This is a genomic window from Parajatrophihabitans canadensis (assembly GCF_053764775.1).
The window spans coordinates 3200387-3257178 of record NZ_CM132445.1 but is presented as its reverse complement, the minus strand read 5'-3'; the positions used below and the strand labels follow the sequence as shown (position 1 = coordinate 3257178).

The window sequence follows — 56792 nt, the reverse complement described above, 5'->3', positions numbered from 1 at the left end:
GCGCCCGCATGACCGAATTTATGAACTACCTGATCCTCGGGCTGACTCGAGGCTCAATGTATGCCCTGATCGCGCTTGGTTACACCCTTGTTTACGGCGTTCTGCAATTGATCAACTTCGCACACAGCGAGGTGTTCATGTCCGGCGCGTTCGGTAGCTATATCGTTATTCACTCAGTGGTCGGAGACGGCAAGTCTCTACCGTGGTATGCCGCTACGCTCGTCTTCATCCTTGGCTTGGGCTCGGGTGCGCTCACCGGCGCCGTCATAGCTTGGAGTATAGAGCGCGTCGCTTATAGGCCGCTGAGACGCCGAGGTGCGCCCAAGCTTGCCTTTCTCATCAGCGCGATCGGGATGTCGTTCTTCCTCTCGCAGCTGGCTGGCAAGCTCTTCAACCGATTCACCAACAACCAGTTCCCCCCATACTTTCAACAGAATCGGACCGTGTTCACGATCTTCGGTGCGCGGGTGACCGTTATTCAAACGGCGATCATCGTGAGCGCGCTGATCATGATGGTGTTTCTGGATCGGCTGGTGTCAGGGACGAAGCTTGGCCGCAGCATCCGCGGCGTGGCTGAAGATGCGCCCACCGCGGCACTCATGGGTATCAATATCGACAAGACGATTTCGCGGACGTTCATCATTGGTGGCGCGCTGGGCGGCGCCGCCGGATTCCTCTTCGGCACGGCTTTCACCTTCTCCAACACGATGGGGTTCATACCTGGTGTCAAGGCGTTCGCCGCAGCGGTGCTCGGTGGCATCGGCAACATCCGCGGCGCCATGCTCGGTGGATTGTTGCTCGGCGTCGTGGAGAACTTGGTTCCGACTGCCCCCTGGACGGGTTCACCTTGGATAGGCACGGCCTGGACGGACGTGGTGGCCTTCGTGGTTCTGGTGCTTATCTTGGTGGTTCGACCTAGCGGCATCCTCGGCGAGCGATTGGGGCGGGCAGCATGAAACCCAGTTTCCTCACATCGCCGTTGTTCAAGCGGTTCATGGGTTGTATGGCTCTCGCGTTCGTGCTGGCCTTGATGATCGGGCCCCAGGAGGGTTCGCAAGACGATTACGGCTTGGCCTTCCGTGAGGCGATCTATTCGCCCCGCATCTTCATCTTCATCCTCATCGGGGTCGCCGTATTCCTGCTCATGACGTTCGGTCCCTACCTGAGGCCGTACTTGCTACGACCGGGCGTGCGACCGCTAGCGATCGGAATACTGACTGTCGGCGTCTCGCTGACTCTTCTGAAATGGTCTGATGACCCCCGCACCGGCGATGGCAAGTTCACGTCGGTTGCGAGCAAGGCCGCTGACACCAGTGGTCTGGCCCCCGCGGCGCGATTGTTCTTCGCAGGTTACTTCGGCTGGATCCTGCTCGTGCTGACGCTAGCGCTAGGCACTGCCGCAATCGTGCTTGCGCTGAGAGCATTGGCATGGGTGACAGCGGTTCTCGCCGTGGTGGCGGGTATTTGGGCATACACCTCTCATTCAGCGGTGCGTAGCTATCTGCTTGACCACGGTGGGCCGCCGGATCATTCGCTCGGTGCCGGCGTTGCACTCATCGGCTATCTCACGGTCGCTTCCGCCGCGATCGCAACCGCCCTCTCCAAGACGGACACTGCAGACACTCGTGCGTTCATCAATCGGGTGTTCGCCTGGCGGCCGGCTATGCCGCTGGTCGTACTCGGTCTCATCATCGGTCTGCTTGCCTTCACCAAGGCAACTTGGTTCTCGCCACAGGCGAGCAATGCAACGCTGTCCGATACGAAGGACATCTTCGAAGGGACTGGTCTGGCAAATCTCGCCTACCAATACCTAGCGTGGCTCGGCTACGTGCTGTTCGTGGTCAGCGTGCTCGTCGCGGGCGCCGCTAGCTATTGGCGCCGTAAGATCCTCGGCTGGGCAGCGGTCCTGATCGGTGCGATCGCTCTCATCTTGACTTTGATCGCAATGTACGACTTGACAGATCTCGCTGCGTCCGCCGGACGCGATGGCGCAACCGGCCCATGGCAAAACCTCGGTTCCGGTGCCTGGATGGCCTGTACGGCGTTCTTCTTGCTCGCAGGGGCAGGGGCTGTGGTGGCTACGTTGGGTGCGCCCGGCGAACAGTTGGAACTGAGCACGACGTCGGCGGCGTCAGCAACAGCAACGGGTGCCGTTCGGGAGCCTGCGAATAGGCCGGCCGCTAGGTCGTCGGACACAGTGGGTGGTGGATGGACCGCGCCTGGTACGACGAAGATGTTTCTCTTCGTCGTGATCGCCGCGGCGTTGTTCTACCCGCCGACCGCGACCGGCTTCTGGCAGAAGGTTCTCGTTTCCGAGATCGGCATCTATGTACTGCTCGCGATCGGGTTGAACGTTGTCGTCGGTTGGGCCGGTCTTCTGGACCTCGGCTTCATCGCCTTCTACGCGATCGGCTCCTACACGACGGCATACCTGACGGGTGCGCTGCCGCATCAGCCGCCTTCGTGGCTGCATCTCAGTCCGTTGCTTGCGATTCCGATCGCGATCCTGGTGTGTCTCTTAGCAGGCGTTGCCTTAGGCGCGCCAACGCTGCGATTACGCGGGGACTATCTGGCCATCGTCACGCTTGGCTTCGGTGAAATCATCCGGATCATCGCCAACAACAACCCGGGCAATATCACGAATGGACCAAAGGGTGCCTTTGGCATTCCGCATCCCGTCATCCATTTGGGACCACTGAAAGTCATCTGGGGTCAGAACAACTTGCAGTACTGGTACTTGCTGCTCGTCCTGATCGTCATCGTGGTGCTGTTGTTCCGCCGGCTGGAAGCTTCACGGCTCGGACGTGCCTGGGCGGCAATCCGCGAGGACGAGATCGCCGCGCAGGCCACCGGCATCAACACAACTCGAGTGAAACTGCTGGCGTTTGCCATCGGCGCTTCGACCTCGGGTGTTGCGGGCGTGTTCTTTGCATCGCAGATCGGCTACATCAACCCGGAAAACTTCATCCTCAACAACTCGATTCTCGTTGTTGCGTACGTGGTCTTCGGTGGTATGGGCTCGCTGCCCGGCGCGATGGCCGGTGCCGCGGTGCTGACCTGGCTACCTGAGTTCTTGAAGGACCAGGTCCCAGCCGAGGACCGTCAAATGTGGATCGGCGCAATCGTCCTGCTGATGATGATCTTCCGTCCGCAGGGTCTTATTCCGGCCAAGCGGCGTGCGGCAGAATTGAAGGGGTTGAGCACGGCGCCTGCGTCAGAAGTCAGAGCCGTCGCCGACAGCGAAGGAATGGACGGGGTACGAGCATGACCGCAGTGAACGAAGCAACCCTCGTCTCTGGTGCAGATCAGCGTGACGTCGTATACGACGTGGACTCGGTGACGCTGCGATTCGGAGGTGTGACAAGCCTCAACAATGTGAGCCTGAAGATGTATCGCGGCGAGATTCTCGCGGTCATCGGCCCGAACGGGGCGGGCAAGACATCGCTGTTCAACTCGCTCACCGGTGTTTACACACCGCAAGAAGGCAGTATCAATCTTGCTGCGCGCGTTGGAGAAACTCCGGTAAGCGTCCTCGGGGCCAAGACCCACATCGTCAACCGACTGGGGGTTGCGCGGACGTTTCAGAACATCCGTTTGTTCCCGGCTCTGACTGCCCTGGAGAACGTGAAGGTCGGAGTCGAGACCCGGCAGAAGGCAGGGCCGATCGCTGCGATGCTGGGAATGCCCTGGCAGCGTAGAGAGGAACGCGAAAGTACCAAGCGGGCGTATGAGTTGCTTTCTTTCGTCGGCCTGACCGAACGCGCCAACGAACTTGCCGGCTCATTGGCCTACGGCGAGCAACGGCGACTCGAGATAGCACGTGCGCTCGGCACAAACCCAGGTGTGATTCTGCTGGACGAGCCGGCCGCGGGGACCAACCCCGCCGAGAAGCGCGATCTGGCCGCTCTGATAACTCGGATCAATCGCGAGGACGGAGTATCAGTGCTGCTGATCGAACACGACATGAAACTCGTTATGTCGATTGCAGATCGGTTGGTCGTGCTGAACTTCGGCGAGAAGATCGCTGAAGGTACTCCGGAGCAGATTCAACGGAATCCAGATGTGATTGCTGCCTATCTCGGCACCACCGACGAGGACGAGCCGGCGAAAACCGCAAAGCTCGATGCTCCGGCATCGCAAGAACAGCGTCCGACAGAGCCGCCTTCATCGGGTGCGCATCGGAGCGCAAACGAAGAGGAAGGTAGTTCATGAGCGAGCATCGCAGTGACCCCATGAGCGAGCATCGCAGCGAGGTACGAACGAGGAGCGGAGCGAATGTCAGCGATGAGCGCTCGCGCGAAGAGCAGGTGACCTCATGAGCGAGCATCGCATTGAGGTACGAACGAGGAGCGGAGCGAATGTCAGCGATGAGCGCTCGCGCGAAGAGCAGGTGACTTCATGAGCATGCTCGAGGTCGACGACATCGAGGTACGGTACGGGGCGATCAAGGCACTCAAGGGCGTCTCCTTCACGGTTGACGAGGGCGAGATCGTCGCGTTGCTCGGTGCGAACGGTGCCGGCAAAACGACCACTCAACGGACTGTGTCGGGCATGCTGCGCCCCGCTCTGGGCGAGATCCGGTACGAGGGCAAGCGGATCGACGGCATACCCGCGCACGAGCTGATCAACCTCGGGATCTGTCACGTCCCTGAGGGTCGCCACGTCTTTCCACGGATGACAGTGGCCGAAAACCTCGACATGGGCGCTTTCAGATTCAAGAAGGCCGATGAGAAGGTGCTGGCGCATGTCCTTGAGCTTTTCCCTCGGCTTCAGGAACGCATCAAGCAGCAGGCCGGGACTCTGTCCGGCGGTGAACAGCAGATGCTGGCCATCGGCCGGGCGCTGATGGGTAAGCCGCGGCTCTTGCTGCTTGACGAGCCCTCGATGGGGCTTGCGCCATTGATCGTCAAGCAGATCTTCGACATCGTCCGCGAGATCAACGATGACGGCGTGACGGTGCTCCTCGTCGAGCAGAACGCGTCGCAGGCTCTCGCGCTGGCCAACCGCGGCTATGTGCTCGAAACGGGTGAGATCGTTCTGACCGGCACGGGTCCGGAGCTCCTCGCCGACGATCGGGTCAGGGCTGCGTACTTGGGAGAGGAGATCGCGTCGTAGAGTTGGTGGCTGTTGGCTAGCGCCTGATCCTCACGCTATGTGTCGATCATGTGACGTACGGTTTCAGGCACATGATCACTTCGTGACACCCCTTTTGGGGGAGCGCTTCTCACGCTAGGGTGCGTTCTGGGATTTGGTTGCATAGCCAACAATATTTTCGACCAGCTCTACTTCATGTTCGCCTTGGAGGGAATCGTGTCGCGTGGCAACGTGCGGGTACGCCCGGCAGAGCCTTCCGATATCTCAGAGCTGATCAAGCTGGCAGAGGACAATGGCCTCGCCGACCACGTCTCCGCGCGTGGTCGGCGAGCGCGTAACGGCGATAGAACCACCGTGGCGGAGCGTCTTTCTCAGCTCCTTTCTGATCCAGATCGGCTCGTTCTGGTCGCCGTCGAGGAGGAGCACGACAAGGTTGTCGGCCTCACGGTCCTGCTCGAAGAACAAGTCGGCGTGCTCACGCCGACAGCGACCCTGCACATTTCGCACCTGTTGGTTGCACCGACATACCGACGCCGTGGCACCGGCCGTGCGCTGCTCACGGGCGCGGTTCGGCATGCGGAGGATCGCGAGATCGACCATGTCGTCGTCGGCGTTCAGGCGGCGGCTCGCGACGCCAACCGTTATCTGGCTCGTCTGGGCTTCGCGCCGCTGGTGGTGCGCCGCATCGCCTCGGTACAGGTGCTTCGGCGCAGTCTGGGCATCGTCGACTCGGTAGACCGGGTCGCGTTGCGTCGGCGCCGGAGCGTTCGCGGCGTGCTACCCAGTCGGGCGGTTGGCCGCGGCGCATGATGTGCGCCTCACAGCGATCGCTTGGGTACCACTTCTGAACGTCCCATGTGGTAGTTAATTGGGATGATTACAGCGGCGCAGCAGGCAATCCTCGATGGCTATGCCAAGCGGTGGGACGGCACCCACGAACTGCTGGTCGAGCGGATGGGCATCGAGGTTCTCGATTCTGACCCGAACAATCTTGTCGCGACGATGCCCGTGACCGGCAATCGGCAGCCGTACGGCTTGTTGCATGGCGGCGCGTCGGCAGTGCTGGCCGAGACTGCTGGTTCGCTGGCGGCCGCGTTGCATGCGGGCCCGGACAATATCGCGGTCGGAATCGAGTTGAACTGCACCCACCACCGCTCGGCGACTCAGGGGCTCGTTACGGCCGTTTGTAAGCCACTGCACGTGGGACGGACGATCTCGACGTTCGAGATCGTCATTTCCGACGTGGACGGTCGCCGCACCTGCACGTCGCGGCTGACGTGCGCGGTTCGGCCGGCGCATCAAGCCGGCCTCACCTCGCCGGCTTGATCGAGCCGGCGGACTGAACCTGCTAGATCCGTCCAGCTGAGCCCACGCGCTTGATTTATGCCGCCTGATCCTGCGGTTGTGCCCCGCTCGGCTCAGCCGAGTATCGCCGAGCGTCAGAGGGGCCGCCTAGACTCGGGCACCGTGACCCGAGTAACCGAAACTTCCGACGTTGCGTCCACCGACGAGCCAGTCGAGGTCGTCGCCCTGACCGAAATTGACGTCGATTCGCCCCGGCCGCGACTCTTGCTGTTGGACGGTCACTCACTCGCCTACCGTGCCTTCTTCGCGTTACCGGTGGAGAACTTCTCGACCAGCACGGGTCAGCCCACGAACGCGGTATTCGGCTTCACCTCGATGCTCATCAACCTGTTGCGAGACGAGGATCCGAGCCACCTCGCGGTTGCGTTCGACGTGAGTCGTAAGACGTTCCGCAGCGAGCAGTATGTCGAGTACAAGGCCAACCGCTCTTCCACGCCCGAGCCGTTCAAGGGCCAGGTGTCGCTCATACAAGAAGTGCTCACGGCACTTCGGATCCCGATGTTGTCGGTCGACAACTACGAGGCCGACGACGTGATCGCAACGCTGACGACAGAGGCCTGCGGCGCCGGCTTCGATGTCCTGATCTGCACCGGCGACCGCGACGCTTTGCAGTTGGTCAACGATCAGGTCACGGTGTTGTACCCGCGAAAGGGTGTCTCCGAGCTCACCCGTTTCACGCCTGAGGAGGTTCAAGCCAAATACGACCTGAGCCCGGCTCAGTATCCGGATTTTGCCGCACTTCGAGGCGACCCGAGCGACAACCTGCCCGGCATTCCAGGTGTCGGCGAAAAGACAGCGGCAAAGTGGATCCGGGAATACGGCAGCCTGTCAGGTTTAGTCGAGCACGTCGACCAGGTCAAAGGCAAAGTCGGCGACGCGCTGCGCGAAAACCTGGCATCAGTACTGCGCAACGCCAGCCTGACCAAACTGGTGCGTACCGTGCCGCTCGACCTGGGCGTGAGCGAACTTGGCCGGCTGCAGTGGGATCGCGACGAGGTCCACCAGCTGTTCGACAACCTTCAGTTCCGTGTCCTACGTGAGCGGCTCTTTGCAACTTTGACCACGGCAGAGCCTGAGGCTTCGGAGGGGTTCGAAGTCGAGGTGACCCGCCTCGAACCTGGGCAGGTTGAAGCCTGGCTCGCCCAACACGCACGCGACGGTCGCCGGGTGGGCCTGTCGTTTGCAGGCACTTGGGGTCGAGGTGCGGGCACGCTCAACTCGGTCACGATCGCCGCCGCCGACGGTTCTGCAGCCTGGGTCGAGCCGACGCTATTGACCGCAGACGACGACCGCGTGCTCACCGACTGGCTGGCCGACGAAGATGTTCCGAAGGCGACGCATGACATCAAAGGGCCACTGCTTGCACTCGCCCAGACCGGGTGGGTGTTGCGCGGCGTCACCTCGGACACCCAGCTTGCGGCCTATCTCGTGCAACCAGGCCAGCGCGCGTTCGACCTGGCCGACCTGGCATTGCGCTACCTCAAGCGCGAGCTTCGAGAGGAGACCAGCGACTCGTCCGGTCAGCTGACGCTTGACGGTGGGCTCGACGCAGCGGATGACGCTCGAGCTGAGGTTGAGGCTGTCCGGGCCTCGGCGATACGAGATCTTGCGGATGCGCTCGACGAAGAACTGACGAGTCGGGGCGGAGCAAAGCTACTCACGGACCTGGAACTACCGCTGACATTCGTACTGGCTGATATCGAAGGCACCGGTATCGCCGCCGATGAAACCCACCTGAGCGAACTCCAGTCCGAACTCGCGGCCGCAGTCAAGGATGCGGAGTCCGACGCACATGCGGTCGTTGGGCGATCATTCAACCTCGGCTCGCCAAAGCAGCTGCAACAAATCCTGTTCGACGAGATGGGACTGCCCAAGACCAAGCGGACCAAGACCGGGTACACGACTGACGCCGATGCGCTCGCCTGGCTGGCTGAGGCCAGCGAAAGCCCCCTCATCGAGCACCTCCTCCGACACCGCGAGGTCTCCCGCCTCAAGTCCGTGGTCGATTCGCTGCTGCCGATGATCGATGACAGCGGCCGGGTACACACGACCTTCAATCAGACGATCGCGGCGACGGGTCGACTCTCGAGCGTCGATCCAAACCTGCAGAACATCCCGGTCAGAACTGAGGAAGGCCGACGGATTCGGAAGGCGTTCATCGTCGGCAGCCACGATGGCAGGGCTTACGAGACTCTGATGACTGCCGACTACAGCCAGATCGAGATGCGCATCATGGCGCATCTGTCAGAGGACGCAGGCCTGATCGAAGCGTTCAGCTCCGGCGAGGACTTGCACACCTTCGTTGCCGCCCGCGCGTTCGACATCGCACCCGGTGATGTCGATGTGAATCTGAGACGACGAGTCAAGGCGATGAGTTACGGCCTGGCCTACGGCCTCTCCGCCTATGGCCTAGCCCAGCAACTCAAGATCACACCGGACGAGGCGAAAGGTCAGATGGAGGCGTACTTCGCCCGCTTCGGCGGCGTACGCGATTACCTGTACTCGGTGGTCGATGATGCCCGGCAGACGGGTTACACCGAGACGATCATGGGACGCCGCCGCTACCTGCCGGACCTCAACTCCGACAATCGACAACGCCGTGAGATGGCTGAGCGGATGGCTCTCAACGCACCGATCCAGGGCAGCGCCGCAGACATTATCAAGGTCGCGATGCTGAACGTGCAGAAATCGCTCAGCGAAGCCAAGCTGGCTTCGAAGCTGCTGCTGCAGGTACACGACGAGCTCGTGCTCGAAATCGCGCCGGGCGAGCGTGAGCAGGTCGAGGCACTCGTCCATCGCGATATGGCTGCGGCCACCAACCTCACCGTGCCGATGGAGGTCAGCGTGGGATTTGGTCCAAATTGGGATGCTGCGGCGCACTAGCCGATATGTGCTTGGGCAGGCTACCCAGCAGAATCGCGATGGCCGCCGCCACGAGATTGATGACGAATACCGTGCCGATGATGCCGTTGACGGTCCTCGGTGCGAACCCCAGTACGGCGATCGCCTCGCAAGCGATGGCGACCCAGATGACGATCGCGACGAGCCGCCGCTCGACCGCTAAACCGGCGACGAGAGCGAACTGAATCAATGCGAGGCAGCTGCCGAGTCCGGCGAACAGCCAGGTCGAGTCTCGCAGCGCGGGGTACTTGTCGCCGTTGACGATGATGGTCACGAGACCTTGCAGTAGCCACGATCCGACCACGACCACGACGCCAACGATGGCGATCCCAGCCGCGGCCCGCAGGAACAGTCGTCGATGCCGCGACCCGTCCGTCAGTGAGGCGAACAGCACGTTGGCCACCGACTGCGGTAGCCACAATGTGCCACGGGTGATGACCGAACCTGCGGCGTAGGTGGCGGCGGCCTCCGTCGGCAGAACATGCCTGGCAAGAAAGACATCCGTCACGCACAGAAGCAGAAAGACTCCGTAGGCGTGCGACGCGTGCGCACATTCGGTCATCAGCGGCGCCAGCTTGTGCAGGCTCGCCTTCGTGTCACCCGCGATTTGGTCCGTCAGATCGGCGCGTAGGGCAGGTGCGCTCAACAGACAAGCCACGGCCGCAACCGTGGTGCCAACCGCGATTGCGCCAACGATCCCGGTCGTCGAACCGCCCAGTGCCAGCACGAACAGGCCTGAACCCGATCGGAGCGCGATACCGATGAACGTCGTATTCGCCAGCGCCCTGAACCGCTGCGAACCCTGCCAGAATCCCTGGCACACGCCTTGGACTGCAAGTCCGGGCAAGGTCGCGCACACCAGCAGTATTCCGCCGACGCCCGGCAGGTGCAGGAACGAGGCGAGCAGCGGGGACAACGCGGCGCCGACAATCGCCAAACCGCTACTGAGGAGAAGCGCGAAGACAACAGTGCCATCGGGACCGCCGGCTGCGACTCGTCGCGCGGTGACCGCTTGCAGCGCGAGCGTTGGAATCGAGCCGACCAGCAGCAGGTTCGTCAGCGTGATGAGTTCGCTATAGCCAGCCGCATCCAGAGATCGTGCACCGAGAAGCAAGAGGCCATAGCTGAAGACGTTCCCGAGAATGTTCGCCAGCGTGATGCCTAGCAGGCCACCGGTGATCGATGCGCCCTTCAAGGGTGTGCTTCTGACGGGCACGGCACCGATGGGTGCCGCCTTGCCCAATGGCCCGTCAGACTCTGGCACCCGTTCAGTTTGCCGGAAGCTCGCAAACATAGATCGCAGTTCCGGGCAGTATCTTGCCGCGCAGCGGAGACCAGCCACCCCACTCCGACGTCACGTCCTCCGGCCATTCCGGCTCGACGACATCGACCAAGCGGAAGCCGGCGGAGACTATCTCCCGAACCCGGTCGCCGAAGGTTCGATGGTGCTCAACGTAGGTCGGGCGGTCATCGCCATCGAATTCGACATACGGAGCGCGGTCAAAATACGACATCGATGCAGTGAGCCCGTCGGGGCCGGGGGAGTCGGGAAACGCCCAGCGAATCGGATGTGTCGTAGAAAAGACCCACCGGCTTCCAGGGCGCAGTACTCGGGCCACTTCTGACATCACCGCGGCCGAATCGGCGACGAAGGGCACGGCACCGTAAGCGGTGAAGGCGAGGTCGAAGCTGTTGTCGAGAAATGGGATGTGCTGGGCGTCCGCTTGTACAAGCGGGACTGAGGAGCGCGCTGCCGACTCGGCTGGCGACGCCTTATACCGAAGCATCTCTGCGGAGATATCGAACGCGACCGGTTGCACGCCGCGCGCAGCCAGCCAACGCGAGCACATCGCAGACCCTGCGCCGACCTCGAGTACCGACTTGCCGACCAGGTCATCGATCGGTCCGAGCAGACCCGCTTCCTCCTCGCGCAGACCTTCAGGGCACCAAACGAAGTCGTCAGTGCCGAGGAAATTGCCGTGCTCGGCGTGGTAGCTGGCGGCGTCCGCGTCCCACCACAGCCGGTTGGCGCGCGCCGAGTCCGCTGCATCGACGGGTCGTCGCCCAACTCCGACCGTGCCGAGGTCTCGTTCTGTTCCCACCGGCTGAATCTAGCGTCATCACCGGTCGGGATCGCTTCGACGGCACTGGGTGTGAACGCCGGTTGGCCGGTTGGCGGCCAACCGGAACAGAGCGGATGTACCTTGCGTGGCGATGCTGATTCTGTGCTGCCCGGATTTCCTAGAGTAGACGGCTCTGGAGTAGGCTAAAGCCTGCGGAACAGGTCTGTGGCCTCGACAGGGAGTAGGCCGCTCGTCTTTCTAGCTCAGCGGTGAGCATCACAGAGGTCTCAGTAGATCTCTGTGACCGGCCAGGTGGGCAAAGAGGGTCGGTCCGACGTGTCCGCGCCGCTCTACCAATTGTCAGGATCTATCTACTCAATGACGTCCACCGTTACCCAACCCGCGCCGACATCGGCAGCACCACAGGTCGCAGTCAACGACATCGGCTCAGCCGAGGACTTTCTCGCGGCGATCGACAAGACCATCAAGTACTTCAACGACGGCGATATCGTCGAAGGCACCATCGTCAAGGTTGATCGCGACGAGGTTCTACTCGACATCGGTTACAAGACCGAAGGCGTCATCCCGTCCCGCGAACTCTCCATCAAGCACGATGTCGACCCGTCCGAGGTCGTTTCCGTGGGCGATGAGATCGAGGCTCTCGTTCTCCAGAAGGAGGACAAAGAAGGCCGACTGATCCTGTCGAAGAAGCGTGCGCAGTACGAGCGGGCCTGGGGCACGATCGAGGAGAAGAAGGACCGCGACGAGGTTGTCGAGGGAACGGTCATCGAGGTCGTCAAGGGCGGCCTGATCATCGACATCGGCCTGCGGGGCTTCTTGCCGGCATCGCTGGTAGAGATGCGTCGCGTGCGCGACCTGCAGCCATACGTCGGCAAGGTCCTCGAGGCCAAGATCATCGAGCTCGACAAGAACCGCAACAACGTTGTCCTCTCGCGCCGTGCGTGGCTCGAGCAGACCCAGTCCGAGGTCCGCAGCGATTTCCTGAACAAGCTCGCCAAGGGCCAGGTCCGTTCCGGTGTCGTTTCATCGATCGTCAACTTCGGTGCTTTCGTCGACCTCGGTGGCGTCGACGGACTGGTTCACGTCTCTGAGCTCTCGTGGAAGCACATCGACCACCCGAGCGAGGTTGTCGAGGTCGGTCAGGAAGTTACCGTCGAGGTTCTCGACATTGACCTTGACCGCGAGCGGGTGTCGCTCTCACTCAAGGCCACCCAAGAAGACCCGTGGCGCCAGTTCGCTCGTACCCACGCAATCGGCCAGGTCGTGCCCGGCAAGGTCACCAAGCTCGTACCGTTCGGTGCCTTCGTCCGCGTTCAAGACGGCATCGAAGGTCTGGTCCACATCTCGGAGCTGGCCGAGCGCCACGTCGAGATCCCGGAGCAGGTCGTCCAGGTCGGCGACGAACTGCTGGTCAAGGTCATCGACATCGACTTGGAGCGTCGCCGCATCTCGCTGTCGCTGAAGCAGGCCAACGAGGGTGCGCTCGTCGATGAGAACTTCGACCCGTCGCAGTACGGCATGGAAGCGCAGTACGACGACAAGGGTGAGTACATCTACCCCGAGGGCTTTGACCCGGAGACCCAGGAGTGGCTCGAAGGCTTCGATGAGCAGCGCGAGGCATGGGAGAAGCGTTACGCCGCGGCGCGCGAGCGTTTCGAGGCTCACAAGAAGCAGCTCGAGGACGCGCAGAAGGCCGATGCCGAAGCCGCGACCGAGTCGGGGGATGCCTCCTCGTACTCGTCGGAGGCTCCGGAAGACACCGGCGGCACGCTGGCCTCTGATGAGGCACTTGCCGCGTTGCGCGAGAAGCTCGCTGGACGCTAACGATCCAGTTAGCCGCTAACTGCACGAAATGAAGCCCGGGAGGTCCGCCTCCCGGGCTTCATCCATGTGTACCGCAGGTGCTTTCATCGGACACGCGAATGCTCCGGCCGCTCAGGCAGTCCAACCGTTACCGTAAGCGAGTGCCAGCCACTCATGACAGTGACAGTCATCTTCAACGCCGGTGGTCGCCTAGATCGCGGCGCTCTCGCGTCCTTCTCGTCTGTGCCGGGTTGACCGTCGCGGTTGGCGCTGCAGGTTGCTCGAAGGCCGAGCCGAAAGCATCGTCTGTCAGCTCGGATACCCGGGCCAGCACCTCGAGTGCGTCCACGACCGCGGCATCTTCCTCGACTTCTGCGAAGGCGTCACCGTCGAAAACCTCGACCGCACCGGCCTCGTTCAACGGAACCTGCGCTGATCTGTTGCCGGTGACCTCCTTGGAACAAGCGAGCGGCAGGCCGTTCGTAGGTCAAACCGCGTTCATCGTTGGTGTTGCGGAGCCCAACATTGGCCGAGTTGCTTATCTGAACTGCAAATATGGCATTACGACTGCCGTGGTGAACAAAAAGAAGGTCAGTACGGCCAAGCTCGAGATCGGGATCAGCCTTTACAAGACAGCCGATCAGGCAAGCCGTCGCGTACAGGGCACGATCGATGACTATCGATCTCACGGCGCTGCGTCTACAACGACCGCCGTCGGCCAATACTCTGGGACTGTCCTCGTCGGTTATGGCGATCCGACGATTGTCGTCGGCGCCGGCCCCCGTACCGTGGCCGTGTCGGTGAACGCGAAGATCGTGCCTGCGGCCCAGCAAACAAAGGTCCTCGCGGCATTGGCTGACGCTGCATTGGACGCGACCGAGAAGTTCAGTCAGGGCGGTCCGGTGACATCATCAGCCAGCGCAACGCCGGGAAGTACGCCGTCGAGTACATCTAGCTGAACGGGGCGCGGTTTATGGGAATCATTGGCTTGACCGGTGGGATTGGCAGTGGGAAGAGCACGGTCTCCGGGCGACTAGCCGAGCTCGGTGCGACCATCATCGATGCTGATCAACTCGCGCGTGATGTGGTTGAGGTTGGCACGCCCGGGTTGGCGAAGGTCGTGGAGCGATTCGGTCCCGACATCCTCACCGCAGACGGTTCGCTCAATCGACCAAAGCTCGGAAAGCTAGTTTTCGGTGACGAAAAGGCACTGGCGGATTTGAACGCGATCGTTCATCCGCTGGTCAAGATACGCATGGACGAGAAGATAGCCGCTGTGCCTCCTGGGAATCAGATCGTGTACGACGTTGCACTGATGGCCGAGAACAATATGTGGGGCGACTACGAGGCGGTCATCGTCGTGGAGACGCCGTTGGAGTTGCGGCTGGATCGGCTGGTAGAGCGCGGCCTGAGTCGCGAGGATGCTATGAGCCGGATCGCCAATCAGGCCACCGACGACGAGCGCCGCGCGCTCGCCACTGTGGTGGTTGACAACAGTGGCTCGTTGGCCCAACTCAGGGACAACGTGGACAAGGCATGGGCTGAGTTGCTCGCCTCGCTGGCTGCGTCCCGCAGCGAATCCGCCTGACCCGGTTTGGCTTGGGCAGAGCCCATCGGATAGAGTTTCCGCTCGGTGCCGTTGTAGGCAGCCAGAGGGTAACCGAAGGCAAAAACAGCGGGTAACACCATGCGGACGTAGCGCAGCTGGTAGCGCACAACCTTGCCAAGGTTGGGGTCGCGGGTTCGAATCCCGTCGTCCGCTCGGTGGACGCTAATGGCGTTCCTCAGGACCTTACGGTCCCTGGTGGAGTGGCCGAGAGGCGAGGCAACGGCCTGCAAAGCCGTCTACACGGGTTCAAATCCCGTCTCCACCTCGTAGCCAGTGCACGTCGTCCGCCGACAGGCGGCCTGCGGCGCTGAGTACGGGCGATTAGCTCAGTGGGAGAGCACTACCTTGACACGGTAGGGGTCACTGGTTCAATCCCAGTATCGCCCACATAGAAGTCAACGATACGGGCGCCGCAGCGATGCGCGGCCCGTACTCGTGCCTCACGTGAACGGACGCTCTACTCGTGCTTCGGCGCAGGTACGCGGTCGTCGCGCTGTCTCCTCGCGGCCGTTCCGGCGTTGCACGGGGGTTGCACCGATGGTCCGCAGCGACTGCCCGGGGATCGATTTGGGCGCAGATGCCGGGGGAGCAGCGTCTAAACGACTCGGTGACCACTACCGGGGCGCGGTAGTGGCCACACGATGCGCAAGTAGCTGGCCGAACGCCGTGGGCGCTCCCTCCGGCGCTCCTTTTTGACCTTCGTTGACCACACGACGTGTCAGGTGGGTCATGCAGCGACCACCGAGTCGCGTTGTCCGGACAAGCACTGAGAAGCGCTCGCCCGGTGACATCCTGAACCGCCGCCGGGCAAGTCTGGCACGGCCCGCGAAGGCTCCCAGACGTTTCACGCTCAGGTAGCCGGGACAGAGGACGATGCGACGCTTGGTTGACTATCGTTCGCTGTCGAGCTTCGGCATCGGGGCCGCGGGGTACCGAGCTCCCAGAGCCGCGTCGCGGGGGATGGCCTGCCCGATCGACACAAGCATCTCCGGGCTGAGGTCTGCGGCAATCGCCCGCAGTGCTTCTTCGAGCCGCGCGCGATTCTTGATGCCGACTACGGGGACGATGTCGTGACCTTGCGCCGCGACCCACGCGATGGCGAGTTGTCCAACACTCAGGTCGGCGGCGTGGGCGATCGGTTCGAGTCCTGCCACGAGGTCGCGGTTGTGTTCAAAGTTCCCTCCCCCGAAGCGGGGGTACACCGAGCGGGAATCGCCCGGCCCGAACGAGGCGGTGCCGCCACCGATGAGCCCGCGGGACAGGACGCCGTAGGCGGTCACGCCGATACCAAGCTCCCGGCAGGTCGGCAGGATTTCGTCCTCGATCCCGCGGGTGAGCAACGAGTACTCGAATTGCAGGTCCGCGATCGGGTGGACCGCTGCGGCCCGACGGATGGTGTCGCTGCCGACCTCGGACAGACCGATGTGGCGTACGTATCCCTTCTGGACCAAGTCAGCGATCGCGCCGATGGTGTCCTCAATGGGAACGTTCGGGTCGAGCCGAGCCGGGCGATAGACATCGACATGGTCAACCCCGAGCCGGACGAGGGTGTAGGACAGGTAGTTGCCGACTGCCTCTGGACGCCCGTCCAAGCGGCCCATGCCCCCACCCGGCGAGAGCATCGCCCCGAACTTCACGCTGAGCGTGACGTCGTCGCGGCTCAGGTCGCGCAGCGCTCGTCCGACCAGCAGCTCGTTGTGCCCTGCACCGTAGAAGTCACCGGTGTCCACCAGCGCCACCCCGGCCCGGACCGCGGCGCGGATCGTCGCGACGCTCTCGTCCTCGTCGGCGGGACCGTAGGCCCCGGACATGCCCATGCAGCCCAAGCCCAGCGCGCCCACCGTGGGGCCAGATGTGCCTAGTTGCCGTGTGCTCAGGTGTGGTGTCGTCATGCGCTAAGCATGCGCGTCAACGGCATGCCCCCAGAGGCCCATTACCGTGAGACCGGTGATCCCTGGCTAGCCCGATGTGATTGAGGCATCCTGGGGTGACGGATCGAGTAGCCCCTCGCGGGCGTGCCGCGCCGCCGACGCGAGCGGCTGACCCCGGCCGCCATCGGCCTGTCCCCGGGTATCCGCCGCCGGACACCTGGCCTACGGCGGGACGAAGTGGCAGGTCTCGCCGCGATCTCGACTGACTGCTGCACGCGGGTGGAGCAGCAACGCGGGCCGCATCCCTCGGCCGAGGTGCTGGTCTCGCTGGCCCGGGCGCTGGGCTTGACCGACGACGAGCGTGACCGCCTGTCCCATCTGGCCGGCGCGGCGCCCCCGTCCCCGCGAGCCGCGAGCGATCACCGGAGTGCTGGGCTGCTGCATCTGCCGCGTGAGCTCCGGACCGGAGAATCCGCGGATGGGATCTCCGGTGTCGGCGGACACGGCCGGCCGCGCTTGCTCCGACAATGACGTGGAAGGACATTAGATCTCCGTAGCTTTAGGAGCTGGGGAGGCCCGCCGATAGGGGAGCCCTCCGCCGCCACTTCTCGGAGCGCTCGTGGCGGGCGGCTAGCTCGTTCGCCCGCTCGAACGCTGAATGAATCCAAGCTTCTGCGTTCCGCACGGGTTGGTCAGGACGCCGTGTAGGCATGTTCGGCTTCGGCGCGTTGGGTGTGACAATTGACCCTCTCGGGCCTTGGTCCGGCAACATCTCCGAGATCGTTCGCATCTGCATAGTGCGCTCCAGCACTTCTATTGTCAACGGCATGCCGCTGAGCCTGTTATGTCCGGCACACGGGCCAATCCCCACACCCAGAATGGTGGCTCCCCGACAGCCGATACTGAGGAGTGCCGAAGGGATGCTGTAAGCGAGAAGATGGGCCGTGGCCCCAACGAGACCCTTCTCTCTGGGGAGGACAGTGCGGCCATATATCGTTGCCAACTCGGATGGGAAGTCCTTCACGCCTGCAGCAAAGTTTGGCCGACCGGGCCCGCCATGTTACCGACGCGTGACGTTCGGCCGGACGATGATGAGGACGGGCCCAGTTCCGTTCGCTGGTTCGGAGACTGCGTCAGGCAGATGCGTTTGATCGGTGCGCGGCCGAGTACTTTGGCGCCGTTGCTGTTCCTACGAGCCGATGGTCTTCCTGGCGACCGACTTTCCTGCGGTCCTTCCCGGTGGAACAGGCACGCCCTCGTTTAGCGAAGGGTCAGACGTGCTTACGACGATCTGCGTGAGCAGTTTAATCAGCGTCCGCAGGTCCCTCGCCGTAAGGATGTCAGCGAAATATTCGCGCGCCACGGCAGCAAATACGGCGGCGTTGCGTTCGTAGATCACTTGCCCGCGGGTGGTCAGAACGGCGTACACCAGCCGGCGATCGTGCTCCGACAACTCGCGGACCAGCAAGCCGCCGGCCACGAGTCGGTCGACGAGCTGAGTCACTCCGCTCTTGCTAAGCATCATCTGGTCAGCGATGTCGACCATCCTGAGCCGCCCGCCGCCGACGCGCCCAATGCTCGACAGCACATCGGCCTCGGCAGTCGAGAGACCCGTCGCATCCCGCACGCGATCCTCGAACGTCAGCCGCAAGGCACGGTGGGCCTCGAGCAGCGTCGTGAGCGCATGCTCGGCGATAACGGAGTCTTCGCTGCTGCTAGTTGGTGCATGCGGCATCGTCGGAGCCTAACAGGGAGACCATTGACAATGAACAGTGCAGGCGCGCACTATTCAGCAGCGAAGGACAGCGACGCAATACTTGGAGTCTGTCGAGGACCACTACTCCCATCACGCCGATGCGAGCGCCGGAAAATCGGATTCGTTCTGCGTGGACAGCGCGACGAAGCCGAGGCCCTCGGCAGAAGGGGCCACGCCGGAGAGGATTCACTGAGTGGAGGTTCTCAAGCCGGCTCGCACTGGTCAATGCCGCGTCTGCGCGACAGCAACACCGCACGCCAGGACCCGGATATTCCAGGAGAGCGTCGCTGCCGCGGCCAATGAGACCCTCGACCCTGGGATGGACGCTCAGGTGAGGGCGAACGTCCACGCATTGCCGTCACCAAATGCTGGGGTTCAAGGGCCAGTAAGCCACGCGCCTCGCCGAATGCGTATCGGCCAAAGCCGTGAGGGTCAGTCTGAATGCACCGATTGGCTGCCCGGAAGGCCTAGCCACCTAGGGGCTAGTCCGTCGATAAGTTTTGAGCAGGAGTGCAAAGCATGAAGATCGGAGTCATGGTGCCTTACTTGGTGGCGACCACCCGCGATCCAGCTCTGGCGTGGATTGCCGGAGTCGATGACGGGCCGTTTGACAGCATCTCGGTCGGCGACAGGGTGACCTTCCATAACATGGACCAGATCGTGATGCTCGCCGCGGCGGCCGCACTGACAACACGCGTGCGGCTGTACACGCACATCGTGGTGGCTCCCATGCACCCACCGGCATTGCTGGCGAAAAGACTTGCGTCCATCGATGTCATCTCGGGCGGCCGCCTCACCGTGTCGGTCGGCACCGGCGGGCGGGAGGACGACTACCGCGCGGCGAATGTTGCGATGACGCGCGTTTTCCAATCGCAGGACGCGTGCGTCCTTGAGATGAAGCGGCTGTGGTCTGGTCAGCCTCCGTTCCCGGGGGCCGATCCCGTTGGCCCTACACCGGCGCAGCTGGGCGGCCCGCCCATCTACACGAGTGCGCGCGGCCCAAAGTCGGTCGCCCGTGCGGTGAAGTGGGCCGACGGCTTCACGGGCGCCGCTCTCAGCGGCCTGCCGGCCGACATGGCAGCCGAGGCCGAGGGTTTTCTGAAGCTATGGGAGGCTGCTGGCGGGGACCGCAAGCCGCATATGGGGACGAGCATGTTCTTCGCGCTCGGTGACGACGCGGTCGGCCGCATGCGGTCTGTCACGCAAAGATATTTCACCGTCGGCGACAACGCCCCGCCGCCGGGCTTTGTCGACTCGATGCTCAGCCAGGTCACGGACGCCGACGCCGTCCGGCGCGCTCTCGACGGCGCTGCCCTCGCCGGCTACGACGAGCTGACCTTCATCGCGACGACCGATGACATAGCCGACCTGGACCGCCTGGCAGACATAGCTTCCGCATGGTCGTAGCTGCCTGTCGTGCACCCCGCCCTCGCGGCCGGGGCGGCCTCCAGGGCCTATGCACTGCGAGTAGGGCGGCCTTGGCACCTGACCGACAAGACCCGCAGCCGCTCGACCCAAGCGACGCCGTCGCGGTCGCGGTAAGGCGGCAGTCAGTTGGGCCTTGCGGCAGGCGGCCACATCTTTGGTTTAGCAGGATCTCGTGCGCGTCAACCGACGCCTGATGCAGGAAGGCCAGTCAGATGGATACCACACAATCCCCGGCGGTAGCCCCGATCCCGGCTCATGTGCCGCCGGAGCTCGTCTACCACTTCGACCAGGTCTATGCCGACAACTTCGACTCCGACCCATTCGGCACCTACGAGCGAGTGCGGGCCGAGGCGCCGCCGATCTTCTTCAGCCCGGTGTCCTTCAACAGCCCCACCGGGGTCTGGTACGTGACCAAGCCCGACGACATCAGGCGCACGCTGCAGGACAGCGAGTACTTCACGACCACGATGGGCTACGGCGGCGCGACCGGCGCGATGCCCCGGCGGATGATCCCGTTGGAGCTCGACCCGCCGGACAACCGCAAGTACCGGGTGCTGTTGACCCCGCTGTTCTCGCCCGCGTCGATGCGTCGGCTGGAGAGCGGCATCCGCGAGACGGCCAATGAGCTGATCGACGGGTTCATCGCCCGCGGGTCCTGCGACTTCGCGCGGGAGTTCGCGGCGATCCTGCCGGCGACGGTGTTCATGGCCCTGATGGGTTATCCGCTCTCGCGCAAGACGGAGTTCCTGGGCTGGGAGGACACGTTCTTCCACAACATGGACTTCGAGGCGCGGATCGCGGCGGGCAAGCGGATCGAGGCGATGAACTTCGAGATGATCGCCGAGAAGCGGGCCCACCCCGACGACGGCCTGATCTCGCGGCTGGCCTCCCTCAGCTTCGACGACGGCACCCCGGTGCCCGACGACGACATCCAGGACATGGCGTGGCTGTTGTTCATCGCCGGCCTGGACACGGTCAGCTCAGGGCTGTCGCACTCGTTCCGCTACCTGGCCGAGCACCCCGACAAGAAGCAGGAGCTGATCGAGGACCGCTCGCTGATCCCGCAGGCCGTCGAGGAGCTGCTGCGCATCAACGCCTGGGTGAACCCGCCGCGGACCGTCCGGCAGGACACCGTGCTTGGCGGCGTCCAGCTCAAGCGCGGCGACGAGATCATGCAGCTGCACACGTTGGCCAACCGCGACGAGGAGCTGTTCCCGCACCCGCTCGAGGTCGACTTCCACCGCGAGACCAACCCGCACACCGCCTTCGGAGGCGGGCTGCACCGCTGCGTCGGGTCGCACCTAGCGCGCCAAGAGCTGCAGATCGCGATCAACGTCTGGCTGGACCGCGCGCCCGACTTCGCGCTCCCGGCGGCGGAGCGCGACGGCCTGCGCTACAACACGATGGGCATGTTCTCCCTGCACCACCTGCCCTTGAAGTGGACTCCGCCGAGCGGCTGACCAGAACCGATGCCGCGGAGCGTTGAGTAAGCGCGCCGTGGTAGCCGGCGCGATCTGGCGCAGCTGTAGGCACCCTTGTCAAAGGAAGATTAGGAGCGATGCATGACCGCCAAGGTCGAGGATTGGGACGCCGCAGGGCTGCAGTACGAGGTCGAGGACGGCGTTGCCTGGCTGCGCCTGAACCGCCAGAAGAAGCGCAACGCGATGGACCACTACCCGGCGGGAAACGGCCCGAACGGGATGGGCCTGCGCGACGCGTTGCTGGAGGCGATCCACGAGGTCAGCGAGGACCTGGCGGTCAAGGTCGCGGTGATCACCGGCAACGGGACGGCCTTCTCCTCCGGCGCGGACATCACCCAGCCGGGCGGCCCGATCGAGATTCCGCCGGAGCGGCGGCGTAACGCTCCGCACATCGCGCGCGATGACGGCATCCTGTACGGCTGGGCCCGACTGATGGAGGCGATCTGGCGCAGCGAGACCCCGTTCATCGCCGCGGTCAACGGCGTCGCTGCCGGCGGCGGCTGCCAGCTCGCCCTGGCCTGCGACCTGACCATCGCCGCCGAGGAAGCCAGCTTCTGGGAGATCTTCGTCCGCCGCGGCCTGCCGCTCGAGGGCGGCGGCGCGTGGATCCTGCCTCGCCTGGTGGGCATGGCTCGGGCTAAGCAGATCGCGTTGTTCGGCGACCCGCTGCCAGCGACGACCGCGGCCGAGTGGGGCTTGATCAACCTCTGCGTCCCCGCGGCCGAGCTGCTCGACACCGCGAAGGCCTGGGCGGTCAAGTTGGCCACGCTGGACGCGCCGGCGGGTGGCCCGAAGATGGGCGAGGGCGGGGCCGACCTCAGCCACCGCGTCGGCCACATCAAGAGCCAGCTCAACATGTCGATGGAGTCGACGATGTACCAGACCTTCCGCGAGGAGGCCACCCTGCTCGCCCTCGGAGACGGGCCGCCGCCGCACTGACGCCTTCCACGAGCTGGCGCAGCCAATTGCCGCAATCGAAGTACCCAGACGATTCACCCGACGTGATTGGAATGGCATTGTTCAAGACCTCCTTCACCGAGTTGTTCGGCATCGAGCACCCGATCGTCTGCGGCGGCATGACCGGCATCGGCACCGCCGAGCTGATCGCGCCGATCGCCGAGGCCGGCGCGCTCGCCTTCCTGACCGCGCTCACCCAGCCGACACCCGAGGCGCTGGCCAAGGAGATCAAGCGCTGCCAGGACATGACCGACAAGCCATTCGGGGTCAACCTGACGATCCTGCCGACGGTGCAGCCGGTGCCGTACGACGAGTACCGCGACGCAATCATCGAAGGCGGCATCAAGATCGTCGAGACCGCGGGCTCCAACCCCGCCCCTCACCTGCCGTCCTTCAAAGCGGCCGAGGTCAAGGTCATCCACAAGGCGGTGGCCGTGCGCCACGCGCTGAAGGCGCAGTCGCTGGGGGTCGACGCCATCAGCATCGACGGCTTCGAGTGCGCTGGCCACCCGGGCCCCGACGACGTGCCCGGCCTCGTGCTGATCCCGGCCGCGGCCCGCGCCCTCGACATCCCCATCGTCGCCAGCGGCGGCTTCGCCGACGGCAAGGGCCTCGTCGCCGCGCTCGCCCTCGGCGCGTCCGCCATCAACATGGGCACCCGCTTCGTCGCCACCCAGGAGGCGCCGGTGCACCCCAACGTGAAGGCGCAGATCGTGGCCAACACCGAGCGTGACACCCAGATCGTGTTCCGCAAGTTCAACAACGCCGCCCGCGTCGCCCGCAACGCCGTCTCCGCGGAGATCGTGGAGATCGAGGCGCGCGAGGGCAGCACGTTCGCCGATATCGCCCACTTGGCGTCCGGCGCCCGAGGCCGCGAGCAGGTGCTGGCCAACGGTGACATGGACGGCGGGATGTGGTGGGCCGGCCAAGCCCAAGGCCTGATCCACGACATCCCCACGTGCGCGGAGCTGGTGGCCAACATCATGGCCGAGGCCCGCGCGCTCGTCGGTGTGACGCTGCCCGCAATGCTCGCTAACTAACGCCAGCCAACGCTCGATACTTCGACCGACGCAGAGGGAGCAGAAATGATCCGCGAGGAACTGGAGGCCGTCATCTGCGCGAAGGACGGGAACAAGCCTCTTCTTCGTGCTTGATGACGCCACCGTGGGACGGATGCCATCAGTCACCGACCGGTATTTCACGGTCGGCGACCAACTGCCGGGTTTCGTCGATGCCATGCTCAGCGAGGTGACCAACGCCGACGCGGTCTGACGCGCGCCCGATGGGGCTGTTGCCGCCGGTTACGACGAGCTCACCATCATCGCCACCACCGACGACATCGCTGATCTCGACCGCTTGGCCGACGTCGTCTCGGACTAACTAAGGCTTACGGTTCTGCCCGTGGTGGTGGCGGCGGTCCCGCGAAGCGCACGAGTTCGCTGTCCTCGCTGCATTGGAAGCGGTAGGTCGCCTCCGATGGGATCATGACCCCGCCGCCGGGTCCCAGGTCGGCGACGAGCCTGGATTTCTCCGCGTAGAACCGCACCGCGCCCGACAGCACCATCCAGATCGAGTCGCCGGGGTGGGAGTGCAACCCGTTCTCGCCGCCGCCGGCGCGGTAGCGAACTCGGTACAGCCCCATCTCGGGAGTCCTGGCTAACGCCTCCGCCCTCTTGGACTCGGGGGCGAAGCGGCCGGTGAACACTTGGAAGCCCGAGTCGGTCGTCACGGTGCCGCCCAGGGGGAGATCCCATGCGAGCCGGTCAGGGATGTGCCCGTAGTGCTTCTCCGCGTCGTCCTGCTGGATGTCGCTGGCTGTGGTGTCAGTCATCGCGGTGGTCCTTCCTCATTAGCTGCAGGCCTTGCTGCGGTACGCCACGATGTTGAGCGGCGCCTCACATCGCCCAGGATGTGGTTCAGGATGCCTTCATCAAGTGCCATCGTCACTGGGATCGGGTCGCGCATGCTGGCCCCCTGACCTGTACGTCAGACGGATCCTGACGCATGAGTTTCTGTCCTGATAGCGTTTGTGGTCTGTTCGCAGTCTCAGTGCCGGGGTGGTGTCGAGGTCGACCTGGTCGAGCGCGTTGACCTCGCATCGGGTGTCGCCAAACGCGAGGAACTTTGGCGGCGGCTTGCGAGCCTGCCGCGACAGCACCCGTGCGGTCCTCCTGCTTGTTCTTATGAGGATCTGAACGATCGCGAGATAACGAACATTCGGCTGCAGCACCGGAACGGTCCGCGGATACGTCTCGCAGACGATCAGGTTGCTCGATACCGAACGTCTCGTTGAAAGTCGTCTTCAATATGAAGAGCTCGGCCCGCTCGGCTAGATTTGCCGGCCTCAAACCTGTGCGCCCGTCTCATCGGCGAGTGGGAGACCAGCGACGAAAGGCGCGGCTTCGATGAACCGACCAGCAAAGCGCAACGGGTCAGAGGAGGAAAGAATATGTCTGACTGCCTTGCCTGCCAATTCGGGTGGCACCGCGACGGCCGGGTCAAAGCCAAGACGAACCGCGTGATCCTCGAGCCGCTCCGTCCGGGCCAATCCGGGGGTGAGCGTGAAGGCGACAACATTGTCTTTAGCAAACTCGTTTGCGAGCAGGGTAGTCATCGCATAGATAGCCAGTTTCGTTGTCGGATAAGCGGCGCCAAGCGTTGCATCACCGACACTCGCGGAAGTATCGATCCCCTCCGGTACGTCTCGGAGAGAGCCGAGGTTGATCACAAACCCCTCCCTGCGGTCGCGCATGCCCGGAACGAACGCGTGCATCAGGTCATACATAGCAAAGACGTTGAGCTCGAATTGGCGGCGCCAAGCGGCGGGATCGGTCTTCGTGAAATCATGGAAGACTCGGTCACCCGTGTCAGCGGCGTTGTTGACCAGGATGTCAACCTCGCCAACCTGAGCGCGCACTGTGGATATCAGGTCGCTGAGCGAAGCTGGGTCGACTAGATCTGCCGCTATCGCCATAGCACGATGTCCGGACTGGGTAATGGCGCTGACTGTCTCGTTGATCGATCCCCCGAGCTCACTGGTCTCAGGACCTTCCGAGCGAGCAGTGACGATGACGGTCGCCCCCATGTCAGCGAGCTCTAGTGCGAGCACCTTCCCTACACCGCGGGCCGCACCGGTCACTAGCGCGACTCTTCCCGTAAGCGGCTCGCTCATTGGTTCTCCATGCCTTTAGCCCTTTTGGGGCGACGGATAGCGAAGCCCCTCGACTGCCTCAGGGCAAGGCGGAAGGTAGATTGTTCGCTCCTGCATAGTGCAGCATCGCACTGTTACTGTCAACGGCGCCGCTGATATGGTCCGGCCGTGATAACTCCGTCTTGTCGTGGCGGCGATGAGCTCGACCTCGCCGAGCAGACGCTCTCGGCGCTGCTCAGGGCCCATCTAGCGGTGCGGCTTGCCTTCGAGGATCGTGTCCGGACCGCAACTGGCCTCTCGACGGCCGAAGCCGACGTCCTAGCCAGCATCGGTCGGACCAGCGATGGTCGACTCAGAATGGTCGACATCGCGGAGCAGATGATGCTTAGTAAGAGCGGGGTTACCCAGCTCGTCGACCGGCTCACGACGAGCGGTCTGCTCGTGCGAGAGTTGTCGGACCTTGACCGCCGTTTGGTGTACGCCGTGATCACGCCACGCGGACGGGAACTCTGCCTGCGCAACAGCGAAATCTGCGCTGTCATTGCTCACGAGTATTTCGCCGGCGCCCTTTCACCAAAAGACATGCGAATGCTCATCAGAATGTTGAGTCAGATCCTCGCGCGTAAATGAGAGGGCCGATTTGCTGTCCCTGGTCCCCTCCACTACGGCGTCCATGTCGCGCTGGGTACTCCGCATTCTGCGCTCCGCAAGGCCCAGAGCAGGCAAGGAACGGCAATCGCCGTGCCTTCCGGTCCCAGAATTGCCACTGGTTGAGGGGCGGATCGCTAGCCATGGTCTTCGTCCCATAACGCGGAACGCGGACGTTCGATCACTGAAGAGAATGTCTCATTGCATGATCGGGCCCGTAGGGTGGGGATTGGCCTTTCCGCTACGGGATGTCGCACAGCGTTCAGGTCGGCCACCGCGCCCGAGCGGAGCCCGCCGAGCCAAATGAGTGAGTCGCGATTCCCGTCTAGGATATGGGGGTGAGCGGACTCAAGGACGGCTCGAGCGAGCGTGTGGTCTGGATGAGCGGCTTTCCTTGGCGCGAAGACCTGCTACGACCCGAGCTTGTGACGACGGCGCTGGCCTTGGGTTACCGAAATCTAGCTCCGAGTCTCTCGATGTTGCCGCAGGAAACGGCAGCGCTGACCCAGTTGCGGAGGCGTGCCGACGAGGCGGGGATTCGCATCGCGGTTTTGGATGGCGTCGCGTCGTGGCTGCCGCTGAGCGGAACTCGATATAGCTCGGCCGTCAGCTTCGAGCGAGTCGCTGACGTCGCCGCCGCATTTGGCGCGCACGCCGTCAGCTTGCTGCCGGTGCGGGTTGATCTCTCAACTGCCCAGCTGATCGATTGTTTCGGTCGAGCGTGCGATGTGCTGTCGGGCTCTGGAACTGTCGCTCAGATAGAGTTCTCGCCTCTCGGCGGTATTCCCGACCTTGCGACGGCTTGGCAAATTCTTCAGGCTGCAGATCGCCCGAATGGCGGCCTGGTATTGGACACTTGGCATTTCTTTCGCGGTGATCCCGACCTAACCCTGTTGAGCACCATTCCGGGGCAGCGAATCACCTCGGTTCAGATCTCAGACGCGGCCGCGCAGCCGAATACCTCGCTCTGGCAGGACACGCTCCACCATAGGATGCTGCCGGGGGTCGGAGATATACCGCTGCAGGCCATCATCGAAGTCCTCCGCCGCACCAACGGACTGAATTGGGTTGGTCCGGAAGTGCTTTCAGAATCACTTGATTCACTACCGGAGGATGAGCGGATACGGATCACCGTCGAAGCCGTCGAGCGGATTCTCTAGAACTCGGGTGGAAGGTTGTGATGCGTGCTGTTTGCGACCTTGGCGAGGTCGCCTGACACTTGCGGAAGATTGTGTAGATCCCCGTTTACTGCGCTTGTTTCCAGCCCGTAACTTTTCGTCCCGGCCCTCGGGCCTGGAACTTCGGCCAAGTGAGGTTGGATACTTGTGGCATGCGGACACTCCTGAACGTCATCTGGCTGGTGCTGTGCGGCTTCTGGATGGCGCTGGGCTACATCGTCGCAGGCATCATCGCGTGCCTGCTCATCATCACGATCCCGTTCGGTATCGCGTCGTTCCGCATCGCCGGTTACGCGCTGTGGCCGTTCGGCAGGACCGCGATTCGCCGTCAGAACGCGGGCGTGATGTCGGCTATCGGCAACGTGATTTGGTTTATCGTGGCTGGTATTTGGCTCGCGATCGGCCACGTCGCGACGGGAATCCTGCTGTGCTTGACCATCATCGGCATCCCGCTAGGCATCGCGAGTTTCAAAATGGTCCCCATCTCGCTGCTTCCCCTCGGTCGCATGATCGCGCCAGTCGACTTGCCACAACGGACGCCGCCAGCGACCACATAGCTGGCTCGCTACGTGGGGAGTTGACCGCGGCACCGGCGGCGCAGCTGCCGCGCGAAGGTCGGTCCGGTTTCTGGACCGGTGCGCGAGGGTCAGGCGAGTTTCTGTAGCCCGGCGCCGGTGAGCAGGTGCGAGGGAGCGACAGTGTCGGTATCGGCTCGTATCAGGTCGAGCAACGCTTGGCCGGCAACCTCTGGCGTGAGTGGCTCGCCCATCTGCGCGAGGTACTCCTCCTCCGATTGGTTGTTACGGGCCGCATAGGCCTGGACCGCTGGCCGCCCGAGGTCGGTCAGCGGCGTGATCCGCGGCAGTATCGCGGTGAAGGTGAGGCCGAGCCCGGCGCGGTCGGCCTCGTCCTGGGCGTAGCCGGTGATGAGGCGCTGGGTGGCTTTGGCGCCGGCGTAGCCGCCGCTGAGCGGTGAGCCGGAGACCGCGGCGCCGCTGCTGATCACGATCACCCGGCTGCCGGGTCGCAGCGGTGTGAGCAGGGCCTCGCGCAGCCAGTGGAACGCGATCTTGACGTCGGTGTGCCAGTTGAGGGAGAACGTCTCCCACGTCTGCTGCTGCAGCGGGCGCATCAGCGGGCTGGCGCCGGCGACCAGGATGAGCGTCGTCGGCTCGTGCCAGTCGAGGAGCCTGCCCGCCAACGTCGGGTCGGTCGCGTCGGCGACCTCGGTACGGATGTTCGCACTGGTCGTGGCCAGTTCGACCAGTGCCGGGCCGGACCGGGCGACCGCCACCACTGGGCTGCCGGCGTCGGCGAACGCGCGGGCGATGCCGCGGCCCAAACCTCGGCTGGCCCCGACAATCATCGTGGTGCCGCCCGGGAGGTCACTCATTGGGTTGCCCCCCCGCCGGCGGCGGCGCGGGCCCGTGTGGCCGGCTCGGCCCGCCCGGTATTCGATTCGGGCTTGCCCTGGCCACGCTCGGCGAGCATGCGCAGGCTGTCGCCGACGAAGAAGTTCCACGCGTTGGAGCACACGTCGTAGCACTCCTGCCCGGCCGTTAGCCCGTGCTGGGTCAAGGTGACCTTCGTACCGTCGTGGGTTGGCTGGAGTTCGAAGACGATCCGGTCGCCCACCCATTCGCTCTGATCGGTGGTGAAGCCGAACTCGTTGTCCACGACCACCCACTCGAGGCGCTGGTTCGGGGTGACGTCGGTGATCCGAATGCGGGTGCGGTGGAGACCTTCCACTTCGAAGCCGAACTCGTCGCCGACTCGTGCGGTGGGGCCGTCTATTGTGCTGTTCCACCAACCGCGGGTGTCCAGGATCGCGGCGAACGCCTCGGCCGGTGAACCGTCGATGGTGGTGCTGGTGCTGAAGTCGGTCATGATTCGAACTCTCTGGTGATGTGTATGCGGATGCAGGTGAAAGTGCTGTTGGCGTGCGTATCAGATTGGCTCCTCCCTCGGCCGGGAGATTCTTTCCCCGCGGGCTGGGGGAGAACCGCATCCGGGTTTGGCTATGACCTGACGGGCGTTGGTTGTACGAAGGCCGCCATCTGGCCTTCGAGCGCCTTGGACGCGCTGGTGCGCCAGCCCTCAGCTAGGGACTGCGACAGCGGATCGGGGAAGATCTCCTGCTCGCCCTTCGCCAATCCGTCGAAGATGGCTCGGGCAACCGACTCCGCAGAGGCCTTCGGGATGTCGATCCTCGGGCCCATGTCGGTGTCGACCGGTCCGGGCAGGACCGCGTGCACGGTGACACCCTGTGCGGCCAGCAACATGCGCAACGATTGGGTGAGGGAGAACGCGGCTGCCTTGGACATCGAGTAGCCCGGGTCGAGGGGCATCGCAGCCAAGGACGCCAGCGACACCACGTTGACGATGGCTCCCCGGGACTCAATCAACAACGGACGGAAGGCTTGGGTGACGTCGTAGGGGCCGAACAGGTTGACGGCCAGGTGCTGTTCGAGCGCATCACGGTCGCTGATGTCGGCGTAGAGGCCGAGGCCAGCGTTGTTGATCAGGATGTCGAGGCACTCGATGCTCTCGACGGCGGCCGAGATCTGCGCGGCGTTGGTGACGTCCAAGATGATGGGTGTGACCCGTCCGTCCGGGTGGGTCACCACGGGCTGCCGGGTCCCGGCGTACACCCGCTTGGCGCCTCGGCTCAAGGCTTCCTGGACGAGCGCCTGGCCGATACCACGGTTCGCTCCGGTGATCAGAACTGTCTTTTTTTTCGGAGGTCATGCTGTCCTCCTGATAGGTACGGACCGTCCGCGGATTGCGGAAGCCCGGTGTCGATTGCCGTTGCTCGGGCAATCGCGGTTGAGAACTCGGGGTTGGTCCCGAGCGCGGGGTCGAGACGGGGGCGTCGCCAACGCGATGCCAGTGGTGGATCGGCCACCGAGGAGGGAATCGGCGGCTCGTCATGCGGCAGTCCTGCCAGCGGCGGCCAGGCTGTCGGTGTCGAGGTTGGGTGGGGGCAGTTCGGGTTCGCGGTGTCCGCGGGCCGGGAGTGCGGCGGCGGCAAGGATGCCGACCACGGAGAAGGCGGCACCGAGCCACACGGCGGTCTTGAAGTGCTCGATGAAGGTGCTCGGTGAGGTGTAGACGCCGGAGTGGGCGAAGACGCTGGCCAGGATGGCGACGCCGAACACGCCGCCGATCTCGCGGAGCGCGCTGTTCGTGCCGGACGCGATCCCCATCTCCGCGGGCGGGACGGAGCCGACGACGGCGTTGGCCACGGTCGGGAAGCACAGTGAGATGCCGACACCGGCGACGCCGAGCGCGAGCGCCAATGGCGTGTAGTTCATGCCGGGTGTGGCTATGGCGGCGATCCAGCCCAGCCCGGCCGCTTGCAGCGCTAGCCCGGTGAGCAGGAGCGGCCGGTTGCCGATGCGGTCGGCCAGTGCACCGGCGATCGGGGCGACCAGCATCGGCGCGCCGGTCCAGGGCAGGGTCCGCAGGCCGGCTTGGAGTGGGGAGTAGCCGAGCGCTGTCTGCAGGAACTGCATCATCAGGAACAGAACGCCGAACAGCGAGGCGTACATAAAGAAGCTGACCCCGTTGGCGGCGTTGAACGCTCGCGAGCGGAACAGTTGCGGCGAGAGCATCGGGGCGGGGGTACGCCGTTCCCACTGGAGGAACGCCGTGACCAGCAGGGCGCCCAGGCCGAGGGCGGTGATGGTCTCGGTGCTGTCCCAGCCGATGCTGCTGGCGCGGATCAGGCCCCAGGTGAGGCCGAAGAATCCGGCGCCGGCCAGCAGCAATCCGACGATGTCGAGTTTGGACCGCGGGCCGTGGCTTTCGGTGAGGTGAGCGATGGAGAGCGGGATCAGTGCGAGGCCGATCGGGACGTTGAGCCAGAAGATCCAATGCCAGCTGACACCGCCGACGATGGCACCGCCGACGACCGGTCCCAGCGCGACCGCGAGGCCGGTGATGCCGCCCCACAGTCCGATCGCGGCGCCTCGTTTCGCGGCCGGGAACGCCTCGCTGATCAGGGTCAGCGTCATCGGCGTCACGATGGCCGCCGCGAGTCCCTGCACGCCGCGGGCGGCGATGAGCGCGCCGACGCTCGGGGCCACCGCGGCCGCGGCTGAGGCGAGGGTGAACCCGAGCAGCCCGATCCAGTACATCCGTTTGCGCCCGTAGCGATCACCCAGCGCGGCGCCGGTCAGCAGGGCGACCGCGAACGCCAGGTTGTAGGCGTTCACAGTCCATTCCAGATCGCTGAGACTGGCGTGCAGGCTCTGCCGCAGCGCGGGCAGCGAGCTGGCGACGACCAGCGTGTCCAGCGCGGTCATGAACACCCCGAGGGACGCCAGGACCAGCGTCCATGTGGTGTTCGGCGACGTGGCGGACACGGGGGCCGCAACGCCCGTCACGGCCGGGGTTCGTGAGATCGACATCGGTTCCTTCTCCGCTCAATGCTTGGTTCTGCCTGCTTGTGACGCGTTCGGAAGTACAGACACGGCGTGTCCTCGAAACTGGTCCCTGCGGATGCGACCAGTTCTGACCCCCGCCGGTGTCAGTACCCATGTCAGAGCGGCAAGAGAAGATGGGAACGGAGGTGCCTCATGTCGGCAGAACTGCTCCAGCAGGCGCGAGCCGGCGACCGGGATGCGTTCAGCGCGCTCGTCGAGCCGCACCGCGGCGAGTTGCAGGTGCACTGCTACCGGATGCTCGGCTCACTGCAAGACGCCGAGGACGCGCTGCAGGAGACGCTGCTCGCAGCCTGGCTCGGCCTGGAAGGGTTCGAGGGCCGCTCGTCCGTGCGCACGTGGCTATATCGCATCGCCACCAACCGCTGCCTCAACCAGCTGCGCTCCTCCGGACGCCGGCCGGTGACCGCGGCGCCGCTGCCCGTACCCGCGCCGGAGCCGACCCGCCTGGGTGAGGTGCTGTGGCTACAGCCCTATCCCGACGTGCTGCTGGAAGGCTTGTCCGATCAGGCACCGGGGCCCGAGGCCCGCTACGAGTCGCGCGAGGCTATCTCGCTCGCGTTCATCACCGCCGTCCAGCTGCTGCCGCCCAACCAGCGCGCCGCGCTGCTGCTGCGCGACGTGCTCGGCTACCGCGCCAGCGAGGCCGCCGAGCTGCTGGGACTCACCGAGGACGCGGTCACCAACGCGCTCAAACGCGCCCGAGCGACGATGGACGCCGCCCGCTCGGCCGATCCGCCGCCGCCCGCACCGGGTTCAGCCGAGGAGCGGGCGCTGCTTGAGCGGTTCGTCGCGGCCTTCACCGAGCATGACATCGACGCGCTTGTGGCGTTGATGACCGACGACGCGTGGGTGAGGATGCCGCCGCTGCCGTTCGAGTACCGCGGCACTGAAGCAGTGCGTCGCTTCTTCACCGCGGTCTACGCCCACTGGAGCGAGAGCGACCGGCTAGTGCCCGTCCGCGCCAACGGTCAACCTGCCTGGGGCGCCTACGCCCGCAACCCGACGACCGGAATCCTGCACATCACCGGCGTCTACGTGATCGCACTCGGCGGCGACCGGATCTGCGACCTCACCCGCTTCGAGACCACGCTCGCGCCCTACTTCGGCCTACCCCGGACATGGGACTAGCCGGCTCGCGTCGGCAACGCACGCCTCTGTTGCCTAGCCCACTGACGTCCCGACAGACGTGGAGTTGGGTTTCTGCCCGCCCGTCGCGCACTGGCGTTACTTGACGAATCGTGGGATGAAGTCGAAGGAGGTCTGCGCGACTTCCTCCCAGCCGTCGTCGATTGTGAGTGAGTGACCCCGGCTACCTGATCCTCATCGAGATCGGGAAACGGATCTTCTACCGCGCCGATGCCCGACCATCGCATAGTGAGCAATTCCATCAATTCATTACTTGATGTAGTTATCAAGTAGCTGGGACAATGATGATGTGCCGTTCACTCCGGGTAGGCCGATCGCTGAGGCGAAAGCGGATTTGTTTAAAGCTATGGGGCATCCGGCACGAGTACGCGTTCTCGAGGTGCTCGCCGCGCGGGAATGCACGATTGGCGAGTTGGCCACCGAGACAGGATTAGAACTGTCGCACCTGTCTCAGCAGGTCGGCGTCCTGCGGCGGGCGGGGCTGGTCGACAGCCGTCGGGTCAAGAACTCAGTGATCTGCTCGTTGCGTGATCGCCGAACGGCTCGGTTGCTGGCCGTGGCGCGCCAGCTGCTCTCGGACAACCTGCGGGGCGATCAGCGGATGCTCGACGCGCTCGAGAACGACGAGGACGCCATCGTCCCGGCGCGTCATGCAATCGCTCCCACGCGATCAAAGGCCGCACGGACCGTGGTATCGAGTCGGCAGTCGAGATGACGTCGATCAGCGGGTGGGTACGCCCGCTTCGGACCGACAGGAGTCCCCGCCGAGGCGGATCGCTGCTGGCTCGCGTGGTCGCGTTCCTGCCGCGCCGATCAGACTATGCGGGTCTTGGTCGCTCGTGGCCGCGAGACCTGATGGCCGGGGTGACTGTCGGCGTGGTGGCCCTCCCGTTGGCGCTCGCATTCGGGGTCGCCTCGGGCGTGGGTGCTGGTCCGGGCCTGGTGACTGCGGTGATCGCCGGGACAGTTGCCGCCGTATTCGGTGGATCGAACGTGCAGGTGTCGGGTCCGACCGGGGCGATGACGGTCGTGTTGGTGCCTCTGGTCGCGCGCGATGGCGCCCAGGTCGTGTTCCCGCTCGCGGTGCTGGCCGGAATCGTGATCATGCTCGCAGCCCTGTTGCGGCTGGGTCGGTTACTGGCGTACGTACCGTGGCCGCTGATCGAAGGGTTCACGGTGGGCATCGCCATCGTCATCGCGGCCCAAGAGATTCCCAGTGCCTTGGGTGTAACGAAGCCGGTCGGCTCGAATGCGGCCGTAGCGGCGGCCGTCGCTCTCGGTCGTTTCGTGCAAGATCCGCACTGGACGGTTCTGACCGTCCTGGCGATCACAGTGGTCATGACCGCAGCGCTGCCGAGGTTGCATCGTGCCCTACCCGCGAGTCTGATCACCATCGTGGCCATCACCGCGGTAGTCCAGCTCGCCGATCTTCGGCTGGCCCGGATCGGATCGTTGCCCCACGGGTTTCCCGTTCCGGCGCTCCCCGGATTCGGTCAGGCCGGCAGCCTGATTGGTCCGGCGTTGGTGGTGGCTTTCCTGGGTGCGTTGGAGAGCCTGCTCTCGGCCCGGGTCGCCGATGGCATGAGCGACGCTCCTCGGCACAACCCGGATCGAGAGCTGTTCGGTCAAGGGCTGGCCAACATCGCGTGCGGCATCGGCGGCGGGATGCCCGCCACTGGTGCGATCGCTCGCACGGCCGTGAATGCCCGAGCCGGCGCGCGAACACGCGTGGCGGCCTTGACTCACGCCGCGGTGTTGGCCGCGATCATGTACGCCGCGTCGCGGCTGGTCGCCCGAGTGCCCCTCGTGGTGCTCGCCGGCGTGCTGCTGGTGACCGCGTACCGGATGATTGAGCGGCACAACGTCCGTTCGGTGCTGCGGTCTACCCCCGGCGATGCGCTGGTATTCGTCGTCACGGCGGTCGCGACCGTCGCTCTTGATTTGGTCGAGGCGGTCGGCCTCGGCCTCGGCCTCGCGGTGGTGTTGGCGCTCGTACGCCTGTCCTCATCCGCTCGCGCGGTCGCTGAACCCATGAGCGCACACCAACCCGAACTCGACGACGAGGAGGAACATCAGCTCCTGGCTGATCATGTGCTGGTCTACCGGCTGGACGGACCGTTGTACTTCGCCGTCGTTAACCGGTTCCTGACCGACCTCACCGCTATCACCAACGTCCAGGTGGTGATCCTACGGATGAGCGGTCTGCGCAACTTGGACGCTACCGGCGCTCGAGCGGTCGGCGCGGTTGTCGATGATCTTGAATCCCGAGGCATCATTGTCCTGCTCAAGGGCCTCAACGCAGAATCAACCCACGTGCTTACCTCAGTGGGGGCCATCGCATCTCTGACTCAGCAGGGGCATCTGTTTGCCACGATGCCTCAGGCCATCGCGCACGCCCAGCTTCACATCAGGCAAGGCGCCACTGCGTGAATTCACTGCCCGCCGCGGCGCGCTGCTGAACCGTCAGCGAACCTCAGTTTCGGCGCTCAATATGCTTTCCCGCGTACGGAATCAGGACCAAGGTCCCAGTCCCGCCAGGCGGTGCGGCCCTGCCCGAGGTCTCCGATTTCAGATGTACTCATCTCATGGACGTCGTCGACCGCAGCTATCCCGCCCGGCTGGATGGACACCTCGATCAGGGTCTGAGCAGGTGGAAGTGGCTGATCAAATGGCTGCTGGTCATCCCGCATCTAGTCGTTCTTCTGGTTCTGTGGTTCGCTGCCGTGTTATTCACGGCCGTGGCAGGCATTGCCATCCTGTTCACGGGTTGTTACCCGCGCGCGATCTTCGAATTCAACCTGGGGGTTATGCGGTGGACATGGCGGGTTTCGTTCTATGCGGTCAGCGCATTCGGCACAGATCGCTACCCGCCCTTCACCCTCAAGGAAAGTTCGCACTATCCGGCGACTTTCACCGTTGATTATCCGGAGCACCTGTCCCGCGGCCTGGTGCTAGTCAAGTGGTGGCTTCTTGCGCTTCCCCACTACCTAGTGGTCGCCGTGTTCGCTGGCGGATGGGTCTTCGGCGGGAACAATGGGTGGCGAAGCGCAGGCGGGGGCGGGCTGATTTCGCTGCTCGCGGTGATCGCCGGCGTCATCCTGCTCGTGCGCGGACGCTATCCCCGTGACCTGTTCACTCTCGTGATGGGGCTGAACAGGTGGTGCTATCGAGTCCTCGCATACGCCATGCTCATGCGCGATGAATATCCACCGTTCCGTCTGGACATCGGCGGAACTGACCCGGGTTCGGTCTCGACCCCTCCACCGACGCTGATGCCCATCGCGTTCGCGCCAGTTCGATGAGCGCGGTTGCGTTAGTGCATCAGCTTGGTGTTCGGGAATCCCGGCGCTGCCGAGTAGCCCGCGGAGGCTGTTGCCTGGAGCAGTCAACAAGGAGAGTGCGATGAGAGCCGTCGTGGTGTACGAATCGATGTTTGGGGACACACGTCAGATTGCCGACGCGATCGGTGACGGACTCGCTCTCAAATTCGAGGTAACGGTTGTGCCGGTCAGCGAGGCGGCGGCGGACCAGCTGGACGGGATTGATCTCCTGGTCGTGGGCGGCCCCACCCATGTTCGGGGGATGAGTCGACCGAAAACGCGCGAGGGCGCTGTCGACCAGGCGTCTCAACCAGATAGCGGGATCATCTTGGAGCCCGGAGCCTCAGGGCTTGGGTTGCGCGAATGGTTCAGCACCCTGACCGAGGGACCCCCACATGCGGCGGCGTTCGACACACGGGTTCAAATGTCGACGTTGGTCACCGGCCGCGCCGCACCGAGAATCGCGCGTTCCTTGCAGCGCAGCGGGTGCCATCTGATCGCTGAGCCAGAGAGCTTCCTCGTGACCACGAAGAAACCCACGCTCGTCGCCGGTCAGCGGGAGCGTGCCCGCGCGTGGGGCGAGACCCTGGCGGTCGTGGGTGCCCGCCAACCAAACAAGCTTGGCGGGCTGGTTGACGGCTGAAAGAGACTGAATGCCAAGGCTTCATTTTTGGGCAACCCGAAGTTCACCGGTTGGCGAACACAGTTGTTGGGAGATGTTTAGTCGGAGGCAAGGGCGGACGGATGAAATGCGGCTGTGGGTGCGAACAGTCAGTCATGGCGGACCGTAAGTTCGTCAACCGGGAGCACTACAGAGCTTGGCTGGTAGCTGGCGGGGCGCGGGAAATAGGTGCACTTCAGCCGAGCGAGGCGAAACGTCGGGGTGGCGGTATAGCCGGCCGAGCCGGCCGCAAGGCCAAATCGACAGCGTCTGAGGTCGCAGGGTATCGCCGGCGTGCCTGGACGTAGCCGAGCCCCAGTTTCATCATTTTCCAATTGGAAATGAGCGAGTCAGGAGTTCATCCGACGGCAACCCGCATTCGCCGACCGCGCCTACCGGCTTGTCGGGCCGACCACGCACGCACGCGAGTGGATGTATCGACTCGTCCCGCCGAGCGATGAACCGGGCTAGACGTTTGGCGTGATTGCCCCGGGCGCTGATCTCCAACGCCCGGGACAATCACCTATCGAATGGTCAAACGGGCGGTGACGTCACGCCAGTTGGCGGCCTTGCGCGAGGGCCGCAGCCGTGCGGAGGTCGATCTGCCGGTCCCGATCGAGTGCGATATCCCGTTCAGATCGGCGCTCGGCGGCATCGCGGTCGAGGCGGGCGGCTATGAGATCGACTTCCTCGTCCATGGCAAAAAACCCTAGCTTGCGCTCGGTCGGCTGCATAGGGTCGTGCGGACGAACATCAGGTGTACGCAACATCTAAATCACCATTACCGCATTTGGTGGGCGATACGCTCGCGTTTCGGCGTTTAGCCTGACGAACAGGAAAGAAACGCGTCGTTTGTTCGTTTGTCCTTCGCGCCTCACGGGGGCATCACCTCAGACGACTAGCTGACAGTGCTGGCCTTCGGAGGGCATCTACGGCGAAGCTCCATCGATATTCACGTTGACCGCGTGGAGCCTGTCCCTGGTCCGGTGCTTGCGGCGGGGCCGGCTCCCGTTGTCGGCGGGTTCAACGAAGCGAGCGCGGTTTCGACGTCGGCCGCCGCGGACTGCAGGAGCGCGCCGGCGGTGAGCGCATCTGTCGACGCGTCGAGGTTGTCGAGGCGGTCGCGCGCACTGCGTATCGCGTCCCGCAGCAAGAGGGCTCGACTGGCATCGGTCTGATCTTTGGTGGCCGACGCGAGCCCGGTGAGTCGGTCCTCCGCAGCGACGATACGGGCCGATTCCATCCGCCAACCGCCGATTATCTGGTCCGTGGTCGGGGCCCGTTCCAGCTGCGGTATCAGAGTTCGGGAGAACCAGGCGGCATCGGTGGTCGCTGCGCCGAATTTCTCCCGCCACGCCTTCTGCCGGCTTCGGTGGCGAAGCAGGAAAGCGATCAGCCCGGCTCCGATGAGGACGAGCGCACCGATCAGCCACCAGACCCATGAGGGGACGCCACCGCTGCTCGAGGTGTTCTCTGCGGCGGAAGCCGGGCCGGTCGAAGAGGCCGTCGCGGCGACGGTCTGGACTGCTGTCCGGGTCTGGACCGCCGTCTCGGTCTGGACTGCTGTGGCGGTCCGGGTCGCTGTCTCGGTTTGGGTCGCTGTCTCGGTCCGGGTGGGCAGACCGCTGCGGGTCGGCTCATTCGTGGCGGAGCCGATCGGATTCGACGATTGCGCGACCGATTGCGAGGAGGTGCGGGTTGGCAGGCTCGTCACAGTCGGTGTACGAGATGCGCCACTTATGGGGCCGGAACTCCCGCAGCCGGCAAGCACGATCATCGTCAGCACCAGCATCGCCAAGCTGACCAGCAGAGATCTACAACGATGAACCGCCGGACCCCCCTGGGTCACCGGCTCAGCGCCCGCGCCATCTGGACCTGCGTCGTCAGCGCGCAAATTAGTATCGCGGCCGCGAGACCCCATCCGCATCGGCATCGTCACTGAGACACTCACTTCCTCTTCAGGTCGGGCGTCTGCACTCACAGCATGCACCCTCGTGGCTTGGTCGCGCTGCAGGGTTAAGCCCAGCTTGCGATATCCGCGAGCGCGGCCGCTCGTTCGATCTTCGATTTGATCACGGACCCCGCGCGTTGCAAAGTCGCAAGATCATCCCGATAGCACGAGTCGGCCGACGGATTCCAGCCGTTAGCTAGGTCGTATGCCTAGTCTCGCCGCCCGTCGCACATCGGTCTGCCGTCACTGCCGTGAGCTATGCAGGCACCACACGAGCAGCTGGACATGTCAGCGTTGCGCGGATGGATGCCAGCTGGCGAACAAACAGAGCAGCCATACCCATCACCGGCTCTGGGGAGAACCCAAGGGCGAGCATGAATTGGACGGTGACGACTCCTGAAACGCAGATCAGCGCAACACCTCGGCGCTACACCTCGGGGCGCTATGGCGTCGGCGGCCAGGTCAGGCAGCTTTCGTCATTTAGCGAAAGGTGATGGGGAATCGAGACGGTGTAGGCGAATGAGTGCGATGCTTTGCGCCGACATGTGGTCGAGCAGTTCGTAGAGGACGGGTTCCTCGATATTCGCGGTGAGGAAGTGCGTGACCACCTCTGTGCCCTCGGTGCTATCTATCCAGGGCGCCCCGAGGACGGTCGCGTCCACCTGGCCTTCTACGGAGAATTCGTAGCGTCCGGCTGTCATTTGAGGACCCTACGCTGGGCGCTCTACGCCCCTCAACGACGGTGAGTAACAGCACAGCATCGAGCGGTATCGAATGGTAGCCATCTATACCCAAACGGACCGGCCTGTTTAACGCCGCCATCACTTCGAGTTGGCGTGATCCTGCGAATCATCAACGTGCGGCGGCCGAAACCAAATCACTCCACGCTGATCACTCCACGCTGATCACGGCCGGTGATCATCTCCGTCTGGCGTACAGCAGTTAATGGGAACGCCGTCGCCGTTGGTGGGTGCCGAGCATGGTGAGCGCGCCGAGGGCGGTTAGCCCAGTGGCGGCGAGGAGGGCGGGGATGGGGTTGGTGCCGGTTGCGGCGAGCGTGCTGCTGGTTTCGGTTTCGCCAGGAGATGGCGGCGGGCTCGCCGGTGGGTTCGGTGCTGCGACCGCGGTTTCGCCTGGGGACGGGGGAGGGCTCGGCGTGGCGGTGGCGGGATGAAAGGTGTTGGTGATGGTGCAGATGACGTCAGAGTTCGCGGTCACGGTGACCGTCGTGCCGCTCAGGGCGCCGCCGGTGCAGGCCCAGTTACTGGCGGCGTAGGCGCTCGGGCCGCCGGATTCGGTGAGGGTGTAATCGCCGGTGCCCACGGTGACATCGGTGACCTCGGTGGTGCCGCTGGCGCCGGTGATAGTTTCCGGGCCAGCGGCCGTGAGCTCCCACTGGGTCGCCGTGGCGGTGCCACCGCCGGTGTTGTTCACCTGTTTGACCAAGGTGATGGTGCCCGCCGGGGGTGACGGTGCGGGCGTGTAGGTATTGGTGATCGTGCAGGTGACGTTGGCGCCGGTGGTGACGGTGACGGTGCTGCCGGTAAGTGTCCCGTTGGCGCAGGACCAGGACCCAGCAACGTAGTCCACGGTCCCGCCGGATTCAGACAGGGTGTAGTCGCCCGTTCCGACGGTTACGCCCGTGACCTGGGCCGTATTCCCTGGTCCGGAGAAGGGCGTCGGGCCGTCGGCGGCGAGGGTCCATTGGTCGGGGGTGGCGAGCCCGCCGCCGGTGTTGTCGAGCTGTTTGACAAGGGTGAGGGTGCCGGTTGGCGTTGGCGGAGGCGCCCGGAAGGTGTTCGTGATCGTGCAAGTGACCGTGCTGCCGGCCGTGACGTGCACAGTGGTGTCAAGCAGGGTGCCGCCGGTGCAGGACCAGAGGCCGGGCTGGTATCCGACGGTAGGTGGGCCGCCGGACTCTCGCAGAGCGTAGTCACCGGTCGGGACGGTCACGCCGGTCACCGCCGGGGAGTTACCGGGGCCGGTGACAATCTGAGGACCGAACGCCTGGAGGGTGAAATCGCTCGGGGTGGCGGTGCCGCCGCCGGTGTTGACGACGTTCTTGACGAGGGTGAGGGTGCCGGTCGGCTCAGGGGCGGTGCAAGAGACGGTGGTGTTGAACGGGAAGTCGTGCAATTCCCGCGGCGCGGTCTGCTGTGCGAGGGTCGGGCCATGGGTGAATGCGTTGGCGATGATGTTGCCTTCGACGTTCTGGGTCGGTCGCCAATTCAGATTGGCGTTCGGAGCGTAGATGGTCCCTTCGATGGTCGCGCCGCCATTGACCGCGATCGAGGTCGCCTGCGGGAAGTTCCACAGGATATAGGGCGCTTGGGCGCCGCTCACGCCAGCCAGGTTCGGCAGGTTCCCGGAGAAGGCGGTTCCGGTCACATTGATGACCAGCGGTGTCTGCGCCGTCGGCTGGTTGGTGAACGTCATCTCGGACAGGTTGGCCAGATCCTGGGTTGACATCTGCAAGAAGTTCGTCTGACCCGGTGTGAGGGTCAGTCGGCCGCGCGCCCCCGATGCATAGGGCTGGGGGATCGGGGATGTCCCGCCGTTCGGGTCGGTCAGCTGGGTCGTCTGCGGGCAGCCGGCCAGCTGGACGGTCAACTGCCGGTAAAGGCCGAACGCACCCGCCACGTCGATCAACGAACCAGGGACCGGAGTCGACACCGACGCCGGCGGCTGGTTGACGGTGCCTTCGATCCGCGGCATCGACTCGTATGGCGCGCCCGGTTTGACGATGTGGTAGTTGCCGGACGCGCCGTTGCTGTCGGTGTTGCGGGCCGTGTAGGTGCTTGCGCCGGCGATCTTGGTGAACCCGCTGTTCTGCACGCGCAAGATCTGGTTACCGGTCCACGCCATCCCGCCACCCACGTACAGGTAGGTCGGGCGCGCGTCGCCCGGTGCCGTGAAGGTCGGGAACACGGGCGGCGATCCGGCCGCGACGTTGTACGTCGAGTTGAACGACAGATCCCCGCCCGCCGCGATCGTGCCCTCGGACTCGTCGGCATTCAGCGCGACATTGCCGGCGACGAACACCAGGAACCCGCTGTTTGCCGGATGGCCGGCCAGATCTAGTCGAACCGGGTTCACCGGCGCCAGCGGTGCGGCCTGCGCTTCGGTGGGCACCCAGATTGCGACGCCGACCATCGCCACGGCAGCCACGGCAGCCGCAGCAACAATGCGTGACGCCGAATACAGAGTCATCGCGCTCCCAAAATTCCCGTCTTCGGAGCCTACAGCTCGGCGTCAGACTTTTGCCGTCGATGGGCTCAGCGGACCAGCAAACTAGGTCCGTCACGCATCTGCCGACCCTCGACGCGACATCAGTTGACGAGATCGCGTTCGGCCCCGACGATCAGCGCCACTGCGGGCCGACCGCTCGGAGGGTTCGGACACTTGTTTGGTCCAAGAACGTATGGTGATCCGCGCGCAACTGAGGACTAGACCTACGTTGGGCAACAGAACAGGATGTTAGCTCGCACCCGAACGTGGTGATCCGCATTCAGGGCTCATCGGCGCGGCGATCACTCGTGGCCGCTACAGGTCAACTCGCGGTTCAACACACGACCCGACCGCGAATGGTCGATTGACGCCGGAATCGAATCGGCACAGTATGGATCGCACCAGGGCGGCGGTGAGCCGGCCGGCGCACTCGAAGAGGGGGGTGCCCGTGTACGCATCGCTACCTCGACGATTGGGCGCCGAATTTCTCGGAACGTTCGTCCTCGTCTTCGTCGGTTGCGGCGCTGCCATCCTCGACGCAGGCAACAACGGAATCGACTATCTGGGCGTCGCCACTGCGTTCGGCGTCTCCGTGATGGTCATGGTCTACGCGGTTGGGGCCGTGTCCGGCGGACACTTCAACCCGGCCGTGACAGTGGGGCTCGCGACGGCCAAGCGCTTCCCCTGGTCCGATGTGATCGCCTATGTCGTCACCCAAGTGGTCGCCGCACTCGTCGCATCGCTGGTGCTGCTCGGTGTCGCATCCGGCCAAAAAGGCTTCTCAGCCAAGGCCTCCGGATTCGCGTCCAACGGCTACGGCCACCACTCGCCGGCGCACTACAATCTCGTCGCCGTCATCCTCGTCGAGATCGTCTTGACCGCCGTGTTCCTCTACGTGATCATCGGCGCGACCGACGTGCGCGCGCCCGCCGGCTTCGCCGGTATCGCGATCGGCTTCACGCTGGTGATCATTCACCTCGCGTCGATTCCGGTGTCGAACACGTCGGTGAACCCGGCCCGCTCTACCGGTCCGGCGATCATCCAGCACGGCTGGGCGCTCGCTCAGTTGTGGGTGTTCTGGCTGGCACCGTTGGTCGGCGCGCTCATCGCCGGAGCGACTTACCGCATGATCGTCGGCCACGCGGCGGAATCACCGACCGAACCCCTAGCCGCGGAGACCCCGTCTGGATAGGACGCAACATCGGCGTCCGGCGCTCCTTGGTGCCGCCGAGCAACACACTGCGCACGCTCTCATCCGTGAGTTCGTTTCGCCTCTCGGCAGCATTTCGCAGATGACCATGCAGCTACAGCTCTATCAGCCCAGCGCGTTCGATAGGGGGTGGAATCGCGGCAGACACGATATTCGCTCTCCGACACGGGACACGGTTTTGAGGGGATTGTTTCATCCGACGCGGACGAATCACAGTGTCGACCGTCGGCAAATGATCCAGGGGGACTATGGCAGTTTCGAGGGTTGTCGTCGTGGGGGTGGCTAATGGCGGAAAGGGAGTTGGCCCTGCGGAAGCGGGTGGCCCGGCAGAGTGCTGCGGCAGCGGGGCTGGGACTGCTGGCGGTCGGATTCGTGGCGGTCGCGCTGCTGATCGTCCGGGACCTGTCGTTCGACACGACGACCGGCTACCTGCCGGTGAATGCCACGTACGTGCGTCCTGGTGCGGCGTTGCTGATCGCCGCCTCGATTGCCGTGCTCGCGGTGTTGATGGGGTTCGCGGCTGCGCAGACCGCGGCCGGAATGCGGGTGTTGGCGCGCGACCGACGGATTCCTGCACCGCTGCCGCCGGCCCTGCGGCGAATGCGCAGTACCTTGCTGGGTCCCCACGCGGTTGCAGCAGTCGGGCTGGACGCCGAGCCGCAATTGCCTGGGTCCGCGCTGCCAGCAGGCGCGCCAGAAGACTCCGGCAAACATCTGCTGCGGCTGACGGTCGTTATTCCTGCGTACAACGAGGAGTTGACGATCAAGGCGACACTCACGTCGTTGTGGGCTCAGACCCGGCCGCCGGATCGGGTGCTTGTCGTGGCGGATAACTGCGCCGACGGCACGGTGGCTATCGCCGGCGCGGACGGGGCGGACGTGTTCGAAACGGTTGGTAACAGTTTGAAGAAGGCCGGGGCTTTGAACCAGGCGCTCGATGTTTTGCTGCCGCAGTGTGAGCGGCGCGATGTGGTGATGGTGATGGATGCCGACTCGATCATCGTCCCTGATTTCCTTTCGACCGCGCTAGACCGACTGGAGGCCGACCCGGACCTGATCGGGGTCGGCGGCGTCTTCTTCGGCGAGGATGGTTGCGGGCTCGTCGGCCAGTTGCAGCGCGACGAGTTCGCCCGCTACCAGCGCTACATCGGCCGCCGCCGGGGCAAGGTGTTCGTGCTGACCGGCACCGCGGCTCTCATTCGCGGCTATGCGTTGTCTGCCGTGGCCGACGCTCGGGGCAGCTTGATCCCGGGTGTTCAGGGTGCGGTCTACGACACGCTCGCTATGACCGAGGACAACGAGATGACCCTGGCGTTGAAGACGCTCGGCGCCAAGCTCGTCTCGCCCAAGAAGTGCAAGGTCATCACCGAGGTGATGCCTTCCTGGCGTGCCTTGTGGCGGCAACGGATGCGCTGGCAGCGCGGGGCGTTGGAGAACATCGGCGCTTACGGGCTGACGCGCACCACCGCGCTGTACTGGGGGCAGCAGTTAGGCATCGGATACGGCACCATTGCATTGAACGCATACCTGCTCCTGATGTTGATCACTGTGCTCTCAGCGGACGGGATCGAGATCCTTTGGTTCTGGGCACTGATCGGCTGCATTTTCGTCGTGGAACGCGTCGTGACGGTCTGGGACGCCGGATGGCGCGGCCGCGCCCTCGCCCTGCCGCTCGTTATCGAGATCGGCTACGACCTGTTCCTGCAAGCCGTCTTCCTGCGCTCCTTGCTCGATATCGCCACCGGCCGCGCCTCAGGTTGGAACCACGTTCCCCGCCAAGCTGAAAGCCAGCGATGATGATTCAGGCAGGCATCCTCCTTCCGTCCAGCGTGCTCCAAACCGGCTGGTTCCACGTCCTGGCAGTGTTCGTCGCCATCAACACGCTGTTCTACGCCGCCCTCAGCCTCGCCAAGATTTTCCCGAAACACCGCGAATAACTGGCCGACAAGATATTCGGAATTTTGTTATCCCACGCCGCGGCGAGACCGCATGCCATGAGAGCTGGACCAAAACCCCGGCGGGCAACGCCCTTGCACGGGAACAGCAGGTGGACAGTCGCGCAGCTGAGGCTCTCGCCCATGCCCGCCTCCAGGCGTGGCATCACAAGCACCCAGACGAGCAACGAAATGGGCCCGCTACTCATTATTGAGTATTCGGGCCGAGCCATATCCGTCATCCATTCCGGATGAGGCGGCGCCGTCGATCGCAATCCTAATCTCGTCCATGTCGCACCGTCGCTGTCGAGAGCAGGGCATATGAACGTTCCCGAACATCTCGGCTCGATGGTGACAACGGCCGAAGCAGCGACCCACTGCGGGATGAGCCGTTCTGGAGTGAACAACTGGGTTCACCGCGGATACCTCAAGCGGGCCGGCGTCGGCTGGCGCAACGGACGCGCCGTTCCCGTGTACTGCCTCGGCGACGTTCTGCGCGTCGCCCGCAACGCCGGCGCGCGCGACCCCTATCGGCGTCGAACCAGATGAGCGGCCGTATCCATACTCGCCGCCTGAGCGCCCGCCGGTACGAGTTCTCCGTCGAAGGCGAAGTGGACCCGACCATCCTCGGTGCGCCCTGGATTGAGAGCACCGAGGGCACGGAGGTGGTCACACACTTCCTCACCGCGAATATCGAGGAACCCGTCCTCTACGAACTACTCGACCACATGTCGGCACAACACGTCGCGCTCATTCGCCTGCACCGTCTCGATCCCAGATCACCCCTCGCTTAGCCGGCCAACGCCGCCTGACCTGCCCGCCCGGACCCCGGGGGAGTCCGGGCGGGCATCCAACCTCGAGCTGCGCCCGAATCATGTTCACGGCGCTGCGAAATTGGTACAAGCGGGCTGCGGCTCTCGCACAAGGCTGCCAACTGGCGTCACGTCACCGCCCTAGACCACGGATGAGATGCGACCAGACGCCCCAAAGGCCCCGCGTTGGCGAACGGGAGATTACCGCCAGATGAATTGTCTTACTGAACGCGAGGATGAGGACGGGAGCTGCACCACATCGCCGAGGCCGGGTCGCCTTCGCGGGTGAATCCTTACTGCAGAAGTTCGACATATCTACGCGGCCGATGAGATTCTGGCCGGGCAGGCGGCCTGGGCACCGTGACCCAGTTCGCTTCGGGGGCGAACGGGAGCTTGCTGTGGTCGACGTCGTGCCATTACAGCATTTCTATCGGATCGGGATCGCAGGCCGGGTCGGCGCGACCTTGCGGCTAGCCTTCGACGGTTTGGATATCCATAGCGACGGCCATCGGACCGAACTCCGCGGCGCTCTCGATCAGCAATCGCTGTACCGCGTTTTGGATCGGATTCACTCACTGGCCCTAGAACTCGTCGATGTGCGACGTGAAGCTGCGAGCTGGCGTACCGTCACGGTTCCGCAGATGCGCTCTGACGCGGTTACCCCTTAGATGCCGCATCCTTGGTCAGTGGTTTCGACTCAATCTAGGGTTGCTAGACCGTAATGGCTACCGCTCGAAAAAGATGGAGGCGTTTGACTTTCCCTCTATTACCTAACTGGGAAGGCATCGCTCTGTCTTCAACAACAGTGCTTAGCGGGCGATGAGCATGTTTCCAGTGAAGTTCGCCAACCTGCGGCGTTAACCGCCGATGGGCTTTGCCCATCTAGGAATTCGACTTCTGCCAGTCAGAGGTGGCTGGCGGCTTCTGCGGATCAACGCAGCCACCCCGCGATCCGAGCATGGACAATCTATGTGCGTTTGGCTTCATCCTGCATGAATGAAGGCTGCGGTCACGGTTGGACCGACGAGTCAGCGCGATGAACGCGGTCGGGGCCCACGATGCGCAAGTTCCACTAGACAGGACCAGCCTTCAGTACGCGCCCGAGCCGCACCCGTGGCGAGCCCTCAGACGTCAGTTGTCGCAGTCAGACTAGGAGGCCATCCGTACGGGATGAGGCAAAGGGTGTTGGCTCCTTGGAATCATCAAGGTCCGTGCAGGAGGTAGTCGAAGCGCAAACGGCGCTGGTCAGTCGGGAGGCCGGGCATGTCTAGATTTCGTCTCTTCGCTGCCTGTAGCGGGGTACGGGACACCCGATGAAGGCAGTCACGGTGGTGCCGGGTACGCCCGACTCGGTACGGCTGGACGACGTGGCCGAGCCAGATCCACAGCTTGGCTCGATCATCGTGGCCTCCGTCGCGGTCGGTATCTGTGGCACGGACAACGAAATCGTCAGCGGCGAATATGGATGGGCGCCCCCAGGCCGCGATCGGCTGATTCTTGGACACGAATCGCTAGGCAGGGTGCTCGACCCTGGTTCAAGCAGTTTCGCTGTCGGGGATCTTGTCGTCGGCATCGTGCGTCGCCCCGACCCGGCGCCGTGCCCGAATTGCGCGGTCGGCGAGTGGGACATGTGCACCAACGGCGGTTACACGGAACGGGGGATCAAGAACATTGACGGCTTCATGGCCGAACGCTGGCGCATCGAGCCGGAGTACGCCGTACGGGTGGACAAGAGCCTTGGCGGTCTCGCAGTACTCCTAGAGCCCACAACGGTGGTTGCGAAGGCCTGGCAGCAGATACTCATGATCGGCCACCGGACTTTTTGGGATCCTCAGTCCGTCCTCGTGGTCGGCGCCGGACCAATCGGGTTGCTAGGAGCGCTGATCGGCGTGCAACTGGGCTGGCAGGTACATGTCCTGGACCGCGTCACGAGCGGGCCGAAGCCGGGGCTAGTCGAGGAGCTCGGCGCTACCTATCACACCGGAGCGGTGGATGAGCTCGACCTGCACCCGGACCTCGTCTTGGAGTGCACTGGTGTTGCCGAGCTTGCGCGGCAATCGGCGCACGCCGCCGCGCCCGGTGGCATCATCTGTCTCACCGGCGTCGGTGCGCCGGCGCCCGCAAATGAATTGGGCAACTCATTGGCCACGGAGGCCGTGCTCAAGAATTTGGTCATCTTCGGATCGGTAAACGCGAACCGGCGCCACTACTATCGGGCGGCGAAAGTATTGGCTGACGCGAACAACTCATGGCTCGAACAGCTCGTGACCCGCCGCGTGGGTCCCGACGAGCTTGACATCGCCTTTGAGCGCAAGGCCGATGACATCAAAGTGGTCATGGAATTCGGTCAGACATGATGCGCCCGGCCGTCGCCCCCTGTTCACCACAGGCAGGCCTGCTGAGTGAAGGGCCGCGCTGGGACGCCGAGCGGGCAGAGCTGCTGTGGGTCGACATTCTCGGCCGGCATCTTCACCGGGGCCAGGTGCTTCCGAATGGTCAGCTGAGGCTTGTGTCGACGCTGAACATCTCGCGCCATGTCGGGGCCGTGGCCCCAGTTAGCGGTGGCGGATATGTGCTGGCAGCCGGCAATGGTTTCCTGTACGTCGATCCGGACGACGCCGTTCATGAACTGGCCCAAGCAGCTGTCGGGCATGACGATGTGCGGATGAACGATGGCGCCTGCGATCCGCAGGGACGTTTCTGGGCCGGCACCATGGCTTACGACGAGAGTCCCGGTGCCGGAAGTCTGTACAGGCTCGAATTAGATGGCTCGTGCACGACGGTTCTAGAAGGCTTAACTATTTCCAACGGTATCGGGTGGAGCCCGGACGGTCGCACCATGTACCTAGTCGATAGTGGACCAAGGCGGATCATTGCCTTCGCCTTCGATCCCGAGAATGGCGCCTTGAGCGGTCGCCGCACAATCGTGCAGCTCGATGAAGGAACGGCTACACCCGATGGCCTAACCGTCGATGACGAGGGCTGCCTCTGGGTCGCGGTGTGGGACAGCGGCTCGGTGCGGCGATACCTGCCTGACGGATCATTGCTAGCCACCGTCCCGATGCCGGTGGGCCGGCCCACCTCATGCGCGTTCGGCGGCCAGGACAGAACGACGTTGTTCGTAACCTCGGCAAGGAATGGACTCAGTCCCGCGGCACTTGGACAACAACCCGATGCCGGAAGAGTGTTCAGTGTCCGCGGTCTGGGTGTCACCGGCCCCGCGTGCATCGCCTACCGTGGGCAGCCGGCGTCGATATGAGGGTCCTGGTGCTCGGAGGCGGACCGGCGGGTGCCGCGGCCGCGATGCAGGCGCGCGAGCTCGGGGCGGCCGTGACTCTGGTCGAGTCGTCCCGAGTCGGCGGTACCAATCTCAACGAGGGCCCGGCGCCCGTGCGGACCCTCGCCCGGGCTGCGCGCCTCATGCGTGACACAAGGTCCTGGGAGCGCTTCGGTCTGCGTGGGGACCCACCGCAGGTTGACCTCGCCGCCGCCATTGCTAACGCGCAACGCGTCGCCGACTACGGCCATGAGCAAAGGCGGCTTGACGAATTCCTCCGCAACCGGGGAATCGAATTGATCGAAGGCGCCGGGCCCGCATTATTTCAGGACGCGCACACCGTACGACTCTCGGACGGACGCATGTTCAGCGGCGAGGCCATCGTCGTTTCCGTCGGTGGGCATGCCGGATCCCTCCCGATATCTGGCGCGGAACTCGCGCTGACCTATCGGGATATTTTGCAGCTGACCGAGCTTCCAAGGTCTGTCGCCGTTGTCGGTGGTGCGGACACTGGCTGCCAACTGGCATCGATCCTCGCAGACTTCGGGGCATCAGTGACTTTGATTGAGGCCGACTCACGGCTGGTGCCGACGGCGGATATCGACATTTCGACGATCCTGACAAAGGCATTCATCGGCCGCGGAATCGCAGTGCTCACCGAAACATTCGTGGAACGGCTCGACCGCGCCTCGGGTGGGATCACCGTCGGGTATCGGCGCGGGGCGGTACGGGCCGAGGTGACCGTTGACGCGGTGTTCTTCGCGGTGGGCTGGCCAGGAAATGCCGAAAGCATAGGTGCCGAGGAGGTCGGCATCCAGACCCGGGGTGGTTACGTCACGGTCACCGATGACCTGCGCAGTAATCTGCCGCACGTCTTCGCGGCCGGCGATGTCAACGGCATCAGCATGCTGGTGCCGAGTGCCCGCAGTCAGGGACGTATCGCCGCAGAAAACGCCGTCCTCGGGACGAGGCGCAGGTTCAGCCGCGACGCGATCCCGATCGGCAGCTTCACCGATCCGGAGTACGGCAGCGTGGGCGTGACGGAAGCAGAGGCGAGGGAGCAGTACGAATGCGATATCGCAGTCATGCGGTACGACGACCTGCTTCGACCTGTAGCAGATGGCCGTCCAGATGGACTATGCAAACTCATCGTGGAGCGCCATCACCGGTACATCTTGGGTGCGCATGTCATTGGTGAATATTCTGCCGAGGTGATTCAGATGGTCGCCGCCTGCATGTCGGCGAATATGCGAATCGAAGAGGTCGCAGACCTACAACCTGCCTTTCCCACCTTCACCGAGGCCATCGTGATGGCCGCGCAAAAGATCGTGGGTCAACTCGGAATCGCTCCACTTGCACCATCCTGGAGTGACCTGCGCCGCGGCGAAGCGGCGCCCGTACCAGAAGGATCTACGGAGGTTCAACATGGATAGTAAGGGTAAACTCCGCTCATGGCTTCGGACTTGCGAATGGCGAGTCCGGTGAGCACAACGGCTCGCCCCGGCGTCAGCGTTGGCCCGACAAGCGAGTTCAGCTTGTTCTTTAGGGTGAAAGCCGGCGATGGTGAACAGTTGCGAGCCGCGTTGAATGACTTACAGCAGACCCCGGGGTATCGACCGGGCGACTATGGGATGGCGGTAACGACCATCCACGAGGCGCGGTTTGTGCTTTTCGATGACGACACTCGACTGGCGTTCGTGACGAGCTTCGACGGGCCATGGGACGCGTACATGGAGGATTTCTTCACGTCGGGGCCAACGCTGGAACTGTTCGATGTGATCTTCCGGCACGCCGAAGGCTACGACGGCTTGCCCGACCTCGCGGCCCTGAAGACTTTCATCATGGGCGCACAGCAGACCGCGGCCGCCTATGCGCGCAACTACGGCGGCACGGTAAAAGAGATCCGGAAGGCGGAGCGCGTCAACGCGGCCTTCCAAAAGGTGCTCGATGATCCAGCGGCAGCTGAGGCGCTGCGACACCCGGCGTTGAAGCCGCTTCTTGACGAAGCTGCGGACTGAGCAGCTCGATCGCGAACTCGAGACCGAGGAGCACAGATGTCGGATCACATTTCTGGACCTCGTGCGCTGGCGACGCCGATCGCCGACATCACTGATGTATATGCGTTTCCGAGCCCGGAACGCCCGGGCCATCTCGTGCTGATCATGAACACGCTGCCGTTCGCCGGACCAACTGATCTGCACTCGGAAGGACTGATCTATCGATTCCGATTGCGCCCCCTATCACCCGGGCAAACAAATACGCCCGAGCTGTTCATCGCGGGCTCGCCGGAATACGTCTTCGACTGCGTCTTCTCGGCCCCGAGAGGTGAGATTGGCACGGACCGTGTCGAACAGGAAGTCATCTGTTCGACGCCAAACGGGCAGACGGCCTCTTTTCAGGTTGATGACGCGACCGCCGGATCAATCCACGGTGTGCGGGTGTTCGCCGGCCCGCGCTGGGACCCGTTCATTATGGACGCACCAGCGGCCGTTAAGACCATCGCGACCGGCAAGCTCGCGTTCAGCGATCAGAGCGCGATCTTCCTCGACGGAAAGAACATCCTCGGCCTTGTCCTAGAGATAGATTGTGCGCTCTTGGGTGACTCGTCGCTGGTCGGTGTCGTCGCCGAGACATTGACCCGCGGCACCTTCACGGTTCGGCTCGAACGGGTAGGACGCCCCGAGGTGAAGAACATGCTCCTGGCACCGAAGCAATTCGACACCGTGAACCAAGATCTCGAGATCCGGGATCTCTACAACATGGAGGACGCGTTCCATCTGGGCGAGGCTTACCTGGGCGCTTACCGGGCTCGCTTGAATGCCAACCTCGCGTTCTGGGACCGGCTCGACGGGACAGCTGACTGGCCCATCGACGAGGGCGTCGGGCACCATCCATTGACCGATCTCGTGCTGGCCGACTTCCTGGTCGTCGACATCACGAAGCCCTACCTTGAACACGGTTCCTTCTTCGAGATCGAGGCCGCCGCTCGCCGAGGCGAACCGCATACGACCTGTGGCGGAAGGGCCCCTAACGACGACGTTATGGACACGTTCTTCACGCTGGTGATCACAGCCGGCAACGGGCCCCCCATTCGTGACGGAGTCGACCACGCAACGAAACCGGCCTCGAAAACCTTTCCCTACCTGGCGCCGCCGAACCCCGATCCACCCGTTCGCCCTCAGCACTTCTAGCGATGGAGCGCCCGTGAACAAGCTGACCGCCACCGAGACTGCCCACCTTGAGCTCGATGACATCCAGAGCGGGGCGCTGCAGGAGCGGCCGTCGCCGTACGTCGGTACCTATCTCTTGCTGCGCATCGACGATCGCGCCGCCGGACGCGAGCTGGTCCGGCGACTCGCCCGACTCGTGGACGCCGGTCGACCGTCGCTCGACCCGGCCGGCGGTGCCTGGATCACGGTTGCGTTCACCTATCAGGGTTTGAAAGCGCTTGGCGTGCCGCAGGACTCCCTCGACAGCTTCCCTCGCGAGTTCCGCGAAGGAATGGCAGCCCGCGCAGAAGAGTTGGGCGACGTGGGTGAGAGCGGCCCACAGGCGTGGGAGCAGCCCCTCGGCAGCCCCGACGTCCATGTCGCCGTGGCCGCCCTGTCGCCCGACACCGCGAGACTTGAAGCTGTCATCGACAAGGCGAACAAGGCACACGAGGAGCTGCCGGGTGTCGAACTGATCTGGCGCCAAGACTGTTACCAACTTCCAACCGGGCGAACCTCATTCGGCTTCAAGGACGGGATCGGTCAGCCGTCAATCGAGGGAAGCGGCAGACCCGCGTCCAATCCCAACGAAAAACCCCTCAAAGCAGGCGAGATCGTTCTGGGTTACCCGGATGAGACAGGTGAGTTGCCACCGATGCCCGCGCCGGAGGTGCTCGGTCGTAACGGGACATACGTCGTTTTCCGCAAACTGCACACCCGAGTTGCCGCGTACCGGCAATACCTGCGCGCGAAATCCGCATCCCGTGAGGCGGAGCTGTTGCTGGGCGCGAAGATGGTCGGTCGATGGCCGAGCGGTACTCCGCTCGCCCTGTCCGCCGAGCGCGACGACCCTGCGTTGGGGGCGGATTCCCAGCGAAATAACGACTTCAAGTATGCCGACGACCCTCGCGGCTTCAAGTGTCCCGCCGGTGCCCATGCGCGACGGGCGAACCCACGCGACTCCCTCGATCATGAGGGCAGCGTCGACGTACGCCTGCACCGGATGATTCGGCGCGGGACCAATACGGACCCATGCTCGCCGAGGGCAGTCTTGAAGACGATGGTGCCGACCGAGGCATCGTGTTCGTGTTCGTCGGCGCCCACATCAAACGCCAGTTTGAGTTCGTCAAGACCCAATGGCTGAACGACGGAATCTTCATCGGCGCCCCGCTCGAGAAGGACCCGCTGGTCGGGGCCAACGATGGTTCGGGCACATTCACCATCCCAGAACAGCCGATCCGCCGCCGGTTACAACAGGTGCCACCTTTCGTCGTTACCCGTGGCGGCGAATACTGCTTTGCACCCGGTTTGCGGGCGTTGCGCTGGCTATCGGAACTCGAGTCGTGACACGTCGCGCGCAAGGAGCAGGAGGACGCATGGAGACCACGCCGAGCACCGACCGATGGAAGGCCCTCGATTTTGGGCCGCCGCCACCGGACTCTTCCGAACCCGACGAGTCAGTACTCCTCGAGTACCTTTCCGACGACCGGGTCGCCCGGATCACGCTGAACCGGCCGCACGCCGACAATGCCATTAACACCGAAATGGGAGCTCATCTGACCGAGCTTCTGGAGACGGTCGCAGTGAGTGCGACCGTCCGCGCGGTGATCCTCACCGGCGCAGGTGAACGAGCCTTCTCGGTCGGTAGCGACCTTCGCCAGCGTCGGCAGATGACGAAGGAGGACTGGCTTCGGCAGCGACAGGACTTCGACCGCACGCTCTATACGCTTCGTCAGCTACGCAAGCCGATCTTCGCGGCGGTAAACGGAATCGCCTATGGCGGCGGTTGCGAGCTCGCACAGAGCACCGACTTCATCATCGCCTCAGACGTCGCCACCTTCGGCCAGCCCGAAGCAATGCTCGGCCTGTCAGCTGGCGGCGGCTCGCCCGTGTTTCTGCCGCGCCTACTTCCGCGGGGAAAAGCATTGCAAATGCTTATGACCGGGGACCCGATCAACGCTCAGGAAGCATATCGACTGGGCATGGTCAACGAGGTCTACGCACCGAAGGATCTCAGCGATGCCGCGCAACGAATAGCCGAAAAAATCGCCGGCAATTCGCCAACCGCGGTGCAGGCAGTGAAACGGGCCGTGCACCTCGGCGAAGGCCAGCCAATCGAACAGGCAATCGCGATCATGATGGAAGCACACTGGCGCTCGGCCATCCACCCCGACCGCGTCGAGGGCATCAACGCCTTCAATGACGGCCGTGACCCGCACTTCCAGAACGTCGACTACTGATCGCTTACTTCGAAGATCGCGATGACGTGGAGACAGCGAGGTGACGGTGCGCAGACCCGCCGACACGTTGCTCGGACAGCTCGTGATTCACCAAACGAGGCGACGGATCTCTGACTCAAGCGCCCGTTGCGTTTTCTCGCCGATGGTCGCGCCGCAATATTCGCACGCGTGCTCGACGGCCGAAGTGTTGGTGAGCATCCGGGCGCAGGCTGCGCATCCGATGACGGTTTCGATTCTGTTGATCTTCATTCGTTCCCCCGGTTGGTTCGCACCTAGTGTGGGCTCTTTCTCCGGTGAGGGATACCCGCAAGGCCAGGTGATTTTATTTCGCTGATCCGAGTCCGCCGATCTGCGCGCGGGTGTATCCATCCGACGTTGTAGTCGAGGAAGCCGCGTGCTTCCCAAGTACTGATTGTCGTGCACGCACCGCGGGCTTCCCGCTTCGCCGTAACGTGTTCTCTCATCAGGAAACTCACGCCGATACCGCCCGCAGACCTCGGTGGCCAGGGCGACGAGATCGAGTGATGGCCCTTGGTCGCCCAGCGGTGACGAAAGGCGTGATCGCGGCCTTGAGTGATGCAGACATCCGCGCGTGCGACACTCGATGATCGCTGCTTTTCATATAGGCCGTGAACGCCTCGCGGTCACGCCATCGGGTGACCATCAGCACTTCGGCTGCGTCCCGGTCAGAGCGCCAAAGCTCCAATCGACGAACCCCTCGTGGCTATCAACTCGGTTCAAGCCATATGCGCGCGCCCATTGTCGACTGAGCGTCTAACGTCCAGGTTTAGCCCTTTAGCGGGATTTAGCCATAAATGCAGGGGCGTTTGGCGGTTGAGAAGCCTGCGTACCTCAAGTTCACCGACACGCGCTCGCCAGCCGAACCCCAAGCACGACCACCGAAATCCGTGGCGCATCGAGTCGTCTTCATGCGGGCGGCTCGGCGGGTTACGGGCCACTTTGCTGGTGTCTGAGGCGAGCAGCGAGGAATGCGGGTTGCATGAGCGGTGACAGATGCGCAGCAGCCGAAAGGACTTGTAACTCCGCGTTGGGTAGACGATCGGCGAGCGCACTCATCGCCGTCGGATCGGAGACCGGGTCTAGCTGGGCGCAGATCAACATCGTCGGCGCTTGGATCAGGTGGACGACCGCGGAGCGGTCGTAGGTGGCTATTGCGTCCAGCGCGGTGGCCCAGATGTATCGATCAGCGTTGGTCAAGCGCTCGCGCGCATAGGACACCAATCGGCTGCTGGACTGTCGCTCTTCAGGACGGAACCACCGCTGAAGGGCGCCCTCGACATCAATCGGGGTCCCGCTTCGTAGATCTGTCGCCGTCTGAGCGAAGGGCAGGAAGGGTGTGTCTCTGGTGCAGATGAGCGAAAGCGTGGCAACGCGATCTGGCGCCACAAGTGCCAGCTCGATGGCGATCTGACCGCCGAAGGAATGTCCGACGATGTCCCACCGCTCTGCGACGTGCGGCAGTTGGACTGCGAGACGTTCAGCGACGGCTAGCTGTGGGTGGTGATCGTCGACGCTCGGTGTCGCAACAGGCGCAAACACTGGCTGCTGTTCGACCAGGATGGGCGACAGACCGGACCACACGTCAGAATCCAAAGGAGTGCCGTGCAGGAGTACCCAGGCGCGAGGAACGGTCATCTGAAAGCACCTGCCGCTGTGTTTCGAACTGACTTAGAGAAGCTGATTGGGCGAGGGCCACTTCCGGCCCTCGCCCAATCGATCTAGCTAAACGTTACTGATAGTTAGCCGTTCAACGGCACGTTCGCTCCGCAGAACGGTGAGCCCTGCACATTCTGGAACGCGGTGCCCTGGAGCTTGACGTAGTAGAAGCAAGACTGCTTCGGGCGGTAGTCACGGAAATTGACCTTCTGCGGCGCGAGCAGACCGTCACCGTCGAAGTCCTTGATGCCCGACATGGTGCTGATGTACTTGTCGCGACTGGGGTTCGCCCCGGTGCCTTTGAGACCCGCCGTGAAGGCAGTCATCGCTAGGTAAGCCTCCTGCTCGGCGAA

The 56792-nt window shown here is 63.9% G+C and carries 53 protein-coding genes, 3 tRNA genes and 2 pseudogenes (1 of these 58 cut by a window edge); 41 read left to right on the top strand and 17 right to left on the bottom strand.

Going from position 1 to position 56792, the window contains the following annotated elements; translation table 11 throughout:
• Window positions 1-8: 8 nt before the first annotated feature.
• From ACSMXN_RS15805 to polA, 7 genes are all read left to right on the top strand, one after another.
• Window positions 9-956 (top strand): branched-chain amino acid ABC transporter permease, encoded by a 948-nt coding sequence (locus tag ACSMXN_RS15805; RefSeq protein WP_022912822.1) that lies wholly within the window; start codon window positions 9-11, stop codon window positions 954-956.
• Window positions 953-3268 (top strand): branched-chain amino acid ABC transporter permease, encoded by a 2316-nt coding sequence (locus ACSMXN_RS15800; protein ID WP_455407602.1) that lies wholly within the window; start codon window positions 953-955, stop codon window positions 3266-3268. Before ACSMXN_RS15805 ends, ACSMXN_RS15800 begins: the two co-directional genes overlap by 4 nt.
• On the top strand, window positions 3265-4212 hold the full coding sequence (locus tag ACSMXN_RS15795) for an ABC transporter ATP-binding protein (RefSeq protein WP_027139332.1): 948 nt from the start codon (window positions 3265-3267) through the stop codon (window positions 4210-4212). The genes ACSMXN_RS15800 and ACSMXN_RS15795 overlap by 4 nt, the downstream gene beginning before the upstream one ends.
• 186 nt (window positions 4213-4398) lie before the next feature.
• Window positions 4399-5115 carry an ABC transporter ATP-binding protein gene (locus tag ACSMXN_RS15790; RefSeq protein ID WP_022912824.1) on the top strand — a complete coding sequence of 239 codons (717 nt, stop codon included), beginning with the start codon at window positions 4399-4401 and terminating at the stop codon, window positions 5113-5115.
• A gap of 195 nt (window positions 5116-5310) precedes the next feature.
• Window positions 5311-5904, top strand: a complete 594-nt coding sequence (locus ACSMXN_RS15785; protein ID WP_196811235.1) for a GNAT family N-acetyltransferase — start codon at window positions 5311-5313, stop codon at window positions 5902-5904.
• A gap of 63 nt (window positions 5905-5967) precedes the next feature.
• Complete coding sequence (locus ACSMXN_RS15780) at window positions 5968-6420, top strand: hotdog fold thioesterase (protein WP_022912826.1); 453 nt, start codon at window positions 5968-5970, stop codon at window positions 6418-6420.
• 57 nt (window positions 6421-6477) lie between these two features.
• Entirely contained in the window at window positions 6478-9342 is a 2865-nt protein-coding gene (gene polA / locus ACSMXN_RS15775; RefSeq protein WP_081649051.1) for a DNA polymerase I, read from the top strand.
• On the opposite strand, the gene ACSMXN_RS15770 is transcribed toward polA, so the two are convergent.
• Both ACSMXN_RS15770 and ACSMXN_RS15765 read right to left on the bottom strand, forming a co-directional pair.
• Window positions 9299-10624 (bottom strand): hypothetical protein, encoded by a 1326-nt coding sequence (locus tag ACSMXN_RS15770; protein WP_022912828.1) that lies wholly within the window; start codon window positions 10622-10624, stop codon window positions 9299-9301. The genes polA and ACSMXN_RS15770 overlap by 44 nt on opposite strands.
• Window positions 10625-10628: 4 nt before the next feature.
• Window positions 10629-11462: a class I SAM-dependent methyltransferase gene (locus ACSMXN_RS15765; RefSeq protein ID WP_022912829.1), complete on the bottom strand. Its 834-nt coding sequence runs from the start codon at window positions 11460-11462 to the stop codon at window positions 10629-10631.
• A gap of 339 nt (window positions 11463-11801) precedes the next feature.
• Between ACSMXN_RS15765 and rpsA the strand changes: the two genes are divergently transcribed.
• Entirely contained in the window at window positions 11802-13268 is a 1467-nt protein-coding gene (rpsA, locus tag ACSMXN_RS15760; RefSeq protein ID WP_022912830.1) for a 30S ribosomal protein S1, read from the top strand.
• Between the two features lie 172 nt (window positions 13269-13440).
• On the opposite strand, the gene ACSMXN_RS15755 is transcribed toward rpsA, so the two are convergent.
• Entirely contained in the window at window positions 13441-13668 is a 228-nt protein-coding gene (locus ACSMXN_RS15755) for a hypothetical protein (RefSeq protein WP_022912831.1), read from the bottom strand.
• A gap of 25 nt (window positions 13669-13693) precedes the next feature.
• On the opposite strand from ACSMXN_RS15755, the gene ACSMXN_RS15750 reads away from it, so the two are divergent.
• From ACSMXN_RS15750 to ACSMXN_RS15730, 5 genes are all read left to right on the top strand, one after another.
• Window positions 13694-14206 (top strand): hypothetical protein, encoded by a 513-nt coding sequence (locus ACSMXN_RS15750; protein ID WP_022912832.1) that lies wholly within the window; start codon window positions 13694-13696, stop codon window positions 14204-14206.
• Window positions 14207-14220: 14 nt separating this feature from the next.
• On the top strand, window positions 14221-14835 hold the full coding sequence (gene coaE / locus ACSMXN_RS15745) for a dephospho-CoA kinase (RefSeq protein ID WP_022912833.1): 615 nt from the start codon (window positions 14221-14223) through the stop codon (window positions 14833-14835).
• A gap of 101 nt (window positions 14836-14936) precedes the next feature.
• Window positions 14937-15009, top strand: a tRNA-Gly gene (locus ACSMXN_RS15740).
• 41 nt (window positions 15010-15050) lie between these two features.
• Window positions 15051-15121, top strand: a tRNA-Cys gene (locus ACSMXN_RS15735).
• A gap of 50 nt (window positions 15122-15171) precedes the next feature.
• Window positions 15172-15243: transfer RNA gene (locus tag ACSMXN_RS15730), tRNA-Val, on the top strand.
• Between the two features lie 503 nt (window positions 15244-15746).
• Here the strand turns inward: ACSMXN_RS15730 and ACSMXN_RS15725 are convergent.
• Window positions 15747-16733 (bottom strand): aldo/keto reductase, encoded by a 987-nt coding sequence (locus tag ACSMXN_RS15725; RefSeq protein WP_027139336.1) that lies wholly within the window; start codon window positions 16731-16733, stop codon window positions 15747-15749.
• A 138-nt stretch (window positions 16734-16871) separates the two neighbouring features.
• Here ACSMXN_RS15725 and ACSMXN_RS15720 point away from each other — a divergent pair.
• Window positions 16872-17174 (top strand): annotated as a pseudogene (locus ACSMXN_RS15720) (helix-turn-helix domain-containing protein); the annotation flags it as partial.
• Window positions 17175-17916: 742 nt separating this feature from the next.
• Here ACSMXN_RS15720 and ACSMXN_RS15715 read toward each other — a convergent pair.
• Window positions 17917-18462 carry a MarR family winged helix-turn-helix transcriptional regulator gene (locus tag ACSMXN_RS15715; protein ID WP_022912837.1) on the bottom strand — a complete coding sequence of 182 codons (546 nt, stop codon included), beginning with the start codon at window positions 18460-18462 and terminating at the stop codon, window positions 17917-17919.
• Between the two features lie 540 nt (window positions 18463-19002).
• Between ACSMXN_RS15715 and ACSMXN_RS15710 the strand changes: the two genes are divergently transcribed.
• From ACSMXN_RS15710 to ACSMXN_RS15690, 5 genes are all read left to right on the top strand, one after another.
• Entirely contained in the window at window positions 19003-19890 is an 888-nt protein-coding gene (locus ACSMXN_RS15710) for an LLM class flavin-dependent oxidoreductase (RefSeq protein ID WP_022912838.1), read from the top strand.
• 233 nt (window positions 19891-20123) lie between these two features.
• A complete protein-coding gene (locus ACSMXN_RS15705) occupies window positions 20124-21371 on the top strand; it encodes a cytochrome P450 (protein ID WP_022912839.1) in 1248 nt (415 codons plus the stop codon).
• A 102-nt stretch (window positions 21372-21473) separates the two neighbouring features.
• Window positions 21474-22331: an enoyl-CoA hydratase/isomerase family protein gene (locus tag ACSMXN_RS15700; RefSeq protein WP_022912840.1), complete on the top strand. Its 858-nt coding sequence runs from the start codon at window positions 21474-21476 to the stop codon at window positions 22329-22331.
• A gap of 77 nt (window positions 22332-22408) precedes the next feature.
• Window positions 22409-23389, top strand: coding sequence for an NAD(P)H-dependent flavin oxidoreductase (locus ACSMXN_RS15695; protein ID WP_455407778.1), 981 nt, complete (start codon window positions 22409-22411; stop codon window positions 23387-23389).
• A gap of 106 nt (window positions 23390-23495) precedes the next feature.
• Window positions 23496-23621 (top strand): hypothetical protein, encoded by a 126-nt coding sequence (locus ACSMXN_RS15690; protein ID WP_455407601.1) that lies wholly within the window; start codon window positions 23496-23498, stop codon window positions 23619-23621.
• Between the two features lie 115 nt (window positions 23622-23736).
• On the opposite strand, the gene ACSMXN_RS15685 is transcribed toward ACSMXN_RS15690, so the two are convergent.
• Both ACSMXN_RS15685 and ACSMXN_RS15680 read right to left on the bottom strand, forming a co-directional pair.
• Window positions 23737-24180 carry a cupin domain-containing protein gene (locus ACSMXN_RS15685; protein ID WP_022912843.1) on the bottom strand — a complete coding sequence of 148 codons (444 nt, stop codon included), beginning with the start codon at window positions 24178-24180 and terminating at the stop codon, window positions 23737-23739.
• 513 nt (window positions 24181-24693) lie between these two features.
• Complete coding sequence (locus tag ACSMXN_RS15680) at window positions 24694-25521, bottom strand: SDR family NAD(P)-dependent oxidoreductase (protein WP_022912845.1); 828 nt, start codon at window positions 25519-25521, stop codon at window positions 24694-24696.
• A gap of 147 nt (window positions 25522-25668) precedes the next feature.
• On the opposite strand from ACSMXN_RS15680, the gene ACSMXN_RS15675 reads away from it, so the two are divergent.
• From ACSMXN_RS15675 to ACSMXN_RS15665, 3 genes are all read left to right on the top strand, one after another.
• Window positions 25669-26130, top strand: coding sequence for a MarR family transcriptional regulator (locus ACSMXN_RS15675; protein WP_022912846.1), 462 nt, complete (start codon window positions 25669-25671; stop codon window positions 26128-26130).
• A 356-nt stretch (window positions 26131-26486) separates the two neighbouring features.
• Window positions 26487-27308: a sugar phosphate isomerase/epimerase family protein gene (locus ACSMXN_RS15670; protein ID WP_196811236.1), complete on the top strand. Its 822-nt coding sequence runs from the start codon at window positions 26487-26489 to the stop codon at window positions 27306-27308.
• 170 nt (window positions 27309-27478) lie between these two features.
• Window positions 27479-27883 carry a YccF domain-containing protein gene (locus ACSMXN_RS15665; RefSeq protein WP_022912848.1) on the top strand — a complete coding sequence of 135 codons (405 nt, stop codon included), beginning with the start codon at window positions 27479-27481 and terminating at the stop codon, window positions 27881-27883.
• Between the two features lie 89 nt (window positions 27884-27972).
• Here ACSMXN_RS15665 and ACSMXN_RS15660 read toward each other — a convergent pair whose 3' ends face one another.
• The 4 genes from ACSMXN_RS15660 to ACSMXN_RS15645 all read right to left on the bottom strand — a co-directional run bounded on the left by ACSMXN_RS15660 (window position 27973) and on the right by ACSMXN_RS15645 (window position 31738).
• Window positions 27973-28719: an SDR family oxidoreductase gene (locus ACSMXN_RS15660; RefSeq protein WP_022912849.1), complete on the bottom strand. Its 747-nt coding sequence runs from the start codon at window positions 28717-28719 to the stop codon at window positions 27973-27975.
• Complete coding sequence (locus tag ACSMXN_RS15655; RefSeq protein ID WP_022912850.1) at window positions 28716-29213, bottom strand: SRPBCC family protein; 498 nt, start codon at window positions 29211-29213, stop codon at window positions 28716-28718. The genes ACSMXN_RS15660 and ACSMXN_RS15655 overlap by 4 nt, the downstream gene beginning before the upstream one ends.
• A gap of 131 nt (window positions 29214-29344) precedes the next feature.
• The gene (locus ACSMXN_RS15650) at window positions 29345-30049 is read right to left on the bottom strand and encodes an SDR family NAD(P)-dependent oxidoreductase (protein WP_027139338.1); all 705 of its coding nucleotides are present in this window, start codon (window positions 30047-30049) and stop codon (window positions 29345-29347) included.
• A gap of 204 nt (window positions 30050-30253) precedes the next feature.
• The gene (locus ACSMXN_RS15645; protein ID WP_022912852.1) at window positions 30254-31738 is read right to left on the bottom strand and encodes a DHA2 family efflux MFS transporter permease subunit; all 1485 of its coding nucleotides are present in this window, start codon (window positions 31736-31738) and stop codon (window positions 30254-30256) included.
• 168 nt (window positions 31739-31906) lie between these two features.
• Here ACSMXN_RS15645 and ACSMXN_RS15640 point away from each other — a divergent pair, with 168 nt between their 5' ends.
• The 6 genes from ACSMXN_RS15640 (at window position 31907) to ACSMXN_RS15615 (ending at window position 37614) form a co-directional block, all read left to right on the top strand.
• A complete protein-coding gene (locus tag ACSMXN_RS15640; RefSeq protein WP_022912853.1) occupies window positions 31907-32902 on the top strand; it encodes a sigma-70 family RNA polymerase sigma factor in 996 nt (331 codons plus the stop codon).
• A gap of 307 nt (window positions 32903-33209) precedes the next feature.
• Window positions 33210-33635 carry a metalloregulator ArsR/SmtB family transcription factor gene (locus ACSMXN_RS15635; protein WP_022912855.1) on the top strand — a complete coding sequence of 142 codons (426 nt, stop codon included), beginning with the start codon at window positions 33210-33212 and terminating at the stop codon, window positions 33633-33635.
• The gene (locus ACSMXN_RS15630; RefSeq protein ID WP_022912856.1) at window positions 33632-35350 is read left to right on the top strand and encodes a SulP family inorganic anion transporter; all 1719 of its coding nucleotides are present in this window, start codon (window positions 33632-33634) and stop codon (window positions 35348-35350) included. Before ACSMXN_RS15635 ends, ACSMXN_RS15630 begins: the two co-directional genes overlap by 4 nt.
• Window positions 35351-35505: 155 nt before the next feature.
• Window positions 35506-36222 (top strand): DUF4389 domain-containing protein, encoded by a 717-nt coding sequence (locus ACSMXN_RS15625; RefSeq protein ID WP_022912857.1) that lies wholly within the window; start codon window positions 35506-35508, stop codon window positions 36220-36222.
• Between the two features lie 100 nt (window positions 36223-36322).
• Window positions 36323-36883, top strand: a complete 561-nt coding sequence (locus tag ACSMXN_RS15620) for a flavodoxin domain-containing protein (RefSeq protein ID WP_022912858.1) — start codon at window positions 36323-36325, stop codon at window positions 36881-36883.
• A 548-nt stretch (window positions 36884-37431) separates the two neighbouring features.
• Window positions 37432-37614 carry a hypothetical protein gene (locus tag ACSMXN_RS15615; RefSeq protein ID WP_022912859.1) on the top strand — a complete coding sequence of 61 codons (183 nt, stop codon included), beginning with the start codon at window positions 37432-37434 and terminating at the stop codon, window positions 37612-37614.
• A 239-nt stretch (window positions 37615-37853) separates the two neighbouring features.
• Here ACSMXN_RS15615 and ACSMXN_RS15610 read toward each other — a convergent pair whose 3' ends face one another.
• The 3 genes from ACSMXN_RS15610 to ACSMXN_RS15600 all read right to left on the bottom strand — a co-directional run bounded on the left by ACSMXN_RS15610 (window position 37854) and on the right by ACSMXN_RS15600 (window position 42062).
• Window positions 37854-38615 carry a hypothetical protein gene (locus tag ACSMXN_RS15610; protein WP_155958324.1) on the bottom strand — a complete coding sequence of 254 codons (762 nt, stop codon included), beginning with the start codon at window positions 38613-38615 and terminating at the stop codon, window positions 37854-37856.
• A 713-nt stretch (window positions 38616-39328) separates the two neighbouring features.
• The gene (locus tag ACSMXN_RS15605) at window positions 39329-39553 is read right to left on the bottom strand and encodes a hypothetical protein (RefSeq protein ID WP_022912861.1); all 225 of its coding nucleotides are present in this window, start codon (window positions 39551-39553) and stop codon (window positions 39329-39331) included.
• A gap of 241 nt (window positions 39554-39794) precedes the next feature.
• Window positions 39795-42062 (bottom strand): choice-of-anchor A family protein, encoded by a 2268-nt coding sequence (locus ACSMXN_RS15600; protein WP_051148832.1) that lies wholly within the window; start codon window positions 42060-42062, stop codon window positions 39795-39797.
• Window positions 42063-42471: 409 nt separating this feature from the next.
• Here ACSMXN_RS15600 and aqpZ point away from each other — a divergent pair, with 409 nt between their 5' ends.
• The 13 genes and pseudogenes from aqpZ (at window position 42472) to ACSMXN_RS15535 (ending at window position 54762) form a co-directional block, all read left to right on the top strand.
• Window positions 42472-43272, top strand: a complete 801-nt coding sequence (gene aqpZ, locus ACSMXN_RS15595; RefSeq protein WP_022912863.1) for an aquaporin Z — start codon at window positions 42472-42474, stop codon at window positions 43270-43272.
• A gap of 303 nt (window positions 43273-43575) precedes the next feature.
• Window positions 43576-45087 (top strand): glycosyltransferase family 2 protein, encoded by a 1512-nt coding sequence (locus tag ACSMXN_RS15590; RefSeq protein WP_022912864.1) that lies wholly within the window; start codon window positions 43576-43578, stop codon window positions 45085-45087.
• Window positions 45084-45227, top strand: coding sequence for a hypothetical protein (locus ACSMXN_RS15585; RefSeq protein WP_155958325.1), 144 nt, complete (start codon window positions 45084-45086; stop codon window positions 45225-45227). Before ACSMXN_RS15590 ends, ACSMXN_RS15585 begins: the two co-directional genes overlap by 4 nt.
• Window positions 45228-45545: 318 nt before the next feature.
• Window positions 45546-45773, top strand: a complete 228-nt coding sequence (locus ACSMXN_RS15580; RefSeq protein ID WP_022912866.1) for a helix-turn-helix domain-containing protein — start codon at window positions 45546-45548, stop codon at window positions 45771-45773.
• Window positions 45770-46018, top strand: coding sequence for a hypothetical protein (locus tag ACSMXN_RS15575; RefSeq protein ID WP_022912867.1), 249 nt, complete (start codon window positions 45770-45772; stop codon window positions 46016-46018). Before ACSMXN_RS15580 ends, ACSMXN_RS15575 begins: the two co-directional genes overlap by 4 nt.
• A 254-nt stretch (window positions 46019-46272) precedes the next feature.
• Window positions 46273-46704 (top strand): hypothetical protein, encoded by a 432-nt coding sequence (locus ACSMXN_RS15570; RefSeq protein ID WP_455407600.1) that lies wholly within the window; start codon window positions 46273-46275, stop codon window positions 46702-46704.
• Between the two features lie 645 nt (window positions 46705-47349).
• Entirely contained in the window at window positions 47350-48393 is a 1044-nt protein-coding gene (locus ACSMXN_RS15565; RefSeq protein ID WP_022912869.1) for a glucose 1-dehydrogenase, read from the top strand.
• Window positions 48390-49295 carry an SMP-30/gluconolactonase/LRE family protein gene (locus ACSMXN_RS15560; protein ID WP_022912870.1) on the top strand — a complete coding sequence of 302 codons (906 nt, stop codon included), beginning with the start codon at window positions 48390-48392 and terminating at the stop codon, window positions 49293-49295. The genes ACSMXN_RS15565 and ACSMXN_RS15560 overlap by 4 nt, the downstream gene beginning before the upstream one ends.
• Entirely contained in the window at window positions 49259-50746 is a 1488-nt protein-coding gene (locus ACSMXN_RS15555; RefSeq protein ID WP_022912871.1) for a dihydrolipoyl dehydrogenase family protein, read from the top strand. Before ACSMXN_RS15560 ends, ACSMXN_RS15555 begins: the two co-directional genes overlap by 37 nt.
• An 18-nt stretch (window positions 50747-50764) precedes the next feature.
• On the top strand, window positions 50765-51331 hold the full coding sequence (locus ACSMXN_RS15550; protein WP_022912872.1) for a hypothetical protein: 567 nt from the start codon (window positions 50765-50767) through the stop codon (window positions 51329-51331).
• Between the two features lie 36 nt (window positions 51332-51367).
• The gene (locus ACSMXN_RS15545) at window positions 51368-52504 is read left to right on the top strand and encodes a DUF4331 family protein (RefSeq protein WP_022912873.1); all 1137 of its coding nucleotides are present in this window, start codon (window positions 51368-51370) and stop codon (window positions 52502-52504) included.
• Window positions 52505-52526: 22 nt separating this feature from the next.
• Window positions 52527-53869: pseudogene (locus tag ACSMXN_RS15540) on the top strand (Dyp-type peroxidase).
• Between the two features lie 29 nt (window positions 53870-53898).
• Window positions 53899-54762, top strand: a complete 864-nt coding sequence (locus tag ACSMXN_RS15535; RefSeq protein ID WP_022912874.1) for an enoyl-CoA hydratase-related protein — start codon at window positions 53899-53901, stop codon at window positions 54760-54762.
• Between the two features lie 472 nt (window positions 54763-55234).
• Here ACSMXN_RS15535 and ACSMXN_RS15530 read toward each other — a convergent pair whose 3' ends face one another.
• The 3 genes from ACSMXN_RS15530 to ACSMXN_RS15520 form a co-directional block, all read right to left on the bottom strand.
• Entirely contained in the window at window positions 55235-55468 is a 234-nt protein-coding gene (locus ACSMXN_RS15530; RefSeq protein ID WP_081649053.1) for an antibiotic biosynthesis monooxygenase, read from the bottom strand.
• A 242-nt stretch (window positions 55469-55710) separates the two neighbouring features.
• Entirely contained in the window at window positions 55711-56418 is a 708-nt protein-coding gene (locus ACSMXN_RS15525) for an alpha/beta fold hydrolase (protein WP_022912876.1), read from the bottom strand.
• 104 nt (window positions 56419-56522) lie between these two features.
• A protein-coding gene (locus ACSMXN_RS15520; protein WP_455407599.1) for an ABC transporter substrate-binding protein crosses the window boundary here: on the bottom strand, window positions 56523-56792 show its 3' portion. Its footprint extends 969 nt past the window's final position; only the last 270 of its 1239 coding nucleotides appear in the window; its start codon lies off the right edge, out of view — the gene reads right to left on this strand; it ends in the stop codon at window positions 56523-56525.

Excerpts from the sequence above, each read along its gene's own strand:
- ACSMXN_RS15795 (WP_027139332.1), top strand. The coding sequence starts at position 3,265 with ATGACCGCAGTGAACGAAGCAACCCTCGTCTCTGGTGCAGATCAGCGT.
- ACSMXN_RS15665 (WP_022912848.1), top strand. The coding sequence starts at position 27,479 with ATGCGGACACTCCTGAACGTCATCTGGCTGGTGCTGTGCGGCTTCTGG.
- ACSMXN_RS15570 (WP_455407600.1), top strand. The coding sequence starts at position 46,273 with ATGAGGACGGGAGCTGCACCACATCGCCGAGGCCGGGTCGCCTTCGCG.
- ACSMXN_RS15630 (WP_022912856.1), top strand. The coding sequence starts at position 33,632 with ATGACGTCGATCAGCGGGTGGGTACGCCCGCTTCGGACCGACAGGAGT.
- ACSMXN_RS15780 (WP_022912826.1), top strand. The coding sequence starts at position 5,968 with ATGATTACAGCGGCGCAGCAGGCAATCCTCGATGGCTATGCCAAGCGG.
- ACSMXN_RS15550 (WP_022912872.1), top strand. The coding sequence starts at position 50,765 with ATGGCTTCGGACTTGCGAATGGCGAGTCCGGTGAGCACAACGGCTCGC.
- ACSMXN_RS15585 (WP_155958325.1), top strand. The coding sequence starts at position 45,084 with ATGATGATTCAGGCAGGCATCCTCCTTCCGTCCAGCGTGCTCCAAACC.
- ACSMXN_RS15575 (WP_022912867.1), top strand. The coding sequence starts at position 45,770 with ATGAGCGGCCGTATCCATACTCGCCGCCTGAGCGCCCGCCGGTACGAG.
- ACSMXN_RS15700 (WP_022912840.1), top strand. The coding sequence starts at position 21,474 with ATGACCGCCAAGGTCGAGGATTGGGACGCCGCAGGGCTGCAGTACGAG.
- ACSMXN_RS15565 (WP_022912869.1), top strand. The coding sequence starts at position 47,350 with ATGAAGGCAGTCACGGTGGTGCCGGGTACGCCCGACTCGGTACGGCTG.
- ACSMXN_RS15590 (WP_022912864.1), top strand. The coding sequence starts at position 43,576 with ATGGCGGAAAGGGAGTTGGCCCTGCGGAAGCGGGTGGCCCGGCAGAGT.
- ACSMXN_RS15525 (WP_022912876.1), bottom strand. The coding sequence starts at position 56,418 with ATGACCGTTCCTCGCGCCTGGGTACTCCTGCACGGCACTCCTTTGGAT.
- ACSMXN_RS15685 (WP_022912843.1), bottom strand. The coding sequence starts at position 24,180 with ATGACTGACACCACAGCCAGCGACATCCAGCAGGACGACGCGGAGAAG.
- ACSMXN_RS15805 (WP_022912822.1), top strand. The coding sequence starts at position 9 with ATGACCGAATTTATGAACTACCTGATCCTCGGGCTGACTCGAGGCTCA.
- rpsA (WP_022912830.1), top strand. The coding sequence starts at position 11,802 with ATGACGTCCACCGTTACCCAACCCGCGCCGACATCGGCAGCACCACAG.
- ACSMXN_RS15615 (WP_022912859.1), top strand. The coding sequence starts at position 37,432 with ATGGTCAAACGGGCGGTGACGTCACGCCAGTTGGCGGCCTTGCGCGAG.
- aqpZ (WP_022912863.1), top strand. The coding sequence starts at position 42,472 with ATGGATCGCACCAGGGCGGCGGTGAGCCGGCCGGCGCACTCGAAGAGG.
- ACSMXN_RS15790 (WP_022912824.1), top strand. The coding sequence starts at position 4,399 with ATGAGCATGCTCGAGGTCGACGACATCGAGGTACGGTACGGGGCGATC.
- ACSMXN_RS15580 (WP_022912866.1), top strand. The coding sequence starts at position 45,546 with ATGAACGTTCCCGAACATCTCGGCTCGATGGTGACAACGGCCGAAGCA.
- ACSMXN_RS15705 (WP_022912839.1), top strand. The coding sequence starts at position 20,124 with ATGGATACCACACAATCCCCGGCGGTAGCCCCGATCCCGGCTCATGTG.
- ACSMXN_RS15600 (WP_051148832.1), bottom strand. The coding sequence starts at position 42,062 with ATGACTCTGTATTCGGCGTCACGCATTGTTGCTGCGGCTGCCGTGGCT.
- ACSMXN_RS15660 (WP_022912849.1), bottom strand. The coding sequence starts at position 28,719 with ATGAGTGACCTCCCGGGCGGCACCACGATGATTGTCGGGGCCAGCCGA.
- ACSMXN_RS15560 (WP_022912870.1), top strand. The coding sequence starts at position 48,390 with ATGATGCGCCCGGCCGTCGCCCCCTGTTCACCACAGGCAGGCCTGCTG.
- ACSMXN_RS15625 (WP_022912857.1), top strand. The coding sequence starts at position 35,506 with ATGGACGTCGTCGACCGCAGCTATCCCGCCCGGCTGGATGGACACCTC.
- ACSMXN_RS15545 (WP_022912873.1), top strand. The coding sequence starts at position 51,368 with ATGTCGGATCACATTTCTGGACCTCGTGCGCTGGCGACGCCGATCGCC.
- ACSMXN_RS15645 (WP_022912852.1), bottom strand. The coding sequence starts at position 31,738 with ATGTCGATCTCACGAACCCCGGCCGTGACGGGCGTTGCGGCCCCCGTG.
- coaE (WP_022912833.1), top strand. The coding sequence starts at position 14,221 with ATGGGAATCATTGGCTTGACCGGTGGGATTGGCAGTGGGAAGAGCACG.
- ACSMXN_RS15655 (WP_022912850.1), bottom strand. The coding sequence starts at position 29,213 with ATGACCGACTTCAGCACCAGCACCACCATCGACGGTTCACCGGCCGAG.
- polA (WP_081649051.1), top strand. The coding sequence starts at position 6,478 with ATGCCGCCTGATCCTGCGGTTGTGCCCCGCTCGGCTCAGCCGAGTATC.
- ACSMXN_RS15680 (WP_022912845.1), bottom strand. The coding sequence starts at position 25,521 with ATGAGCGAGCCGCTTACGGGAAGAGTCGCGCTAGTGACCGGTGCGGCC.
- ACSMXN_RS15535 (WP_022912874.1), top strand. The coding sequence starts at position 53,899 with ATGGAGACCACGCCGAGCACCGACCGATGGAAGGCCCTCGATTTTGGG.
- ACSMXN_RS15800 (WP_455407602.1), top strand. The coding sequence starts at position 953 with ATGAAACCCAGTTTCCTCACATCGCCGTTGTTCAAGCGGTTCATGGGT.
- ACSMXN_RS15640 (WP_022912853.1), top strand. The coding sequence starts at position 31,907 with ATGTCGGCAGAACTGCTCCAGCAGGCGCGAGCCGGCGACCGGGATGCG.
- ACSMXN_RS15620 (WP_022912858.1), top strand. The coding sequence starts at position 36,323 with ATGAGAGCCGTCGTGGTGTACGAATCGATGTTTGGGGACACACGTCAG.
- ACSMXN_RS15715 (WP_022912837.1), bottom strand. The coding sequence starts at position 18,462 with ATGCCGCATGCACCAACTAGCAGCAGCGAAGACTCCGTTATCGCCGAG.
- ACSMXN_RS15605 (WP_022912861.1), bottom strand. The coding sequence starts at position 39,553 with ATGACAGCCGGACGCTACGAATTCTCCGTAGAAGGCCAGGTGGACGCG.
- ACSMXN_RS15710 (WP_022912838.1), top strand. The coding sequence starts at position 19,003 with ATGAAGATCGGAGTCATGGTGCCTTACTTGGTGGCGACCACCCGCGAT.